The sequence below is a fragment of the Kitasatospora sp. NPDC091335 genome, from assembly GCF_044757205.1.
Lineage (GTDB): Bacteria > Actinomycetota > Actinomycetes > Streptomycetales > Streptomycetaceae > Kitasatospora.
Genome location: NZ_JBIVUM010000001.1, coordinates 928,642 through 984,357, shown reverse-complemented (window position 1 = coordinate 984,357; position 55,716 = coordinate 928,642). Strand labels below are relative to the sequence as shown.

The 55,716-nt window shown below is 74.4% G+C and carries 54 protein-coding genes and 1 pseudogene (2 of these 55 cut by a window edge); 40 read left to right on the top strand and 15 right to left on the bottom strand.

From position 1 onward, the window contains the following. The 3 genes from ACIQOW_RS04615 to ACIQOW_RS04605 all read left to right on the top strand — a co-directional run. A protein-coding gene (locus ACIQOW_RS04615; protein WP_401079699.1) for an MFS transporter crosses the window boundary here: on the top strand, positions 1-539 show its final stretch. The gene continues 991 nt to the left of window position 1, outside the view; 539 of the gene's 1,530 nt are visible here — the last part of the coding sequence; the start codon falls outside the window, past its left edge; its stop codon occupies positions 537-539. 329 nt (positions 540-868) lie between these two features. After that, positions 869-1,015, top strand: a complete 147-nt coding sequence (locus ACIQOW_RS04610; protein WP_401079697.1) for a hypothetical protein — start codon at positions 869-871, stop codon at positions 1,013-1,015. 31 nt (positions 1,016-1,046) lie between these two features. Then, positions 1,047-1,487 carry a PPOX class F420-dependent oxidoreductase gene (locus ACIQOW_RS04605; protein WP_401079695.1) on the top strand — a complete coding sequence of 147 codons (441 nt, stop codon included), beginning with the start codon at positions 1,047-1,049 and terminating at the stop codon, positions 1,485-1,487. A gap of 138 nt (positions 1,488-1,625) precedes the next feature. Here the strand turns inward: ACIQOW_RS04605 and ACIQOW_RS04600 are convergent, their stop codons facing one another. Then, complete coding sequence (locus tag ACIQOW_RS04600) at positions 1,626-1,895, bottom strand: DUF1876 domain-containing protein (protein WP_188301791.1); 270 nt, start codon at positions 1,893-1,895, stop codon at positions 1,626-1,628. A gap of 167 nt (positions 1,896-2,062) precedes the next feature. Here ACIQOW_RS04600 and ACIQOW_RS04595 point away from each other — a divergent pair, with 167 nt between their 5' ends. The 4 genes from ACIQOW_RS04595 to ACIQOW_RS04580 are packed head-to-tail and all read left to right on the top strand — an operon-like array spanning position 2,063 to position 4,870. Continuing rightward, positions 2,063-2,953: a YndJ family protein gene (locus ACIQOW_RS04595; RefSeq protein ID WP_401079819.1), complete on the top strand. Its 891-nt coding sequence runs from the start codon at positions 2,063-2,065 to the stop codon at positions 2,951-2,953. Then, entirely contained in the window at positions 2,950-3,507 is a 558-nt protein-coding gene (locus ACIQOW_RS04590) for a DUF1990 family protein (RefSeq protein WP_401079693.1), read from the top strand. The genes ACIQOW_RS04595 and ACIQOW_RS04590 overlap by 4 nt, the downstream gene beginning before the upstream one ends. Further along, positions 3,504-4,166, top strand: a complete 663-nt coding sequence (locus ACIQOW_RS04585) for a hypothetical protein (protein WP_401079691.1) — start codon at positions 3,504-3,506, stop codon at positions 4,164-4,166. Before ACIQOW_RS04590 ends, ACIQOW_RS04585 begins: the two co-directional genes overlap by 4 nt. Further along, positions 4,163-4,870, top strand: coding sequence for a hypothetical protein (locus tag ACIQOW_RS04580; protein ID WP_401079689.1), 708 nt, complete (start codon positions 4,163-4,165; stop codon positions 4,868-4,870). The genes ACIQOW_RS04585 and ACIQOW_RS04580 overlap by 4 nt, the downstream gene beginning before the upstream one ends. 75 nt (positions 4,871-4,945) lie before the next feature. On the opposite strand, the gene ACIQOW_RS04575 is transcribed toward ACIQOW_RS04580, so the two are convergent. The 3 genes from ACIQOW_RS04575 to ACIQOW_RS04565 are packed head-to-tail and all read right to left on the bottom strand — an operon-like array spanning position 4,946 to position 6,917. Then, positions 4,946-5,737, bottom strand: a complete 792-nt coding sequence (locus tag ACIQOW_RS04575; protein WP_401079687.1) for an anti-sigma factor family protein — start codon at positions 5,735-5,737, stop codon at positions 4,946-4,948. After that, entirely contained in the window at positions 5,734-6,306 is a 573-nt protein-coding gene (locus ACIQOW_RS04570) for a sigma-70 family RNA polymerase sigma factor (protein ID WP_401079685.1), read from the bottom strand. Before ACIQOW_RS04570 ends, ACIQOW_RS04575 begins: the two co-directional genes overlap by 4 nt. A 47-nt stretch (positions 6,307-6,353) precedes the next feature. After that, positions 6,354-6,917 (bottom strand): hypothetical protein, encoded by a 564-nt coding sequence (locus ACIQOW_RS04565; RefSeq protein WP_401079683.1) that lies wholly within the window; start codon positions 6,915-6,917, stop codon positions 6,354-6,356. A gap of 175 nt (positions 6,918-7,092) precedes the next feature. Here ACIQOW_RS04565 and ACIQOW_RS04560 point away from each other — a divergent pair, with 175 nt between their 5' ends. After that, positions 7,093-7,482 carry a thioredoxin family protein gene (locus ACIQOW_RS04560; protein WP_401079681.1) on the top strand — a complete coding sequence of 130 codons (390 nt, stop codon included), beginning with the start codon at positions 7,093-7,095 and terminating at the stop codon, positions 7,480-7,482. Positions 7,483-7,569: 87 nt separating this feature from the next. Here ACIQOW_RS04560 and ACIQOW_RS04555 read toward each other — a convergent pair whose 3' ends face one another. Further along, positions 7,570-8,532, bottom strand: coding sequence for a helix-turn-helix transcriptional regulator (locus tag ACIQOW_RS04555; RefSeq protein ID WP_401079679.1), 963 nt, complete (start codon positions 8,530-8,532; stop codon positions 7,570-7,572). Between the two features lie 210 nt (positions 8,533-8,742). On the opposite strand from ACIQOW_RS04555, the gene ACIQOW_RS04550 reads away from it, so the two are divergent. The 5 genes from ACIQOW_RS04550 to ACIQOW_RS04530 all read left to right on the top strand — a co-directional run bounded on the left by ACIQOW_RS04550 (position 8,743) and on the right by ACIQOW_RS04530 (position 13,648). Continuing rightward, positions 8,743-9,477: an alpha/beta fold hydrolase gene (locus ACIQOW_RS04550; RefSeq protein ID WP_401079677.1), complete on the top strand. Its 735-nt coding sequence runs from the start codon at positions 8,743-8,745 to the stop codon at positions 9,475-9,477. Between the two features lie 220 nt (positions 9,478-9,697). After that, on the top strand, positions 9,698-10,042 hold the full coding sequence (locus ACIQOW_RS04545) for a hypothetical protein (RefSeq protein WP_401079675.1): 345 nt from the start codon (positions 9,698-9,700) through the stop codon (positions 10,040-10,042). Beyond that, the gene (locus ACIQOW_RS04540) at positions 10,039-11,499 is read left to right on the top strand and encodes a dihydrolipoyl dehydrogenase family protein (RefSeq protein WP_401079673.1); all 1,461 of its coding nucleotides are present in this window, start codon (positions 10,039-10,041) and stop codon (positions 11,497-11,499) included. Before ACIQOW_RS04545 ends, ACIQOW_RS04540 begins: the two co-directional genes overlap by 4 nt. A 180-nt stretch (positions 11,500-11,679) precedes the next feature. Next, positions 11,680-12,774, top strand: a complete 1,095-nt coding sequence (locus ACIQOW_RS04535; protein ID WP_401079671.1) for a WD40/YVTN/BNR-like repeat-containing protein — start codon at positions 11,680-11,682, stop codon at positions 12,772-12,774. 121 nt (positions 12,775-12,895) lie between these two features. Next, the gene (locus ACIQOW_RS04530; protein WP_401079669.1) at positions 12,896-13,648 is read left to right on the top strand and encodes a GNAT family N-acetyltransferase; all 753 of its coding nucleotides are present in this window, start codon (positions 12,896-12,898) and stop codon (positions 13,646-13,648) included. Positions 13,649-13,714: 66 nt separating this feature from the next. Here ACIQOW_RS04530 and ACIQOW_RS04525 read toward each other — a convergent pair whose 3' ends face one another. After that, complete coding sequence (locus tag ACIQOW_RS04525) at positions 13,715-14,419, bottom strand: EamA family transporter (protein WP_401079667.1); 705 nt, start codon at positions 14,417-14,419, stop codon at positions 13,715-13,717. Between the two features lie 109 nt (positions 14,420-14,528). Here ACIQOW_RS04525 and ACIQOW_RS04520 point away from each other — a divergent pair, with 109 nt between their 5' ends. Then, positions 14,529-15,557 carry a LacI family DNA-binding transcriptional regulator gene (locus ACIQOW_RS04520; RefSeq protein ID WP_188297866.1) on the top strand — a complete coding sequence of 343 codons (1,029 nt, stop codon included), beginning with the start codon at positions 14,529-14,531 and terminating at the stop codon, positions 15,555-15,557. Positions 15,558-15,603: 46 nt separating this feature from the next. Here the strand turns inward: ACIQOW_RS04520 and ACIQOW_RS04515 are convergent, their stop codons facing one another. Continuing rightward, the gene (locus ACIQOW_RS04515) at positions 15,604-16,122 is read right to left on the bottom strand and encodes a GNAT family N-acetyltransferase (RefSeq protein WP_401079665.1); all 519 of its coding nucleotides are present in this window, start codon (positions 16,120-16,122) and stop codon (positions 15,604-15,606) included. 200 nt (positions 16,123-16,322) lie between these two features. Next, positions 16,323-16,784: a molybdopterin-dependent oxidoreductase gene (locus tag ACIQOW_RS04510; RefSeq protein ID WP_401079663.1), complete on the bottom strand. Its 462-nt coding sequence runs from the start codon at positions 16,782-16,784 to the stop codon at positions 16,323-16,325. Between the two features lie 252 nt (positions 16,785-17,036). Here ACIQOW_RS04510 and ACIQOW_RS04505 point away from each other — a divergent pair, with 252 nt between their 5' ends. Then, positions 17,037-17,408: a YciI family protein gene (locus tag ACIQOW_RS04505; RefSeq protein ID WP_401079661.1), complete on the top strand. Its 372-nt coding sequence runs from the start codon at positions 17,037-17,039 to the stop codon at positions 17,406-17,408. 52 nt (positions 17,409-17,460) lie between these two features. Further along, on the top strand, positions 17,461-18,723 hold the full coding sequence (locus ACIQOW_RS04500; protein ID WP_401079659.1) for an RNA polymerase sigma factor: 1,263 nt from the start codon (positions 17,461-17,463) through the stop codon (positions 18,721-18,723). Here the strand turns inward: ACIQOW_RS04500 and ACIQOW_RS04495 are convergent. Further along, positions 18,720-19,184 carry a MarR family winged helix-turn-helix transcriptional regulator gene (locus ACIQOW_RS04495; RefSeq protein WP_401079817.1) on the bottom strand — a complete coding sequence of 155 codons (465 nt, stop codon included), beginning with the start codon at positions 19,182-19,184 and terminating at the stop codon, positions 18,720-18,722. The two genes, ACIQOW_RS04500 and ACIQOW_RS04495, sit on opposite strands and share 4 nt — an antisense overlap. Positions 19,185-19,321: 137 nt before the next feature. On the opposite strand from ACIQOW_RS04495, the gene ACIQOW_RS04490 reads away from it, so the two are divergent. Next, a complete protein-coding gene (locus ACIQOW_RS04490) occupies positions 19,322-20,104 on the top strand; it encodes a dioxygenase (protein WP_401079657.1) in 783 nt (260 codons plus the stop codon). A 53-nt stretch (positions 20,105-20,157) separates the two neighbouring features. Here ACIQOW_RS04490 and ACIQOW_RS04485 read toward each other — a convergent pair whose 3' ends face one another. Both ACIQOW_RS04485 and ACIQOW_RS04480 read right to left on the bottom strand, forming a co-directional pair. Next, complete coding sequence (locus ACIQOW_RS04485) at positions 20,158-20,544, bottom strand: VOC family protein (protein WP_401079655.1); 387 nt, start codon at positions 20,542-20,544, stop codon at positions 20,158-20,160. Between the two features lie 4 nt (positions 20,545-20,548). Next, the gene (locus ACIQOW_RS04480) at positions 20,549-21,097 is read right to left on the bottom strand and encodes a GNAT family N-acetyltransferase (RefSeq protein WP_401079653.1); all 549 of its coding nucleotides are present in this window, start codon (positions 21,095-21,097) and stop codon (positions 20,549-20,551) included. A gap of 183 nt (positions 21,098-21,280) precedes the next feature. Here ACIQOW_RS04480 and ACIQOW_RS04475 point away from each other — a divergent pair, with 183 nt between their 5' ends. From ACIQOW_RS04475 to ACIQOW_RS04465, 3 genes are read left to right on the top strand one after another with little or no spacing between them, the layout of a single operon-like run. Then, positions 21,281-22,045 carry an SDR family NAD(P)-dependent oxidoreductase gene (locus ACIQOW_RS04475; protein ID WP_401079651.1) on the top strand — a complete coding sequence of 255 codons (765 nt, stop codon included), beginning with the start codon at positions 21,281-21,283 and terminating at the stop codon, positions 22,043-22,045. A 19-nt stretch (positions 22,046-22,064) separates the two neighbouring features. Continuing rightward, entirely contained in the window at positions 22,065-22,502 is a 438-nt protein-coding gene (locus tag ACIQOW_RS04470; RefSeq protein WP_401079815.1) for a MerR family transcriptional regulator, read from the top strand. Between the two features lie 52 nt (positions 22,503-22,554). Beyond that, positions 22,555-24,090, top strand: coding sequence for an AMP-binding protein (locus ACIQOW_RS04465; RefSeq protein ID WP_401079649.1), 1,536 nt, complete (start codon positions 22,555-22,557; stop codon positions 24,088-24,090). Here the strand turns inward: ACIQOW_RS04465 and ACIQOW_RS04460 are convergent. Then, on the bottom strand, positions 24,083-24,859 hold the full coding sequence (locus tag ACIQOW_RS04460) for a LuxR C-terminal-related transcriptional regulator (RefSeq protein WP_401079647.1): 777 nt from the start codon (positions 24,857-24,859) through the stop codon (positions 24,083-24,085). The genes ACIQOW_RS04465 and ACIQOW_RS04460 overlap by 8 nt on opposite strands. Positions 24,860-25,042: 183 nt before the next feature. Here ACIQOW_RS04460 and ACIQOW_RS04455 point away from each other — a divergent pair, with 183 nt between their 5' ends. The 16 genes from ACIQOW_RS04455 to ACIQOW_RS04380 all read left to right on the top strand — a co-directional run bounded on the left by ACIQOW_RS04455 (position 25,043) and on the right by ACIQOW_RS04380 (position 48,953). Further along, a complete protein-coding gene (locus ACIQOW_RS04455) occupies positions 25,043-25,861 on the top strand; it encodes a TIGR03084 family metal-binding protein (RefSeq protein ID WP_401079645.1) in 819 nt (272 codons plus the stop codon). A gap of 479 nt (positions 25,862-26,340) precedes the next feature. After that, positions 26,341-27,036, top strand: coding sequence for a TenA family transcriptional regulator (locus ACIQOW_RS04450; RefSeq protein ID WP_401079643.1), 696 nt, complete (start codon positions 26,341-26,343; stop codon positions 27,034-27,036). 85 nt (positions 27,037-27,121) lie between these two features. Continuing rightward, the gene (locus ACIQOW_RS04445; protein WP_401079641.1) at positions 27,122-28,318 is read left to right on the top strand and encodes a cytochrome P450; all 1,197 of its coding nucleotides are present in this window, start codon (positions 27,122-27,124) and stop codon (positions 28,316-28,318) included. Between the two features lie 152 nt (positions 28,319-28,470). Then, positions 28,471-33,294, top strand: a complete 4,824-nt coding sequence (locus ACIQOW_RS04440; RefSeq protein ID WP_401079639.1) for an amino acid adenylation domain-containing protein — start codon at positions 28,471-28,473, stop codon at positions 33,292-33,294. Positions 33,295-33,310: 16 nt separating this feature from the next. Continuing rightward, a complete protein-coding gene (locus tag ACIQOW_RS04435; protein ID WP_401079637.1) occupies positions 33,311-34,519 on the top strand; it encodes an MFS transporter in 1,209 nt (402 codons plus the stop codon). A gap of 85 nt (positions 34,520-34,604) precedes the next feature. After that, a complete protein-coding gene (locus ACIQOW_RS04430) occupies positions 34,605-34,811 on the top strand; it encodes an MbtH family protein (protein ID WP_401079635.1) in 207 nt (68 codons plus the stop codon). Between the two features lies 1 nt (position 34,812). Continuing rightward, positions 34,813-36,570 carry an amino acid adenylation domain-containing protein gene (locus tag ACIQOW_RS04425; RefSeq protein WP_401079633.1) on the top strand — a complete coding sequence of 586 codons (1,758 nt, stop codon included), beginning with the start codon at positions 34,813-34,815 and terminating at the stop codon, positions 36,568-36,570. After that, positions 36,567-37,811, top strand: coding sequence for a cytochrome P450 (locus tag ACIQOW_RS04420; protein WP_401079631.1), 1,245 nt, complete (start codon positions 36,567-36,569; stop codon positions 37,809-37,811). The genes ACIQOW_RS04425 and ACIQOW_RS04420 overlap by 4 nt, the downstream gene beginning before the upstream one ends. Then, on the top strand, positions 37,808-38,545 hold the full coding sequence (locus ACIQOW_RS04415) for a thioesterase II family protein (protein WP_401079629.1): 738 nt from the start codon (positions 37,808-37,810) through the stop codon (positions 38,543-38,545). Before ACIQOW_RS04420 ends, ACIQOW_RS04415 begins: the two co-directional genes overlap by 4 nt. Then, positions 38,538-39,278: a hypothetical protein gene (locus tag ACIQOW_RS04410; protein ID WP_401079627.1), complete on the top strand. Its 741-nt coding sequence runs from the start codon at positions 38,538-38,540 to the stop codon at positions 39,276-39,278. The genes ACIQOW_RS04415 and ACIQOW_RS04410 overlap by 8 nt, the downstream gene beginning before the upstream one ends. Beyond that, entirely contained in the window at positions 39,272-41,770 is a 2,499-nt protein-coding gene (locus ACIQOW_RS04405; protein WP_401079625.1) for an amino acid adenylation domain-containing protein, read from the top strand. Before ACIQOW_RS04410 ends, ACIQOW_RS04405 begins: the two co-directional genes overlap by 7 nt. A gap of 228 nt (positions 41,771-41,998) precedes the next feature. After that, positions 41,999-45,448: a DNA polymerase III subunit alpha gene (locus ACIQOW_RS04400; RefSeq protein ID WP_401079623.1), complete on the top strand. Its 3,450-nt coding sequence runs from the start codon at positions 41,999-42,001 to the stop codon at positions 45,446-45,448. Beyond that, positions 45,445-46,509 carry a DNA polymerase thumb domain-containing protein gene (locus ACIQOW_RS04395; protein ID WP_401079620.1) on the top strand — a complete coding sequence of 355 codons (1,065 nt, stop codon included), beginning with the start codon at positions 45,445-45,447 and terminating at the stop codon, positions 46,507-46,509. The genes ACIQOW_RS04400 and ACIQOW_RS04395 overlap by 4 nt, the downstream gene beginning before the upstream one ends. Positions 46,510-46,790: 281 nt before the next feature. Then, complete coding sequence (locus ACIQOW_RS04390) at positions 46,791-47,504, top strand: ArsR/SmtB family transcription factor (RefSeq protein ID WP_401079618.1); 714 nt, start codon at positions 46,791-46,793, stop codon at positions 47,502-47,504. Next, a complete protein-coding gene (locus ACIQOW_RS04385) occupies positions 47,501-48,238 on the top strand; it encodes an SRPBCC domain-containing protein (protein WP_401079616.1) in 738 nt (245 codons plus the stop codon). Before ACIQOW_RS04390 ends, ACIQOW_RS04385 begins: the two co-directional genes overlap by 4 nt. 142 nt (positions 48,239-48,380) lie before the next feature. After that, positions 48,381-48,953, top strand: a complete 573-nt coding sequence (locus ACIQOW_RS04380; RefSeq protein WP_401079614.1) for a dihydrofolate reductase family protein — start codon at positions 48,381-48,383, stop codon at positions 48,951-48,953. Between the two features lie 90 nt (positions 48,954-49,043). Here ACIQOW_RS04380 and ACIQOW_RS04375 read toward each other — a convergent pair whose 3' ends face one another. Beyond that, entirely contained in the window at positions 49,044-49,883 is an 840-nt protein-coding gene (locus ACIQOW_RS04375) for a class I SAM-dependent methyltransferase (protein WP_401079612.1), read from the bottom strand. Between the two features lie 119 nt (positions 49,884-50,002). Here ACIQOW_RS04375 and ACIQOW_RS04370 point away from each other — a divergent pair, with 119 nt between their 5' ends. Further along, positions 50,003-50,593 carry a DinB family protein gene (locus ACIQOW_RS04370; protein ID WP_401079610.1) on the top strand — a complete coding sequence of 197 codons (591 nt, stop codon included), beginning with the start codon at positions 50,003-50,005 and terminating at the stop codon, positions 50,591-50,593. 18 nt (positions 50,594-50,611) lie between these two features. On the opposite strand, the gene ACIQOW_RS04365 is transcribed toward ACIQOW_RS04370, so the two are convergent. Next, positions 50,612-51,178 carry an AAA family ATPase gene (locus ACIQOW_RS04365; RefSeq protein WP_401079608.1) on the bottom strand — a complete coding sequence of 189 codons (567 nt, stop codon included), beginning with the start codon at positions 51,176-51,178 and terminating at the stop codon, positions 50,612-50,614. A 913-nt stretch (positions 51,179-52,091) separates the two neighbouring features. Here ACIQOW_RS04365 and ACIQOW_RS04360 point away from each other — a divergent pair. From ACIQOW_RS04360 to ACIQOW_RS04350, 3 genes and pseudogenes are all read left to right on the top strand, one after another. Then, entirely contained in the window at positions 52,092-53,228 is a 1,137-nt protein-coding gene (locus tag ACIQOW_RS04360; RefSeq protein ID WP_401079606.1) for an SUKH-4 family immunity protein, read from the top strand. A 131-nt stretch (positions 53,229-53,359) separates the two neighbouring features. Continuing rightward, a complete protein-coding gene (locus ACIQOW_RS04355) occupies positions 53,360-54,415 on the top strand; it encodes a DUF2332 domain-containing protein (protein ID WP_401079604.1) in 1,056 nt (351 codons plus the stop codon). Between the two features lie 215 nt (positions 54,416-54,630). Next, positions 54,631-55,388, top strand: a pseudogene (locus ACIQOW_RS04350) (MerR family transcriptional regulator). Between the two features lie 179 nt (positions 55,389-55,567). Here ACIQOW_RS04350 and ACIQOW_RS04345 read toward each other — a convergent pair. After that, positions 55,568-55,716: the 3' end of an FtsX-like permease family protein gene (locus tag ACIQOW_RS04345; RefSeq protein WP_401079602.1), read on the bottom strand. Its footprint extends 2,245 nt past the window's final position; the window shows 149 of its 2,394 coding nt (coding positions 2,246-2,394); its start codon lies beyond the right edge, outside the window; the stop codon is at positions 55,568-55,570.

Below are 55,716 nucleotides of genomic sequence, written 5' to 3'. Positions count from 1 at the left end.
GGCTGATGACCCGGGTCCCGGCCCGGTACCTGATGGCGCCCGGCTTCCTGGTCGCCTCGGTCGGCATGTTCCTGCTGACCCACATCGGCCTGGACACCTCCTACCCGGCGCTGATCCTGCCCGGTCTGGTCCTGATGGGCCTCGGCATGGGCACCGCGTTCATGCCGGCCATGAGCCTGGCCACGCACGGCGTCCAGCCGCGCGACGCGGGCGTGGCCTCGGCCATGGTCAACACCTCGCAGCAGGTCGGCGGCGCCATCGGCACCGCGCTGCTGAACACCATCGCGGCCAGCGCGACCACCACCTGGCTGGCCTCGCACGCCACCGCGGCGGCGGCCGCCTCGCCGGAGGCCGCGAAGGCGCTCCAGTTCCAGAGCATGGTGCACGGCTTCTCGACCGCGATCTGGGTGTCCTTCGGGATCCTGGTGGCGGCCGCCGCGGTCGCCTTCACCTTCATCAACGCCGGCCGGCCGGACGCCGGTTCGGGCTCGGCCACGGGCGCGGCGAAGGAGAACGAGGTGCCGGTGCTGGTGCACTGACACGCCCCTCCAGGGGTTGCTCGGGTGCGTACGCGGCCCGTCCGGTGTCTTCCACGACGCCGGGCGGGCCGCTCGCCGTTTCCCCACCTGCTCGACCGGCCGCGCAACGCGCCCGTCCGCACCGCACTCGGCGCCGCCTGGATCAGCGTGTACCTGGTGGCGCTCGCGGCCGGCGGCAACGACCTGATCGCCACCCACCTGCACCTGTCGCTCAACGCCATCACGTACGCCGCCCGGGCCGGCTTCTTCGTCGTCCCCGGCTCTCGCCGCGGGAACCGCACCGGCTCACGGCGCACGAACAGCCCCGCCCCCTCGAAGCGGCGGCCCCGGTGGACGAGAATGGAGTCGCCCGCCCGACGGACGTGCTCACCCGCACCCGCACCCGGCTCTCCCGTGGCTTCCACGGCGAGGGCGGCCGGATCCCCAAGCCCACCGCCGAGGAGTTCGGCGAGATCACCGGGGACCACCGGCGCTGACCCGCATCCCCCGATGCCACAGGGAGGACAGGTGCACCACCCAACCGACCGGCTCGCCGACAGCAGGTACCTCCTGCTCACCACCTTCGGCGAGGACGGCAGCCGGATGGACTCGCAGCTCTGGGTCGTACCGGACGGCACGGCCCTCGGGGTCTGGACCCCGGCCCACTCCGGAGCGGCCGACCGGATCCGCCGCCACCCCCGGGTACTGATCGGCCCCTGCGACGCCCACGGGCGCCCCACCGGCCGCCGGGTGCCGGCCCGGGCCCGGCTCTGCGACGCCGACGACACCGCGCGCTACCGCACGTCGCTGATCAACAAGTACGGCCTGACGGCGCTGATCGCGCTGGCCCGCAGCCGGTACCGACTGGGACTGGCGGGAACGGTCGGGATCCGCATCACGCCGAACGAACTGGAGCAGCGGCTGGTCGGTCCCGACTGGCAGCCGCCGGCCGGCTACTGCGTCAACTGACGGATCGGCGACCCTCGCCGGGTGCCGGGCCCCGGGAAGGGCGGCCCCGGCACCCGGCGCCCGGCGTTTCCGGCACCCGGCTCTTCCGGCCGTCGTGTCCGAGACCCGGATCCAGGGCCGTTCCGCCCGCTCGGAAGGTCACGACAGCGGGTGGGTCGGGACCGGGCTGACGTCCTGGATCTCGCCGTGGGCCTTGGTGAGCAGCTGCGAGGCGAGCTCGTTGAGCGCACGGGCGCCCGCGATCTCCTCGCCGACCCTCAGCTGTTCCGGGTCGGAGGGGTGACGGCTGCTGTAGCCGTGGGCGCGCAGTTCCGTCCCGTCGCCGAGTCTCACCAGCGCGGCGGCGCTGGTCCGCGCTCCCTCTTCGCGGAACTCCATCTCGATGTGCCAACCGACCAGAGTCTGCATGGCGGATCACCTCCATCGGTTACTCCTCCAGAGTGCGCCGCACCCACCGTGAACACCAGGCCGGACGGGGCGGGGGCGATCCCCGGGTCGAGTTGAACACGTTCAGCCAGGCCGCGTAGAGTCGGTGGCGCAAGCTATTTGAACGCGTTCAAGGGGGTGTGTCCACAATGGGGAAGGGCACCACGGAACTGGTCGACCTGCTGATCCTGCTCGGCATGGGCGCCGTCGTCCCGCTCGGCCTCGCCCTGGTCGGCGAGCCCGGACTCGCCCGGGTCCGCCGGCTCTGGCCGCTCGCCGCCGTACCCGGCGCGCTCTCGCTCTGGCTGCCCCGTGGCGGCCCGGCCGCCGGATGCGCCCTGCTCTACGCGCTCGGCACCCTGGCCATCGCCCTGCACGCGCCGCTGCGGCTGGCCCGCACCCGTTCGCTCGCGCCCGCCGAGGTCGCGGTGCTCACCGCGCTCGCCGCGCCCTCGGTGGCCGGGGTCGCCCTGGTCGCCGAGCGCTCCGGCTACCCGCTGTTCGGCTTCGAGCCGCACATCCTGGCGCTCACCGTCCCGCACTTCCACTACGCCGGGTTCACCGCGGCCCTGGTCGCCGGACTGGTCTGCCGCGCCGCCCGTCCCGGCTCCGGCGCGGCCCGCTGCGCAGCGCTCAGCGTCCCCGCGGGCACCCTGCTGGTGCTGGCCGGGTACTTCCTCGGCAACTGGTGGCAGTTCGCCGGAGCCGCCGTACTCACCACCGGGATGTGGCTGGTCGGCCTGGTCACCTGGCGCGAGCTGCGCCCCCGCGGCAGCGGTCCCGGCACCGGCGATCCGGTCACCGCCCGGCTGCTCGCCGTCTCCTCGGCCGTCCTCGCGCTCACCATGCTGCTCGCCCTGTGGTGGGCCCTCGGCCGGGCCGCCGGACTCCCCCACCCCACCCTGACCTGGATGGCCGCCACCCACGGCGTCGGCAACGCGCTCGGCTTCGCGCTCTGCGCCCTGCTCGCCTGGCGCCGGCTCGCCGCCGCCCAGCCGGGCACCACGACCCCGACCGAGGCCACGGAGGCCGCGCGATGAACGACTACAGCTACCCCGAGCAGGGCGCCAGCCGCACCGGCGAGCTGCCCGCGGGCTACGACCACCTGCGGCACAGCGCGCTCATCGGCCACGGCCGCCCCGCGCTGGAGGCCGCCGGCGCCGCCCTGCTCGACTGGCGGATGCACCGGCTCGCGGGCGTACGGATCGACGCGTCGGCCGGCCGGGCCGCCCCGGGCGTCGCCGTGCACTGCGCCATCGGCCTCGGCCCGCTGCGGGCCGGCGCACCCAACCGGGTGCTGGCCACGGTCGAGGGCCCGGACCGGTACGGCTTCACCTACGGGACCCGATCCGGGCACCTGGCCCGTGGTGAGGAGACCTTCCTGGTCGAGCTGGACCCGGACGGCGCGGTCCGGTTCTCGGTCACCGCCTTCAGCCGGCCGGTCGCCTGGTACGCCCGGCCGGCCGGTCCGCTGTTCCCGCTCGCCCAGCGCGCCTTCGCCCGGCGCTGCGGGCGCGTACTGGCCGGGATCGCGGCAGGGCGGAGTAAAACCGCTGGTCGGGACGGAGGCGCGTCCGGGATCATCGGCGGATGATGTCGATGCGACCGGTCCTGGAGATCTTCGCCCCCGACGGCTTCACGCTCTGGCCGACGGGCGATCACGAGCCGTACGGGCACCTCACCCTGAACGGGCGGCTGACGCCGGCCGAGGTGGGCACGGCGCTCTGGCGGCTGGCCGGGCACAACGACGTCGAGCCCGGGTCGGCGGAGGCCGAGGAGCGCGGCCCCCGGCCGGCGGACCCGCATGGCTCCTTCCTGCACGGGCTGCTCACCGATCCGCTTCCGTACGCCCCCGGCGGCCTGGTGGTGACCGACTCCGCCACCGGCGCCGTCTTCGAACCGGGCTGCTGCAACGGCCTGGAGGAGTGGCGCGGGTGGCTGAACGTCACGGACGGCTCCGGCACCGCCTGGTTCGGCCACGACCCCGACGCCCGGGCCGAGTGCGTCGGCCGGGTCGTCCGGCTGACCCAGGACGCCGGGAACGGCGAGGACGACGAGGACGGCGGGCATCGCGACGGCACGGTGATCGAACTTCCGGTGGACGAACTGCGCCGCCTGCTCGCCGGGGCCGAGCAGGACCTGCGCGACTTCCTCGCGCTGGCGGCGAGTTGGGCCGAGCGCCAGCTCCCCGGGCACGCCGCCGCCGTCACCGCGGCCCTCGCCCGGGCACTGGACCTGGAGCCCCCTGCATGACCGGATTCCCCACCCACCGGGCCCGGGTGCACGACACCTCGCTCCCGCTGCACCGGCGGCACAGCGCGCTGCGCACCTGCCTGACCCGCTTCGCCCCGTACGGGCTGCGGTCGACGTACCACCACCTCACCGTCAGCGCCCGGATGCCCCGGCACCTGGAGACGGACCCGGACTCGCTGCTCCGCGCGGTGGAGGAGCTGCACGAGGCGCGGGAGCTGTGGCGGGCCCGGGCCGAGGAGTACGCGGCCCGGCGGCGGGCCGAGAAGCGGGCCGGGCGGCGGAAGCCGTCGGAGACGGCGTGGTGGGACCGGCCCCGCTGGGAGTCTCCGCACGCGACCTGGCGCCACGACCCGTTCCTGCACCCGAAGTTGAGCCTGCCCGACTACGTCCGGCGGCAGAACGCGCTGCTGGACGGCGCCGAGCTGCCCGGCTGCCCGGCCTGCGGCGAGGAGGGCCCGCCGGTGCCGGTGCCGACCGGCCACGGCCTGGCCGAGCTGTGCCGTTCCTGCGCTCAGGTGCTGACGCCCTGCCCCTGCGGACGGTGGCACGGCTTCGAACCGGACCTGCGGGTCGGCTGGAGCCGGACCTGGCGGCGGGAGCACATGAGCGGCACCGGCGAGCCGGACCCGCACTGGCCCGGCGCCCGGGGCACGGCCCGGGTCGAGCGGCTGGCCGCCTACCACGTCGCGCACGGGCCGTACTGAGCCGGGCCCGTACGGTCAGGGCCGGCGCGGTCAGGGCTCATACGGTCAACGCCGGTGCGGTCAGGGCCAGTACGGTCAGGACCGGTGCGCCGGGACCGCGACCAGCAGCGCGCCGCCGTTCTGGACCCGGACCTCGAAGTGGTCGATGTCCCCGGGCTGGAACGCCGCGCCGCCGGTGGTCCGCACCGTGCCGTCGCCGCCCGCGTAGCCGACCGCGGGGACGGACCAGCTGGTCACCGTCTGCTGCTCGCCGGTGCGCGAGACGGCGACCAGCGCGCAGCTCAACGGGCCGTGGACACCGGAGAGTTGCAGGCTGACCCGGCTGCCCAGGGTGGTGCCGTCGACGCCGACGGTGGCGTGCGCGCCGGTGCCAGGGTCGGTGGCGCTGAACTGCTCGGCCGCCGCGACCACGGCGGGGCCCTGGTCGGCGGTGATCACCGCGGCGGTGACGGCGGGGCCGGCCGCCACCATCACGGTGGCGGCCAGGGCCAGTACCAGCCGCCGCACCCGGCCCCGGCGCCGGGTGGCACCGACCTGGGCGACCAGCCGGTCCAGCAGCTCCGGGCCCGGCTGCGGGGCGGGGGCGGCCGGGTCCGCCCCGGCCGCCCGCGCGGAGGCCGCGTACTCACCCAACAGTGGCTCCACCGAACCGAGTTCGGCCACCTGCCGGACGCACTGCGGACAGCCGGCGAGGTGCCGCTCGAAGGCGGCGCGCTCGGCGGGCTCCAGCAGACCGAGGACGTACGCGCCGGCGTCGACGTGCTCCGGGCCGCCGGAGGCGTCGCCCGGCGGGCCCCCGGTCACCCGGCCCGGGTCGGGGCGGGGGTCGGGGCCGGGGTCAGGGTCAGGGTCGGGGTGCCTGGTCACGATGTCACTCCCCGTTCCTCCAGCGCGAGCCTGAGCGAGCGCAGCGCGTAGAACACCCGCGAGCGCACGGTGCCGGCCGGGATGCCGAGTTCGGCGGCCGCCTCGTTGGCCGTGCGGCCCTTGAGGTAGGTCTCGACGATGACCTCCCGGTGCGCGGGCGAGAGGTCGCCGAGCGCGTCCGCGACGGTCATCATCCGCAGCGCCCGGTCGATCGCGTCCTCGGCGGGCAGCTGCTCCAGCACCGAGGCGTCCACCTCGCGCGGCCGGGCCAGCGCGCTGCGGTGGCCGTCGATCACGATCCGCCGCGCGACCGTGACCAGCCAGGGCCGCAGCGAGCCGGCCGACGGGTCGAGCCGGTGGATGTTGCGCCAGGCGCGGACCAGCGTCTCCTGCACGACGTCCTCGGCCCGCTGCCGGTCGCCCGCGACCAGGTGGAGCACGAACCCGAACAGCGGACCGGCGTGCTCCCGGTACAGGGCGCGCATCAGGTCCTCGTCCGGCGCCCCAGGACCGCGGGCGCCGGAGCGGCCGCCGGGGTGCTCCTCGGTCACCACTTCATCGTTGCGCACCCGGACCTCCTGGGCGAGGGCGGCGGGCACCGGTCACCAGGGCGTACTCAGTAGCCCGGGGTGCTGGGCATCGGGGTACCGGGCATCGGGCTGGGGTTCGCGGGGCCCGGGGTTCCGCCGCCCGTGGCACCCGCCTTGCCGCCGCTCGGGGTCAGCGCGAACCAGGTGCCTCCGACGCCCTGGCCCTTGGTGTCGCCGGGCTTGGCGTCCGGCGCGTAGCGGTAGGCCGGCCAGCCGTTCAGGGTGACCTGCTTGGTGCCGTCGGCGCGGGTGACGGTGCCGACCAGCTTGCTGTCGATGCCCTTCACCGCGACGTTGCCGTCGGCGTGCTCGGGCGGCCAGACGACGGCGCAGCTGCCGTTGCAGGAGGACTCCGGCGGGCTGTTGCGGTCCTGGTCGAAGCGGTAGAGCGTGAATCCGGCGCTGTCGGTGACGATGGTGCCCAGCGTGGGGTCGTGGGCGGTCTGCATGGTGACGCTCGCCGGGGTGCTCGGGCTCGCCGTGTGCGACGAGCCGCCGCCGGACGAGCCGCAGCCGGCGATCAGGGCCGCGGCGGCGATGCCGGAGGCGGTCAGCGCCACGGTCCTGCGGGTGCGGGGTGTGCTGCGCATGGGGTGCCTCCCACGGGGGAAGGGTCGGGACGGACCGGACACCCTCCTGTACGGGCACCGGCCGCCGACTGCTCAACCCCGGGGCCCCGAAGCCTCCGGAATACGCCGTCGACCAGGACCGTTGTGGCGGGCACATGGCATGAACCGCCACCTCCGGAAGGGAAGGAACCGCGAGATGAGCAGCACGGTCGAGCTGACCAAGGAGAACTTCGACGACATCGTCCCTGGCCCGGAGGGCAAGGACTTCGTCCTCATCGACTTCTGGGCCGGGTGGTGCGGGCCGTGCCGCCAGTTCGCCCCGGTGTACGAGAAGGCGGCCGAGCGCCACCCGGACCTGGTCTTCGCCAAGGTCGACACCGAGGCGCAGCAGGAGCTGGCCTCCGCGTTCGGGATCCAGTCGATCCCGACGCTGGCGATCATCCGCGAGGGCGTGCTCGTCTTCTCGCAGCCCGGAGCGCTGCCCGAGACGGTGTTCGAGGACCTGATCGGCCAGGCCCGCGGTCTGGACATGGCCGAGGTGAAGCGCAAGGTCGCCGAGGAGCAGGCGGCCGGCGGCCAGGCCTGATCCCGGTCCGGACGTCCGAGGGCCGGGGAGCGCGCGCCGCCTCCCCGGCCCTTCGCCGTACCCGGCCCCGGCGTCCGCCCGGGGCGGTCACCCCGGCTCGGCGCCCCAGGCGGCGAGCCGGGCCGCGAGCGCCCGCACCTCGACGCGCAGCGCGGCGGGCTCCCGGACGGTGAACGGCCACCCCAGGCCGGCCAGCAGTACCGCGACACCGTCCAGGTTCTGCGCCCGGGCCCGCAGCAGCACCCGGTCCCCGGCGAGTTCGGTGAGGGTGCCGGCGGCCGGCGGCAGCCGGCGGCGGGCCTCGGCGAGGGTGGTCGCCAGCTCCACCTCCACCCGGTGCCGCCAGGGCGCACCGGCCAGTGACTCCACCACCCGCTGGACCGGGTCGAAGTCCTCGGGCGGCTCGAAGCCCGTCTCGCCCTGCTCGACCCGGGTGATCCGGTCCAGCCGGAAGGTCCGCGGCTCGCCGCTGCGGTGGTCGAGCCCGGTGGTGTACCAGCGCCCGGAGTGGAAGACCAGCCCGTACGGATCGAACTCGCGCTCGCTGGGCCGGTCCTCGCGGTCCCGGTAGCCGAGCCGCACCCGGCGCCGCCGGCGGGCAGCCTCGGCCAGGGTGAACAGCGCGGAGGCGGCCGGGCCGGGGCCGGTGGCGGGGGTGGCGGTGAGGCCGAGGGTCTGTTCGACCGCGGCGACCCGTTCGCGCAGCGGCGGTGGCAGCACCCGCTGGATCTTGCCGAGGGCGGTCTCGGTGGCCCCCTCCCCCACCGACAGGCCGGAGCTGCGGCCGGCCAGCAGGCCGAGCACGACGGAGGCGGCCTCGTCCGGGGTGAGCATCAGCGGCGGCAGCCGGTAGCCGGGCCGCAGGCGGTAGCCGCCGTAGCGGCCGCGGTCGGCCTGGACGGGGATGCCGAGGTCGGCCAGCCGGGCCACGTAGCGACGGACGGTGCGCTCGTCCACGTCCAGCCGGGCGGCCAGTTCGGCGCCGGTCAGGCCGGGGCGGTCCTGGAGCAGTTCCAGCAGGGCGAGGACGCGGCTGACCGGGTGCTCCACCGTGTGCTCCTTCCGCTGCCGAGTCGCCTCCGCGTCGTCTCCGTCACCCGTTCCGGACACCTTGCGGCGAGGCGGAGGAAATCCGGGCGACTTCTGTCCGGATCCGATTCTAGAGTCGGTGGTGGAGAAGGCCCCCACCGCGGCAGAGCCCTCCCGCGGGCCCGTCGTGGCCTCTCCGGACGATCCCCACCGACGAAGGAGTGATCCGCCATGAGCACGTTCGTACTGGTTCCCGGTTTCTGGCTCGGCGCCTGGGCCTGGGACGAGGTGGCCGCGCCGCTGCGCGCGGCCGGGCACCGGGTGTACCCGGTCAGCCTGCCCGGGATGGCCGAACGATCGGGCGAGGCAGGCGAGTTCGGGCTGGAGGAGCACATCGCCGACCTCGCCGGCCTGCTGGTCAGGGAGGACCTGTCGGACGCCGTCGTGGTCGGGCACAGCGGCGCCTGCGCCCCCGTGGGCGGGCTCGCGGACCGGATGCCGGAGCGGATCCGCCGGGTGGTCTACCTGGACAGCGGCCCGCTGATCGACGGCTCCGCGGTCCAGGACCTCTGGCAGCCCGACTACCGGAGCACGGCCGAGGCCTCGGTGATCGACGGCCGTCTCCCGATGCCGCCCTGGGAGTACCTGGCCGAGCACGGCGCGAGCGTGGCGGGGCTGGACGAGGCCACCCTGGCACGCGTCCGCTCCCGGGCCACCCCGCACCCGGCCGGGGCGTTCCGGGACCGGCTGCGGCTGACCGGCGCCGGGGCCGCGCTGCCGCAGGCGCTGGTCTCCTGTTCCTTCCCGCTCTCCCAGGTGCGCGAGCTGATCGCCTCCGGGCACCCGTACTTCGCCGGGATGTCCGGGCCGAACTGGGAGCTGCGCGAACTGCCCACCGGGCACTGGCCGATGTTCTCCCGCCCGGCGGACACGGCGGCGGTGCTGACGGAGCTCGCCGCGCTCTGAGCCCCGACCGTTCGCGGGCCGTCCGTGGGCGGGCCGACCGTCCGTGGGCCGACCGTCCGCGAGCCGACCGTCCGTGAGCCCCGGCCTTGTCCCGTCCGCGCCCTTCGGTGTGCCCGGCAGCGCCCGTGGCGTGTCCGTCCGTCGCGCAGCCGTGCCCGGACCGGCAGGATGGGGCCCACGGCGTACCCGAGCGGAGAGCGAGCAGCGTGTGCGAGCAGCCATGAGCGGGCAGCCGGTCCGCACCGAACCGCCCGTCGCCGGACCGGAGTTCGAGCCGGCCGGCGACCCCGGGCCGGCCGCCCCGGCGCGCGCCCTGCCCGGCGGACGCACCGGGACGGCCCCACCGGCGCGCGACGACCGCGCGAAGTGGCCGTCGGAGGCGGTCCGGGCCAGGCTCGGGTACGGAACCGACGGCGGCCGCGGCCCGCTCCCCCGGAGGGTCGCCCCGGCCGGCGCCCCGCACGGGAACCGGCGCGCGCGGCTGCCCGACACCCGCGGGCGCACGCCCGCCACCCCCGCCACACCGGCCGGGGTGGCCACCGAGACGACGGAGGACCGGGCATGACCAGCACCGCCGAGGAGTACGACGTCATCGTTCTGGGAGCCGGCCCGACCGGCGAGAACGTGGCCGACCGGACGGTCGCCGCCGGGCTGCGCACCGTGATCGTGGAGGCCGAGCTGGTCGGGGGCGAGTGCTCGTACTGGGCCTGCATGCCCAGCAAGGCGCTGCTGCGCCCGGTGGCCGCGCTGGCCGACGCCCGCGCGGTGGCCGGCTCCAGGGAGGCGGTCGGCGACCGGCGGCTGGACCCGGCCGCGGTGCTGGCCCGGCGGGACTCCTTCGCCTCGAACTGGCAGGACGACGGTCAGGTGCGGTGGCTGCGGGACACCGGGATCGAGCTGGTCCGCGGCCACGGCCGGCTGGCCGGGGTGCGGACGGTGACGGTGGAGGCCGAGGACGGCAGCGAGCGGCTGCTGACCGCCCGGCACGCCGTCGCGGTGTGCACCGGCAGCCGCCCGGTGCTGCCCGCGCACGTGCCGGGGCTCGCCGAGGCCCACCCGTGGACCAACCGGGAGGCTACCGGCTCGCAGACCGTCCCCGGGCGGCTGGCGGTGGTCGGCGGCGGGGTGGTCGGGGTGGAGATGGCCGCCGCCTGGCGGGCGCTCGGCTCCGAGGTGGTGCTGCTGGTGCGCGGCGACGGACTGCTGCCGCGGATGGAGCCGTTCGCGGGTGAGCTGGTCGCGGACGGCCTGCGGGCCGCCGGGGTGGACGTCCGCTTCGGTACCGAGGTCACCGCACTGGAGCGGGCGGACGGCTCCGGGCCCGTCACCCTCACCCTCGCCGCCCGGGACGGGCGGGGCGGTGGCGGGACACTGACCGTCGACGAGGTGCTGTACGCGACCGGCCGGGCCCCGCGCACCGCCGACGTCGGGCTGGAGCAGGTCGGCCTGAAGCCGGGCGACTGGCTGAAGGCGGACGACAGCTGCACGGTGCTCGGGGTGGACGGCGCGTGGCTCTACGCCGTCGGCGACGTCAACCGCCGGGCGCTGCTCACCCACCAGGGCAAGTACCAGGCCAGGATCACCGGCGCGGCGATCGCCGCCCGTGCCGAGGGGCGCCCGCTGGACACCTCGCGCTACGGCGCGCACGCCGCGTCCGCAGACCTCGCGGGCGCGCCCCAGGTGGTCTTCACCCAGCCGGAGGTCGCCGCCGTCGGCCTGACCTCGGCCGCCGCCGAGGCGGCCGGGCTGCGGGTGAAGACCGTCGACCACGAGATCGGCTCGGTCGCCGGGGCCTCGCTGTACGGCGACGACTACCGCGGCCGGGCCAGGGTGGTCTTCGACCTGGACCGGGAGGTGATCGTCGGCGCCTGCCTGGTCGGCCCCGGGGTCGCCGAACTGCTGCACTCGGCGACCGTCGCGGTGGTCGGTGAGGTGCCGATCGACCGGCTCTGGCACGCGGTGCCCGCGTACCCGACGATCAGCGAGGTCTGGCTGCGGCTGCTGGAGGACTGCCGGGGGTAGTGGGTCCGGGCCGACGGCCCCCAGCGCCACCGCGGCTCCCACTGCTCCCAGGGCCACCGCGCCCCCGTCCGCCTCCCGGGTGACCGGCGCGGCGAGATGTGACCATCGTTGGGCGGCGGGACACTGGCAGTCGGGGACCGTCCCGGGGGGCCGTGCTTGCTCGTGACCAGGTGGTGTGGCATGACCGAGGTGCTGTTGGCCGTCGGAACCGAGAAGGGCCTCTTTCTCGGCCGCAGCCGCGACCGGCTGACATGGGAGTTCAGCGGGCCGCACTTCCCGATGAACGCGATCTACTCCGTCTCCATCGACCGCCGCGACGGGCGGACCAGACTGCTGGCCGGGGCCGACAGCAGCCACTGGGGGCCCTCGGTCTGGCGCTCCGACGACCTCGGTGCCAGCTGGTCCGAGCCCGTGCGGCCGGCCATCCGCTTCCCCGAGCCCACCGGCACCTCGCTCACCAGGGTCTGGCAGCTCCAACCCGCCGGAGCGGAGGCACCGGGCGTCGTCTACGCGGGCACCGAGCCCGCCGCGCTGTTCCGCTCCACCGACGGCGGCGAGAGCTTCGACCTGGTCGAGTCACTCTGGAACCACCCCCAGCGGCCGCACTGGGGCGCCGGCTACGGCGGCCAGGGCCTGCACACGATCCTGACCGACCCGCGCGACCCGCAGCGGCTGCTGGTCGCCGTCTCCAGCGGTGGCGTCTACCGCAGCAAGGACGGCGGCGACAGCTGGCAGCCCTCCAACACCGGTCTGCGCGCCGAGTTCTTCCCGGAGGAGGGCCAGTACCCCGAGTTCGGCCAGTGCGTGCACAAGATCGCCCCGGACCCGGTCCACCCGGACCGGCTCTACCTCCAGAACCACGGCGGCGTCTACCGCAGCGACGACTGGGGCGGCAGCTGGCGCTCGATCGTGGACGGACTGCCCGCCGAGTTCGGCTTCGCGGTGGCCGCCCACCCGCGCCGGGCCGACACCGCCTACCTCTTCCCGCTCGGCGGCGCGGACGACCGCATCCCGCCCGGCCGCCGCTGCCGGGTGTTCCGCACCAACGACGGCGGCACCAGCTGGCAGCAGCTCGCCGAGGGCCTGCCCGGCGAGGACCACTACGGGATCGTGCTGCGCGACGCCCTGCGCACCGACGACGCCGACCCGGCCGGGATCTACTTCGGCAACCGGACCGGTGACGTGTACGGCAGCAGGGACGAGGGCGAGAGCTGGTCGCTGCTGCTCTCCCACTTGCCGGACGTGCTCTGCGTCCGGGCCGCGGTGGTGGCCTGAGCCTCCCGCCGCCGCTCGCTCGTCGCCCGTCACCCCGGAACCCGGAAAACCGGTTGCCCCGGGGCGGGGCCTCGGTGACCATGGGCCGCCGACGAACGACAGCGAGATTGTGGGGTGGGCCATGACCGAGGACCGGGTGGTCAGGCGCGGTACGGACGGCGAGCCGGTGCTGCGCTACCTGCTGGACGAGCGGGACGGACGGCCCTGGGCCGACCTGCTGGAAGTGCTGGACGAGTCGGTGGACGCCGCCGGGTTCGTCCGGGCCGAGCTGCCCGGCTGGGTGGTCTCAGGACCGCCCGGGCTCGGGCAGGAACTCGTGGCGCAGGGCGCGCGGGTGCTGCGGCACGCCCACACCTTCCGCCGCGACCTGCGCGCCGATCCCCCGCCCGCCGACTGGGCGGGGACGCCGCTGCGCGAGGGCCTGCGGGCGGTGCCCTGCGACCGCGCGCCCGAGGAGATCTACGAGGCCTGGCGGGCCGCGTTCCCTGTCGGCCACGTCGACCACTACCCCGGCGAGGACGCGCAGGTGATGGCCGAACGCCTCGTCCCGCTGCTCGAAGGCAAGGTCATCGGCCCGGTGCTGCCGTCCAGCCTGCTCGCGGTGGACGCGGAGGACCGCGTGGTCGCCGGGCTGGTCCTCACCGACCGCGACGGCCGTCCCTGGGTCGGCGACGTCTACCGCCACCCGGAGCGGGGCTACCGCGGCCTCGGCGCCGACCTGCTGCGCCGGGCGATCGGGGACGCCGCCGCGCGCGGACTCGCCGACGTGACCCTGGTGGTGTCCGAGGGCAATCCGGCCCGCCGGGTCTACGAGGCGCTGGGCTTCGTGCTCCAGGACACCTCGCTGACGGTGGTCGTGCCCGACGCCGCCTGAGGCCCCGCCGTTCGGCACCGTTTGGCACCGCCGTTCGGCACCGTTTGGCACCGCCCGGCCCCGGTCTCAGGGCCGGGCGAGTTCCAGCACGGCGATCCCGCCCAGCACGGTGAGCGCGGCCGTCAGCCGCAGCCGGCCGAGGCGCTCGCGGAACACCACGGCGGCGATCAGCGCGGCGATCACGATGCCGGTCTCGCGCAGCGCCGCGATGGTCGCCAGGTCACCCCTGGCCTGCGCCCACACCACCAGCCCGTACGCCGTCAGCGAGAGCACCCCGCCGACGATCCCCAGCGGCACCGCCCGGCCCGCCCCGGCGAGCAGCCCCGGCCCCCGCCGGACCCGGACGAGCAGCACCAGCACCGGCCCCTGGAGCAGGAACAGCCAGGCCACGTAGCCGCCGACCGTCCCGGACTCCCGCACGCCGCTGCCGTCCAGCACCGTGTACACCGCGATCATCACGCCCGTGCCGACCGCGGCCCCGAGGGCGGGCAGCTGCGCCCGGCCGGGTATCCCCCGGGCGAAGGCGAGGCCGATCAGGCCGCAGGAGATCACCAGGACGCCCAGCACCTCGCCCGCGCCCGGGTGCCGGCCGAGCAGCACCGCCGATATCAGTGCGACCAGCAGCGGTGCGCTGCCCCGGGCGATCGGGTACATCTGCCCGAAGTCCCCCAGCTGGTAGGCCCGCAGCAGCAGCACCGTGGACGCCGTCTGGACCGCGACCGAGGCCGGCAGGTACGGCCAGGCGGCGGGCGCCGGAAGGGGGTTGAGCACCACCAGGCTCCGGGCGCTCCGGGGCCGCCGGCCACCGCAGAGCACCGGTCGGGGCCGCCACGGGCTCGGCAAACCGGCTGGTCGGAGGGGCTGTGTAGGCTCAACGCTCATGGCGAGGGTGACACGGGACGATGTGGCGCGGGTGGCGGGGACGTCCACGGCGGTCGTGAGTTATGTGATCAACGACGGGCCGCGGCCGGTGGCGGCGGCGACCCGGGCGCGGGTGCTCGCGGCGGTCGAGGAGCTGGGCTACCGGCCGAACCGGGTCGCCCAGGCGATGGCCAGGCGGCGGACCAACCTGCTCGGCATGGTCGTGCCGGACGCCCGCCAGCCGTTCTTCGCCGGGCTCGCCCACGCCGTCGAACAGGCCGCCGCCGAGCACGGCCGGCTGCTGCTGATCGGCAACTCCGACTACGCCGACGAACGCGAGGCGCACTACATCCGCGCCTTCCTCGGGATGCAGGTGGACGGCCTGATCCTGGTCACCCAGGACCCGGCCACCCCCGGGCTGACCGGCTTCGACGCGGCCGACGGCACCCCGGTGGTACTGCTGCACCACCGGGCCGAGAGCCCGGACGGCGTCGCCGTGGTCGCCGACGACGAGGGCGGGGCCCGCGAGGTGGTCCGCCACCTGCTCGGGCACGGGCACGCCGAGGTGCACTGCTTCGGCGGCACCCGGGCGCTCAGCCCGCACGACCCGGTCACCGGGCGGACGGCCGGCTGGGTCGCCGCGCTGGAGGAGGCCGGGCTGCCCACCGAGGGACGGCTCGTTCCGGCGCCGTTCGACCGGGTCAGGGCGCACGGCGAGGCGCTCGCGCTGCTGGCCGGGCCCGACCGGCCGTCCGCCGTGTTCTGCACGACGGACGACCAGGCGATCGGCCTGCTGCGGGCCGCCGACGACCTCGGCATCCGGGTGCCCGAGGACCTCGCGGTGGCCGGCTTCGACGACATCGCCGAGGCGGTGATCGCCGGGCCCGCGCTGACCACCGTCACCACCGCGCAGGACGAGATGGCCCGCGCCGCGCTGGATCTCGTCCTCGGCGGGCGGGAGCGCCGCGAGCGGGGCGCCAGGACCTTCCCGGCCCAGCTGGTGGTCCGGCGCTCCTGCGGCTGCCCGCCGGCCGCGGCGCGGGACTGACGCCGGGCCGCCGGGCCGTCGAGGACACCGGGGACGCCGCGGCCCCTCAGCCGTCGAGCAGTTCGTCCGCGAGCAGGTCCATCAGCAGGTTGTCGTGCCAGGTGCCGTCCGAGCCCCGCTCGTACTGGCGCATGGTGCCGACGGTGCGGAAGCCGACCTTGGTGTAGCAGTGGATCGCGGCGAGGTTGTCCGCGGCCGGGTCGATCACCAGCCGGTGGTAGTGGTGGTCGTGCACCAGGTGCCTGGCCATCGTGCGCACCGCGTCGGTGCCCAGGCCCAGGCCGTGCACCGTCGGGTCGAGGTAGAGGTCCATCCCGGCGTGCCGGTACTCGTCGTCGTTGTTGGCGTACCACTGGATGGCACCGACCACCTCGCCGCCGACGTCGATCGCGAAGGTCTCGGTACCGGGCGACTCCAGGTCGCTGGCGACCTCGCCGGCCAGGTCGTCACCGCCCCGCCAGCGGGCGAACACCTCGGGCGTGCCGCGGATGGCCGCCAGCGCCGGGATGTCCTCGCCGGTGGCCGGGCGGAGCGTGACCAAGGTGCCGTGCAGAATCGTCCCCATATGGGGCATGTTGGCACGGAAACCCGGCTCGGGCGAGTGTTTTCGGACCGCCGTCCGGCCCTTCCGGGGTGCGGCTCGGGGCCGGGGCCGCAGGCTGTCCCCGCGGCCGGACGGGACCGTGGGACGGGACGGCCCGACCGGGCCCCGGAAGGGCGGCCGGACCGGGCGGCCCGGCCGGGCCCCGGCGGGCCGGACGGCGGTCAGCGGGTGGGGTGCGCCGGGTCGCCGAGCGGGCCGAGCCAGACGTCGGTGACGGCGCTGACGTAGCGGGCGCCGCAGTGGTCGTCGGGGACGACGAGCTGCGGTCCGGCGGCGTCCAGCGGGGCACCGTCCATGCTGGTGGCCAGCAGGATCTCCTGGCCGCCGAAGTCCGGGTCGATCTCGGCCCAGGAGACCACCGCCCGGTGGCCGTCGGCGCCGGCCACCGAGAGCAGGAAGCGCAGCCGCTGCTTGCGTCCCGAGAAGTCGATCCGGGGCCCGGCCGTGCGCAGCACGTCCAGCAGTGCCGGGCCCTCGTAGCCGTGGCGCTGCTCGCCGGCGGTCCGGCAGTCGAAGCTGACCTCGACGCGGTGCGCGGGGAGGCCGCGCAGCTCCGCCACCGTCAGCCGGGCGGGGCGGTCGAGGTGGCCGTGGAGTCGGACGGTGGGTCCGGCCGGGGTCATGGGTGCTCCCTCCTCCCGGGCCACGCCGTCGTGGCCCGGGAGGAGGAGTACCCGAGCCTCCGGGCTCGCATTCGCAGATGCGATGGATCGGGTGAATTCCGGCTCGCATCTGCTGGCTAATGACGGAGCGGGGAACCCGCGCGGGGAATCGGCGGAAGAAATCTTCGCGCCGGGTGTCGATCCGGCGCCGGCCCGTTCGACGCAGGGGTGAGAGGCGGGGAGAGGCCCCGCCCGCACGACCGAGGAGTCACCGTGCCGCGCTTCATGACGCTGATCCGCATCGACGAGCAGTCCCGCGACGGGTGGGAGCCCGACCCGGGGTTCGAGCAGCGGATGGGGGCCCTGTTCGAGGAGATCACCAAGGCCGGGGTGATGCTGGAGACCGCCGGCCTGACCCCGACCTCCCAGGGCACCCGGCTGACCTGGGCCGACGGGAAGATCGGCTACACCGACGGGCCGTTCACCGAGACCAAGGAGGTCGTCGGCGGCTACGCCATCCTCCAGTGCAAGGACCACGCCGAGGCCCTGGAGTGGACCCGGCGCTTCCTCCGGGCCCACCCCGTGCACTGGCCGGTCGAGGCCGAGGTCCGGCAGATCGAGGAGACGCCGGAGCCGCCGAAGTAACAGCCGTGGCAGTGTTTGCCTCCCGCCGCGCCGGCTGCTCTGATGGGTGGCCGTGACGGAGAGGGCTGGTACCCACGGGACCGCGGCGGCGGCCGTCGAGACGGTGTTCCGGATCGAGTCCGCGCGGATCATCGCCGGGGTCGCCCGGATCGTCCGGGACGTCGGCATCGCCGAGGAGCTGGCGCAGGACGCGCTGGTGGCCGCGCTGGAGCGGTGGCCGCGGGAGGGCGTCCCGGACAGTCCGGGCGCCTGGCTGACGGCCACCGCCAGGCACCGGGCGATCGACCTGGTCCGCCACCGGGAGGTCTACGCCCGCAAGCTCGCCGAGGTGGGGCGGTCGCTGGAGGACGCCCCCGCGCCGGAACCGGCCGAACCGGACGGCATCGACGACGACCTGCTGCGGCTGATCTTCACCGCCTGCCACCCGGTGCTGTCGGCGGAGGCGCGGATCGCGCTCACCCTCCGGCTGCTCGGCGGGCTGACCACCCCGGAGATCGCCCGCGCCTTCCTGGTGCCGGAGCCGACGGTGGCGCAGCGGATCGTCCGGGCGAAGCGGGCGCTGGCGAAGGCCGGGGTGCCGTTCGAGGTGCCGTCCGGGGAGGACCGGGCGCAGCGGCTGTCCTCGGTGCTGGAGGTCATCTACCTGATCTTCAACGAGGGGTACTCGGCGACCGCCGGGGACGACCTGCTCCGCCCCCAGCTGTGCGAGGACGCGCTGCGGCTGGCCCGGGTGCTGGCCGCGCTGGTGCCGGCCGAACCGGAGGCGCACGGGCTGGCCGCGCTGCTGGAGTTCCAGGCCTCGCGCACGGCCGCCAGGACCGGGCCCGACGGGCGGCCGGTGCTGCTGGCCGAGCAGAACCGGGCCCGCTGGGACGGGCTGCTGATCCGGCGCGGCTTCGACGCCCTGCGACGGGCCGGCACCGGGCCGTACTCGGTGCAGGCCGCGATCGCCGCCTGCCACGCCAAGGCGCGGCGCTACCAGGACACCGACTGGGCGACGATCGCCGCACTGTACGAGCGGCTGCTCGCGCTGTCGCCGTCCCCGGTGGTGGCGCTGAACCGGGCGGTGGCCGTCTCGATGGCCCGGGGCCCGGCCGCCGCGCTGGAGCTGGTGGACGAGCTGGCCGCGGAGCCGGCGCTGCGCGGCTACCACCTGCTGCCGAGCGTGCGGGGCGATCTGCTGGCCCGGCTGGGGCGGGCGGCGGAGGCCAGGGCGGAGTTCGAGCGGGCGGCGGGGATGACCCGCAACGAGCGGGAGCGGGAGCTGCTGCTGGAGCGGGCGGCGGCGCTCGGCGAGGGTCGGGGCGCGTCCTAGGCGTCGTCCAGCCGGAGCCGGGCGCTGACCGCGCCGAGGCCCTCGGCGAGCATCGCGAGCTGCTCGCGACTGAGCACGTCGATCAGCAGCTCGCGCACCAGGGCGACGTGCCCGGGCGCGGCCAGGCGCAGCATCTCCCGTCCCTGGTCGGTGAGTTCGGCGATGACGCCGCGCACATCACTGGGACAGGAGCGGCGGGCGACCAGGCCCGTCCGCTCCAGCTGGGTGACCTGGTAGGTCAGGCCGCTCTTGGAGGTGACCAGCTTGTCGGCGAGTTCGGTCATCCGCAGCGAGTCGCCGGGGGCGGCGGACAGGTGCACCAGGATCTCGTACTGCTGGTGGGAGAGGCCCGAGTCCTCCTTGAGCTGGCGTTCCAGCCGCCGGTTCAGCAGGTTGCTCGCCGTGACGAAGCCCCGCCAGGCGGCCGCCTCGTCCGGGTCCAGCCAGCGGGGTTCGTTCAGTGAGGACATGGGGTGAATCCTACTCCTGTTGTTCAAATTCGAACAAAGGTGTACCTTCAGTAGCAGTGGAGACGTTCAAATTTGAACTATCTCCCTTCTGGTGAACGACCACCCGACCCGGTCCCGAGGAGGACGCCATGAGCACCGCGGCCCCTGAGCGCATGCCCGCCCTGTACCTGTCGCACGGCGCTCCGCCGCTGGCCGACGACCCGATCTGGCCGGGCGAGCTGGCCGCCTGGTCCGCCGACCTGCCCCGGCCCAAGGCCGTCCTGATGGTCTCCGCCCACTGGGAGGAGGCCCCGCTCGCCCTCGGCGCCGTCACCACCCTCCCACTGGTGTACGACTTCTGGGGCTTCCCCGAGCACTACTACGGGGTCCGGTACGCCGCCCCCGGCGCGCCGGAACTCGCCGAGCGCGTGCGCAAGCTGCTGCGCGCCCCCGGCACGCCCGTCCAGGACATCCCCGACCGCGGCCTCGACCACGGCGCGTACGTCCCGCTGGTGGAGATGTACCCGGACGCCGACGTCCCGGTGCTCCAGATCTCGCTGCCCACCCTCGACCCGCGGCGGCTGATGGAGATCGGCCGCAAGCTCGCCCCGCTGCGCGACGAGGGCGTGCTGATCGTCGGCAGCGGCTTCTTCACCCACAACCTGCGGGCGCTCAGCAACGACGGCCGGATCACCTCGGTGATGGCCGAGTTCGACGACTGGGGCCGGCGCGCCCTGGAGGCCCACGACCTGGACGCACTGCTCGACTTCGAGCACAAGGCCCCGGCCGGACGCCTGGCCCACCCGCGCACCGAGCACTTCGCCCCGCTGTTCGTCACCCTCGGTGCCGGCGAGGCCGACCTGGACAGCCAGCGCAGCGTCATCGACGGGTTCTGGATGGGCCTGGCCAAGCGCTCGGTCCAGCTGGGCTGAGCCCGGGGCCCGGCCTCGGCGTGCCCTGCCCGGCCGCCCGCCCGGCCTGTCGCTCAGGCGTTCCCGGTCGCGGTGCGCTCGGCCTGGCTGCGCTCGATGCAGAACTCGTTCCCCTCGGGGTCCGCCAGGGTGACCCAGCCCTTGCCGTCCGGGGTGCGGCGGTCCGCCAGGACGGTGGCGCCCAGGGCGACCACGCGGCTGACCTCCTCGTCCCGGCCGCGGTCCTGCGGCTGGAGGTCGAGGTGCACCCGGTTCTTCGCCGACTTGCCCTCGGGGACCCGGATGAACAGCAGCGAGGCGCCGGCGGATTCCACCAGCGCCTCGTCGTCACCGGGGTTGTCGTCCTCGCCCACGGTGCCCTCCAGCGCCCCGGCCCAGAAGGTGGCCAGGGTGTGCGGGTCCGCGCAGTCGATCGTCACGTGTCGTACCAGGGAAGCCATGCGCCTACTGTGAAGCGCGTCGTTCGCCTCCGTCCAGCCATTTTCTGGAGTGCCGGTGGCCGTCCAGCGGGTACGGCGGGAAGGCCGGGACGATCTCCTCCAACGCGAAGCCGCTCTTCTCCGCGACCCGGCAGGAGGCGTGGTTGTCAGCCTCGTGCAGCAGGTCGATCCGGCGCAGGCCGCCTTCGGCGAAGGTGGCGAAGGCCCAGGCGGTGAGGGCCTCCACCGCGCGCGGGGCCACGCCCCGGCCGCGGGCCGGGCCCGCCGTCCAGTACCCCACCTCCGCCCTCTCCCCGCCCGGGGTGCCGCGCTTCAGCACGACGTTGCCGACCAGTTCGCCGGCGTCCAGGACGGCGAAGGCGTACCGGGTGCCGGCCGCCCAGCCGTCGTACTGGAGGCTCAGCCAGTACGCCGCCTGCCCGGCGTCGTCCACCGGGGTGCGGGTGAAGCGGCGCAGGGTCTCGTCCCGGTAGGCCTCGATCAGGGCGGGCGCGTCGGCGTCCTCGAAGGGGCGCAGCAGCAGGCCGTCGGCCGACAGGGGCTCGGCGGTCACGCGCGGCCCTCCCGATTCGGTGCTGTCGGGCTGTCGGTCGTTCATGGGTGTGTTCCCCCCTGGGTGGTCACCGTGCGGTGCGACCCTACTGACAGCCGGTCGGCCCGGTCGCCGGGGCCACGGGCCCCGCCCGCCCGCGCCCGCTTGACCCTGCCGCTGGCGGCAGGGTCGGAGAGTGGGCGCATGAGCGACGAGAGCGGGACGCGGAACCGGGTCGTGGTGGTCACCGGGGCCGGAACGGGGATCGGGCGGGAGACGGCGCGGGCCTTCGCGGCCGAGGGGGCACGGGTGCTGGCGGTGGGGCGGCGGCCCGAGCCGCTGGCCGGGACGGCGGCGGCGTACCCGGCGCTGATCGAGCCGCTGGCCGCGGACGTGACCGGGCCCGGTGCGCCGGAGGAGATCGTCCGGGCCGCGCTGGAGCGGTTCGGGCGGCTGGACGTACTGGTCAACAACGCCGGGATCGTGCAGAACCGGCAGCGGCTCGGCGACTTCGACCGGACGGGTGTCGAGACGCTGCTGGCCACCAACCTGGTCGCCCCGGTGCTGCTCGGCCAGGCCGCGCTGCCCGCGCTGGGCGAGAGCCGGGGCGTGGTGGTCAACGTCAGCACCGCCGTCGGGCAGCGCGGCTGGCCGGGCAACTCGGTGTACGCGGCGAGCAAGGCGGCGCTGGAGACCGTCACCCGCGGCTGGGCGGTGGAGCTGGCGCCGCGCGGGATCCGGGTGGTGGCGGTGGCACCGGGAGCGATCGACACCCCGATCGGCGACCACTCCGGGTACGGCCCCGAGCAGCGGGCGGCGATCCGGAAGTGGCAGATCGAGCACACCCCGCTGGGCCGGATCGGCCGCCCGGCGGAGGTGGCCTGGGCGATCACCCGACTCGCCTCGCCGCAGGCCTCGTTCGTGACCGGCGTAGTGTTCCCGGTCGACGGCGGCGCGCTGGTGGGCTGACCGGGAGGGACGGGTGGCGGTGCGGATCGGTGAGCTGGCGGCCCGGACGGGCAGTACCGCGCGGGCCCTGCGGCACTACGAGCAGGCCGGGCTGATCGACTCCGGGCGCGCGCCGAACGGCTACCGCGAGTACGGCGAGCCGGCGGTCGTCCGGGTGCGCAACATCCGCGCGCTGGTGGCCGCCGGGCTCACCCTGGAGGACATCGAGCCGCTGCTCGGCTGCCTGGACGGGGACGTGCTGGCGGGCCGGCCGTCGGAGCGGGTGCTGGGGATCGCCCGGCGGCGGCTGGCGGTGCTGGAGCGCCGGATCGCCGCCCAGAACGAGGCCAGGGACCGGCTGGTGGCGGCGCTGGCGGCGGCCGGGGCGAGCGCGGACGCCGGGCACGCGGACGTCGGACGCGCGGACGTCGGACGCGCGGACGGGGCGGGCACGGACGGGCTGGGCACGGACGGGTGACACCCCCGATCGGGGGTGTGCAGGGGCAGGACCGGAGAGGACAGTGGGCCCCATGCAGATTCCACTCTCCGTGATGGACTTCCTCGACCGGGCCGAGCTGGTCTACGGCGACCGGGTCGGCATCGTCGACGAGCCGGTGCAGCCGGCCGAATCCTGGGGCGAACTGAGCTACCGCCGGGTCGCCGAACTGGCCCGGGCCCAGGCCGCCGGGCTGGACCGGCTGGGCGTCGGGCCCGGCGAGCGGGTCGCGGTCGTCTCGCACAACTCGGCCCGGCTGCTGACCTCCTTCTTCGGGGTGAGCGGGTACGGCCGGGTGCTGGTGCCGGTGAACTTCCGGCTGAGGGCCGAGGAGGTGTCGTACATCGTCGAGCAGAGCGGGGCCTCCGTCCTGCTGGTCGACCCCGAGGTCGCCGACGCCCTGAACGGCGTGGTGGCCGAGCACAGGTTCGTGCTCGGCGCGGACAGCGACGCCGTGCTGTACGACTTCGACGGCACCCCGCGGCGGTACGCGGTCGACGAGAACGACACCGCCACCGTCAACTACACCAGCGGAACCACCGCCCGCCCCAAGGGCGTTCAGCTCACCCACCGCAACGCCTGGCTGAACGCGACGCTGATGGCCCTGCACTACGGCGCGAGCGACCGGGACGTCTACCTGCACACCCTGCCGATGTTCCACGCCAACGGCTGGGGCATGCCGTTCGCGCTCACCGGCCTCGGCGCCCGGCACATCGTGCTGCGCAAGGTGGACGGCGCGGAGATCCTGCGCCGGGTCGAGCGGCACGGGGTGACCTTCCTGTCCGGCGCGCCCGCCGTGGTCCAGATGGTGCTGGACGCGGCCGCCGACTGGGACGGCCCGGTGCCGGGCCGGGACCGGGTCCGGATGATCGTGGCCGGCGCCCCGCCGCCGACCTCGGTGATCCAGCAGGTCGAGGAGCAGCTGGGCTGGGAGTTCATGCAGCTCTACGGCCTGACCGAGACCTCCCCCGTGGTCACGGTCAACCGCTCGCGGGCCGAGTGGGACGTGCTGCCCGCCGCCGAACGGGCCGAGAAGCTGGTGCGGGCCGGCGCCCCGGCGCTCGGCACCCGGCTGCGGATCGACCCGTCCGGCGAGGTGCTGGTGCGCTCCAACACCGTGCTGGACGGCTACTGGCAGCAGCCTGGGGCCTCGGCCGAGGCGCTGCGGGACGGCTGGTTCCACACCGGCGACGGCGGCACCCTCACGGACGGCCAGCTGACCATCTCCGACCGCAAGAAGGACGTCATCATCAGCGGCGGGGAGAACGTCTCCTCGATCGAGGTGGAGGACTGCCTGTACGACCACCCGGCGGTCGCCGAGACGGCGGTGATCGGGGTGCCGCACGAGAAGTGGGGCGAGACGGTGAAGGCCCTGGTGGTACTCAGGGAGGGCCACGAGGCGGTCACCGAGGCCGAGTTGATCGCGCACTGCAAGCAGCGGCTGGCCGGCTACAAGTCGCCCACCACGGTGGAGTTCCGGGACGCCCTGCCGCGCACCGCCACCGGGAAGCTCCAGAAGTTCCGGCTGCGCGAGCCGTACTGGGCCGGGCGGGACCGCCAGGTCAACTGAGCAGTCCCGACTCCTTGGCCGCGAGGGCGAGTTCGGTCCGGTTGCGGACGCCGAGCTTGTGCATCGCGGACTTGAGGTAGCCCGTCACCGTGTTGCAGGTCAGGCCCAGCCGGGCGGCGATCTCGGGGTTGGTCCTGCCGGTCGCCGCCCAGCGCAGCACCTCGTGCTCGCGCGGCGTCAACGGCGGTACGGGGGCGGCCTTCCCGGGCCGGTCCCGGCTCCAGGCGGCGGCTCCGGCGAGCGCCCTGGCCGCCGCCCTCGTCAGCGTACCGACCGCGGATATCCGCACGTCCCCGAACGGGACGACGGCGCGCAGCGAGGCGTACACCACTCCGTGCACGGTGCCGCCGTCGATCAGCGGGACGGTGAGCATCGCGTACAGGTCCTCGGCGGCCACAGCCGCGTCGTAGTGGTGCGAAATGGTGGTCGCCGCACGGTAGTCGGGCACCCAGGTGGGCGCGCGTTCGGCGAGTGCCCGGCCGCCGAGGCCGAGCCCGGCCGGGACGGGCACGTCGTGCAGCAGGTCGGCCCTGGTGCCGGCCCAGTGCCGCAGCACCATGCCCTCGCTGCCCGGGCGGCTCCCCGGCAGCGGCTCGGGCACCCCGACCAGGCCGACGTCGGCGCCGCACTCGGACACCACCCGGCGGGCGAGGTCGCCGAGCACGGCGTCCCGCACCAGCTCGGCGGCGCGCACGGCGAGTTCGGGGTCGTCGGGTTGCCCAGCGTCGTCGACGGGGTGCGCAAGGTGGGGGTCCGCAGCCCTGGTCATCGCGGCATTGTCACACGCGGCGGGGCCGGTGGCGAGAGTCCTGACATGCGTGTTTCGTGGAGTGGCGGACGCCGGTGACGCGCCGGGCGTAGGGTGCGGCGATACACTACCGACGGGTAGCAACTGCCCCGTCCGGACGGGAAACCCGGCGCGGGAGGGCAGCCGACGACCGAGGGGAAGCCGATGACCGATCCGAAGGCCCCGGGTGACGTCCTGAGCGGGCTGCTGGCGGACCTGCGGGCCGAGAGCACGGTGCTGGACGACCTGGTCACCGGCCTGCCGGCCGGGGATTGGGCCCGCTCGACGCCCGCCGAGGGCTGGACGGTGGCGCACCAGATCGCCCACCTGGCCTGGACCGACGACTGGACGGCCCTGGCCGCGCGCGACCCCGAGGGCTTCGCCGCCTCGCTCGGCGGGCACTTCACCGAGCTGCTGTCGGCCGGCGCCGACCCGGTCGAGGAGGGCGCCCGCGAGGGCGCGGCCACCGGGCCCACGGCCCTGCTCACCCGCTGGCGGGCCGGGCGGGAGGCGGTGCTGACGGCGCTCTCCGCCGCCCCGGCCGACGCCCGGCTGCCCTGGTTCGGCCCGCCGATGAAGCCCGCCTCGATGGTGACCGCCCGGCTGATGGAGACCTGGGCACACGGCCAGGACGTCGCGGACGCGCTCGGCGTCACCCGCGAGCCCGGCGACCGGCTGCGGCACATCGCCCGCCTGGGGCTGCGCACCCTCGGCTTCGCCTTCGGCCTGCACGGGCTGCCCGCGCCCGGACGCCCGGTCCGGCTCGAACTGACCGCGCCCGACGGCGGGTCCTGGTCCATCGGCCCGGCCGGGGCCGAGGACGTGGTGACCGGCCCGGCCCTGGACTTCTGCCTGCTGGTGACCCAGCGCCGCCACCGGGACGACCTCGCCCTCACCGCCACCGGGCCGGTCGCCACCGCCTGGCTCCCGATCGCCCAGGCCTTCGCCGGGGCGCCGGGCAAGGGGCGGCGGCCCGGGGCGTAGTCCGGCCGCAGGCCCGGGGCACGGCGCTGACCGAGTTCTGGGGCGACGGGGGCAGCCAGGACGTCTGGTACACCGTCCGCCACACCGACCTGCGGATCTTCGACCTGGACGACCAGCCGGCCTTCTGACCCCGGCCGGCCCGCACCGCCCTTCGGGAGAGGCGGCGGACCGCACCGGAATTCGCCGTTTCCACAGAAGTTCGACGCCCCCGGCACCCGGTACTCACATTCGAGTACCGGGTGCTCCCGTGCGGGCACCCGGCGTCACCGCGGATACCGGCCGGGCCCGAATCCCGATTTCCGCCGCGGGTAGTCGTGGTGACTACACCGGATAAGCCTGAAGTTTCTGTCTCCGTTCGACCACCGCGCCAATACTGGTCCCCGGTGCGGGGGAACTCGCCGTGGGCGAGCCGCCCGGTCCCGCACCTTTATCGGGAATCCCGGACGGTGCGGGCCGGCCTCGAAAAGGAGACGAATACCATGACCGTCGAAATCGCTGGATCGATATCCGACCGACTCGTCGGAAGCGAGGCGCACCGCGCCTTCGTCGACCACGAGTTCTTCAGGCAGGTGCACAGCCGCGACCTTTCGCACGAGCACGTGGAGACCTTCCTCGGCCAGTGGTGGCACCCGCTGCACTACTTCCCGACCTTCCTCGCGCGCTGCATCTCGGTCCTGCCCGACATCGAGTCCAAGAGCGCGATCACCCGGATCCTCTCGCAGGAGGCCGGTGCCCGGTCGGCCAGGGCCGCCCACGAGGTGATCTACGCCGACAGCATGGAGAAGGCGGGCTACGACCACGGGACGGTGACCGGTTCCGCGCCGTTCGCGGAGACCGCCGCGCTGCTGGCCTGGTACGAGAAGTGCTCGGCGGACCGGTGCTCCGCGCTCGGCGGCATCTTCGCCACCGAGGTCACGGACCTGCTGATGGTCTCGGCGATCGGCGAGGCGGTCACCCGGGAGTCCGGCACGGAGCGCAACGCGTGGGTCGACATCCACGTCACCCAGGAGCCCGACCACGTCGACCAGGCGACCAACGCCCTGTTCTCGGGACTCACCCCGGAGCAGGAGCAGGCGGTCCTCGACTCCGCCGAGGAGATGTGGCGTCACTGGACCGCGTTCTTCGACCGGCTGGCCGTCGAGACCGGGATGATCGCGCCTTCCGTCCGGTCCTAGCGAAGTGACCGCCGTGGATTCCGTCATCGCCGACGCGGTTCGTACCGCCCTGCGACCGGCACCCACCACGCGAAGGAGCTGACACGTGGCCTCGCCCGCCATCACCGGGTTGACCGATCCCCATCTCTATTCCCACGGCGATCCGCATGCCGTCTGGACGCGACTGCGCAGGGAACGCCCGGTCTCCTGGCACGACGAACCGGATCACGAGCCGTTCTGGGCGGTCACGACCTATGACGAAGGCCTTGCCGTCCTGAGCGACTGGAAGCGGTTCAGCTCGGCCGGGGGAACGTTCCTGCGGCCCAACCTCTCCGACCCGTACCCGGGTGCGGGGGTGATGATGACGCTGTCCGACCCGCCCCGGCACGACGTGCTCCGGAAGGCCGCCGCCGCGCTCTTCACGCCCAAGGCGGCCGCCGGATTCCGGGCCAGGGCGACGGAGGTGTCGCGGTCCCTGCTGCGCGGTGTCGTCGATGCCGGCCCCCACGACTTCGTCAACGACGTCGCGGCGCGGTACCCGTTGCAGGTCATCGCCGGCCTGCTCGGTGTCGAGGGCGAGGACGTGGAGCGGGTCGCCGGCTTCACCGAAGCGGCCGTGGACAACATCGCGGACCTGGACGGGATGGTCTCGCACCAGGCGCACCTCGAAGTGCTCGCCTACTACGCCGAGTTGATCGAGGAGCGCAGGGCCCGGCCGACGAACGACGTGGTGTCGGCGTTCGTCCTCGCCCAGGCGGACGGGCTGGACATCACCGACGACGAGATCATCCTGACCTGCGACAACCTGGCTGTGGCGGCCGGGGAGACGACGCGCCAGGTGCTGTCCGGCGGTCTGCTCGCCCTGCTCGACAACCCGGCGCAGCTGGCCGCGCTGCGCTCCGGGGCGGTCCCGCTCCGGTCGGCCATCGACGAACTCGTGCGCTGGACCACGCCGGTGAACCACCTCATGCGCACCGCCGTGGTCGACACGCCCCTCGGCGACGTCGAGATCAGGGCCGGTCAGGCGGTGAGCGTGTGGCTGTCGTCGCTCAACCGGGACGAGACCGTGTTCGACCGGCCGACGGAGCTCCGGCTGGACAGGAACCCCAACCCGCACGTGAGCTTCGGCGGCGGTCGCCACTTCTGCATCGGCGCACCGCTGGCCAGGCTGATGACCGGGGTCTTCCTGGAGGAGACGATGCGCGGCGTGGCGAGGATCGAGCTGGTCGGTGAGCCGCGGCGCAAACCGTCCTACGTCACCAACAGCCTCGAATTCCTGCCTTTCTCGTTCCATTCCGAGTGACCGGGATCCGACCGGCCCGACCGGACTCTTTCCAGGAAATGTCCGACCGGTCAGAAGCATGAACAGCCGCCGGATTCGGCCGGCACCGTGTTGCACCGCACAAGGGGGCGTCAATGTCCGTGTATCACGACTCCACGAGGGAGCGATCGGGAATGGACCCGAGAACCGATCTCGTCCGGTCGATGTTCGCCGATCTCCTCGGCCTCCCCGCGGTGGCTCCGGACGACGACTTCTTCGAACTGGGCGGTCAGTCGCTGCTGGCCTCCCGCCTTCTCGGCCGGTTGCGTGCCGCCTTCGGGGTCGACGTCACCGCGCGGGAGTTCTTCGCCTCGCCGACCCCGATCGGTCTGACGGGCAGGCTCGACTCGTACCGGACGACACGTCCGCCCGTCGAGCCGAGGCAACGGCCCGCGCAGGTCCCCCTGTCGTACGCCCAGCAACGGCTCTGGTTCCTCAACCAGGTCGACGGTGGTGGGGCCGGCTACAACATCCCGGTGGCGATGTGGCTGTCGGGCGAGCTGGACCGCGACGCCCTCCGCCACGCGGTGCGCGACGTGATCTCCCGGCAGGAAGTCCTCCGGACGGTCTTCCCGGCCGAGTCGGGCACGCCGAGGCAGGAGGTCCTGGAGGTTCCCGGCCTGGCCACCGTCCTTCCGGTGGTCCACGTCGAGCCCGGCGAGGCGCCGGAGGCGGTCCGGCGGCGCGCGGCCGAGGGCTTCGACCTGACCGTCGACGCGCCGCTGCGGGCGTGCCTGTTCGTCCTCGGCCCGCGGGAGCACGTCCTCCTGCTCTCGTTCCACCACATCGCGGTCGACGGCTGGTCGTTCGAGCCGTTGCGGCACGACCTGTCCGCCGCCTACCGCGCCCGGCTGGCCGGTGCGGCTCCGACGTGGCCGGACCTGCCCGTGCGGTACACCGACTACGCCCAGTGGCAGCGGGAACTCGCCGAGGACGACACCGACGGGATGCTCGCCAGGCAGCTGGGCTACTGGCTGACGGCGCTCGAGGACCTGCCCGCGCAGATCGCCCTGCCCGCCGACCGCCCCCGCACCGCCGCCGCCGGCTACCGCGGCGGACGCGTGCCCTTCCGTCTCGACGCGGACCTGCACCGGCGGCTCACCGATCTCGGCCGGGAGCACCAGGCGACGCTGTTCATGCTCCTGCACGCGGGCCTCGGCGCCCTGCTGACCAGGCTCGGCGCGGGCACCGACCTGCCGATCGGCGCACCCGCGGCCGGGCGTACGGACGCCGCGCTCGACGACCTCGTCGGATTCTTCGTCAACACGCTGGTGCTGCGTACCGACACCTCAGGCGAGCCGACCTTCCGTGAGTTGGTCGAGCGCGTCCGGGCGACCGATCTCGCCGCGTTCGACGCGCAGGACGTGCCGTTCGAGCACGTGGTCGAGGCGCTCAACCCGGTTCGTTCGCTCGGCCTGAACCCGCTCTTCCAGGTGATGCTCGCGGTGCAGACGCACGTCGATCCCGCGCTCGACGCGCCCGGCGTCGTCTCCCGGTTCGACCCCGTCGACATCGGGGTGTCCCGGTTCGAACTGTTCTTCTCGGTCGAGGAACGGCGATCCGCCGACGGCACGCCGTGCGGGATCGACGGAGTGGTCGAGTACTCCGCCGACCTGTATGACCGGGGCACCGTCGAGGCCGTGGCCGAGCACTTCCGCCTGGTGCTGGCGCAGGCCGTCTCCGATCCGGACCGGCCGGTCTCGCGGGGCGAACTGCTGTCCGCGGCCGGCCGGCACCGGGTGCTGACGGAGTGGAACGACTCCGCCCGGTCCCTTCCGGCCGCCGACCTGGTGACCCTGCTCGACGACCAGGCCGCACGGACACCGTCGGCCGTCGCCGTCGTCACGGACACCGCGAGCGTCACGTACGCGGAGCTCCACGCCAGGGCGAACCGGCTGGCCAGGGAGCTGATCAGCCGGGGCGCCGGCCGGGAGCGCGTCGTCGCGGTGCTGCTGGACCGGTCCGTGGACCTCCTGGTCGCGCTGCTGGCCACGGTCAAGGCCGGGGCGGTCTACCTGCCGGTGGATCCGGACTACCCCGACGAGCGGCTCGGTTTCATGGTCGGGGACGCCGCGCCGGTGGTCGTGGTGACCCACCGCGAGCACGCCCACCGGGTGCCCGGTGCCCTGGTCGTCGACTCCCCCGACGACACGGCGCGGATCGAGCGGCACCCGGCGACGGCGCTCACCGGGGACGAACGTCCCCCCTCCGACCCCGCCGCCGCGGCCTACCTGATCTACACCTCCGGCTCGACCGGCCGGCCCAAGGGCGTGGTCATGCCCGCCGCCGGTCTGCTCAACATGCTGTGCTGGCAGGCGGACCGCGCCACGGGGAGCGCCGACGGCGTCATCGCGCACCTGGCGAGCGTGGGGTTCGACGTGTCCCTGGAGGAGACCCTGCCCGCCCTGATCAGCGGCGGCACGGTCGCGATTCCCGAACCCGACGTGCGCACCGATCCGGTACGGCTGGTGCACTGGCTGGACCGGCACCGGGTGACCATGGTCATCGCGCCGAACCTGATGATCGACAGCATCTGCTCGGCCGCCGTCGCCGAGGGCCTCGACCTGCCCGCGCTCACCGACGTCGCGCAGGCGGGATCGGCCCTGATGCTGAGCGAGGACATGCGGACGCTGCTGGGCGGTCCCGTGGAGCGCAGGCTGCTCAACTACTACGGTCCGACCGAGACGCACGCCGTGAGCATGCTCGCCCAGCCCGGCCGGGAGGCCGCCGAGGGGCGGTCCACGGCCGTTCCGATCGGCCGTCCGGTGTGGAACCAGCGGGTCTACCTGCTGGATGGGGAGTCGCGACCGGTCCCGCCGGGAGTGGTCGGCGAGATCTTCGTCGCCGGTGACGGCGTCGCCCGCGGCTACCTGGCCAGGCCAGGACTCACCGCGGAGCGGTTCCTGCCCGATCCGTTCGCGGGCACCGGTGCGCGGATGTACCGCACGGGCGACCTGGCCCGGTGGACCGGCGACGGCACCCTGGTCTTCGCCGGCCGGGCCGACCACCAGGTCAAGATCCGGGGCTACCGGGTCGAACCGGGAGAGGTCGAGGCGACCCTGCTCGAACACCCCGACGTGGCACAGGCGGTCGTGACCGCCGTCGAGCCGGTGCCGGGGGACGTCCGGCTGGTGGCGTACGCGGTGGGGGCGGACGGCACCCGGCTCGTACCGGCGCGGTTGCGGCGCTACCTCTCCGACGCCCTTCCCGCGTTCATGGTACCGGCGTCGTTCGTCGTGCTGGACCGGATGCCGGTGAACGCCAACGGCAAGGTGGACGCGGCGGCACTGCCGGCACCGCAGTGGACGGCCGGCGGCCGCGCCCCGCGCACCCCGCAGGAGGAACTGCTGTGCCGGCTGGTCGCCGACGTGCTGAAGATCGCCGAGGTCGGGGTCGACGACGACTTCTTCCAGCTCGGCGGGCACTCGTTGCAGATCGCCAAGCTGGCGAGCCGGGTGCGTTCGGTGCTGGGCGTGGCCCTGCCGGTGCGGGTGATCTTCGAACGGCAGACCGTCGCGGGCATCGCCAACGCCATCGACGAGCTGGCGCCGAACAGGCCGCCCGCCAGGGTCATGCGCCGCCCGGAGCGCGTGCCGCTGTCCTTCGCGCAGCGCCGGCTGTGGTTCGTCGAGCAGCTGGAGACGTCGGCCGGGCACGGTTCCGCCTATCACCTCCCCTCGGCCTTCTCGCTGACCGGCGAGCTGGACGCGACCGCGCTGCGAGCGGCCATCGGTGACGTGATGACCAGGCACGAAAGCCTGCGGACCGCGTTCCCGGTGTCCGGCGACGAGCCGTGGCAGCACGTCCTCGACCCCGGGAGCCCGGTGCTGACCACCGTGGACTCCTCGGAGTCCGGGATCGCCGACGCGATGACGTCCGAAGTGGACCGCCGGTTCGACCTCGCGGGCACGCCGCCGCTGCGGGCGGTGCTCTTCCGGCTCGGCCCCAGCCGGCACGTGCTGCTGATCTGCCTGCACCACATCGCCACCGACCACTGGTCGATGCGGCCGCTGCTGCGGGACCTGTCCACCGCGTACGCGGCCCGGCGCGCGGGCAGCGCACCGCGGTGGACGCCGCTGCCGGTCCAGTACGCGGACTACGCGCTGTGGCAGCGGGAGGTCCTCGGCGCCGACGGCGGGGCCGCCACGAGCGAGGTGGAGTACTGGACCGGGCAGCTGGCCGGCCTGCCCGAGCCGCTGGAGCTGCCGCTGGACCGGCCTCGCCCGGCCGTGCGCGGCCACCGCGGCGGGACCGTGCACTTCGAGCTGGACGCCGATCTGCACGCCGGCCTCGCGCGGTTCGCCGGCACCGGACGCGCCAGCCTGTTCATGGCGCTGCAGACGGCGCTGGCCGGTCTGCTCACCCGGATCGGCGCGGGTACCGACATCCCGATCGGTGCGCCGATCGCCGGCCGCAACGACGACGCGCTCGACGACCTGGTGGGCTTCTTCGTCAACACCCTGGTCCTGCGCACCGACACCGGTGGCAACCCGACGTTCGGCGACCTGCTGGCACGGGTGCGCGAGACCAACCTGGCCGCGTACGCCAACCAGGACGTGCCGTTCGAGCGGCTGGTCGAGGCGCTCAAGCCGACGCGCTCGTTGAGCTACAACCCGCTCTTCCAGGTGACGCTCACGTTGCAGAGCGCTGGCGAGGCCGCGCTCGACCTGCCCGGCGTTGCGGTGACCAGGCGTCAGATCGACGTACAGACGGCCAAGTTCGACCTGTCGTTCTCGTTCACCGAGCGGCGCGGCGCCGACGGCAGCCCCGAAGGCATGGCCGGCCTGGTCGAGTTCGCCGACGACGTCTTCGACCAGGAGACCGTCGTGGCACTCACCCAGCGGCTGGTCCAGGTGATGCGTGCCGCGGTGGCCGATCCGGCGGCCCGGCTCGACACCGCCGACGTGCTGCTGCCCAGCGAGCGCGAAGCGCTGCTCAGCGGCGCGATGCCCATCTGAGATGAGGAGACAGCACGTGCAGGACACCGCCAGCCCACCGGTGAACGCGCCGGCCAAGCCGCTGCGGCACAATCCGATCTGGTTGCGGTGGCTGGCCGCGGCATCCCTGGCCAGACTGCCGCAGACCGCGCTTCCGGTCGCGCTGGTGCTCACCGCGCACGAGATGACCGGGTCCTTCGTGGGCAGTGGACTGCTCAGCGGCGCGAGCGCGATGACCTACGCGCTGTGCGCCCCGTGGCGCGGCCGGCAGATGGACCGGGCCCTGCTGCCCCGCGCCCTCGGGTGGTCGCTGCTCGCCGCGACCGCCGGGCTCGTCGCCACGTCGGTCGCGGCGGCCGCGGGGGCTCCCCTGTGGCTGCTGCTGGTGTTCGTCGTGCTGGCCGCGTCCGCCGGCGCCGGGGTGGGCGGGGCCTACCGGTCGGTCCTGCCCCACTTCCTCCCCTCCGCGCAGCTCTCCCGGGCGTACGCGGTCGACGCGGTCGCGGTGCAGGTGGCCTGGATCGGTGGTCCGGCGCTGGCGGCCGTGGTCGCCGCCGCGGTCGGACCGCAGGCCTGCATCGGCGTCGTGGCCGCCGTGACGGCCGCGGGCGCCCTGCTCAGCTGGACGCTGCCGAGGAGGGAACCGGGCAGCCCGGCGCAACAGCGCTCCTCGGTGCGCGCGTTGCTCGCTTCGCTGTGGGCGCCGCTCGTGCTCAACGCGGGGATCGGGATCAACCTCGGCGCGCTCGACGTGTCGCTGCCGGCCCTGATGACCAGCCACGGCTCGGCCGCGACGAACGGCGGCCTGGTGCTCGCCGGCCTCTTCGCCACGAGTGCGGTCAGTGGTTCGGTCTACGCCGCGTTGCCGTCGACGAACCCGTTGCGGAAGGCGCGGACCCGCACGGTGGCGTGCGCACTGATCGCCGTGTACGGCGCCGTCCTGGCGGGCGCCGCCGCGGCACCCTGGCTGTGGCTCGCCGTCGCCTGTTTCCTGGTCGCCGGAGTGGCCTTCGCGCCGGGCGACAGCGCGGTCATCCTGCTGGTCCCCGAACAGGCTCCGCCGGCGCGGCTGGCGGAGGCGTTCGGATACTTCTCCGCCATCGGCTACGTGGGCATAGCGCTCGCCAGCCCGGCGGCCGGCTGGCTCGTGACGCGGTTCGGCGCCGGGGCGGGTCTGCTCCTGGCGGCACTGGCACCGCTGGTCGCGGTCGTGGTGGTGACGACGACTCGCGTCGGGCGGACATAGAGATGTCCGATCGCAGGGAAACGTGCGATCGGACGGTGTCCCACAACAGTTCACATCGCTTGTCGAAGAAATGCGGAGGTCGGTCATGGTGGACATCGACGACGACGTCGACTACGTCGTCGTGCTCAACGGCGAGGAACAGTACTCGATTCTCCTGGCCGACCGCGAAGTTCCGGCGGGGTGGGCCGTCGAGGGGTTCCGCGGGCCCCGGCAGGAGTGCCTGGACCACATCGACCTCGTGTGGACCGACATGAGGCCGCTGAGTGTCCGCCGGCGAATGGACGGAAAGTAGAATGCTGTACGAAAGCGTCCTCCGGCAGGCCGTGCGGAATCCCTCGGCCCCCGCGGTCACGTTCGACGGCGAGACCCTGACCTACGACCAGCTCGTCCGCCGGGCGGACCGGCTGTCCGACGCGCTGACCGCGGCCGGCGTCCGGCGGGGCGACGTCGTCGGTGTCCTGATGAGGCGCTCCACCGAGCTGGTCCCGGCGCTGCTGGCGATCCTGCGGGCCGGCGCCGCCTACGTCGGGATCGACCCCGACGACCCGCCACAGCGGCGGAGCGACCTGCTGGCGAACGCCGGCGTGGAGGTCGTGGTGGCCGACGACCGGCTGCGGGAGTGCGTTCCCGGCCGGTTCACCACGCTCTCGCCGTCGGCCGCGGGCCCGTCCTCCGGCGCTCCGGCGAGCACCACCGCCGACGACCTCGCCTACGTCGGCTACACGTCCGGCTCGACCGGGCAGCCGAAGGGCGTGATGGTCCCGCACCGCGCGGTCCTCCGGCTGGTCACGGACATGAACTGGATGACCGTCCGCCGGGACGACGTGTTCCTCCAGGCGGCTCCCCTGGCGTTCGACGCCGCCACCTTCGAGATCTGGGCACCGCTGACCCACGGCTGCCACCTCGTGGTGGCGCCGGCCGGCCGGATGACCCCGGACGTGGTGGCGCGGACCCTGCGCGGGCACGGTGTGACGGTGCTGTGGCTGACCGCCGGCCTGTTCCACGAGGTGGCCGCGCACGACATCGGCGCGTTCGCCGGCGTGCGTCACCTCGTCGCGGGCGGCGACGTGATCCAGCCCGGTCCGGTCGCGCGTCTGCTCGCCGCGCATCCGGGCATCACGTTCACCAACGGGTACGGTCCGACCGAGAACACGACCTTCACCACGACCTGGACGACCGACGCCGGCGCCGGGGACGGCCTCGACACGGTTCCGATCGGAACACCCGTCAACGGCACCCGGATCGCGGTGCTGGACGCCGGTCTGCGGCCGGTCGAGGCGGGCGCCTGCGGTGAGCTGTACGCGTCGGGAGCCGGGCTCGCCCTCGGCTACCTCGGCCGGCCGGGCGCCACGGCCGACCGGTTCGTCCCCGACCCGTTCGCGCCCGAGCCGGGGGCGAGGATGTACCGCACCGGCGACCTCGTCCGGCTGCGGCCCGACGGCGCCTGCGAGTTCGTCGGCCGGGTCGACGACCAGGTCAAGATCCTCGGTCACCGGATCGAGCCGGGTGCGGTCGAGGCCGCGCTGCACCGCCTGCCTGGGGTCAGCCGGACCGCCGTCGTCGTACGGACCGCCGCCGACGGGACGAAACGGCTGGTGGCCCACGTCGTGCCGGAGGACGATCCGGCGCCGCACTGGGGCGAGCGGCTGCGCGAACAGCTGCGCGCGGTCCTGCCCGCGCCGATGGTCCCGTGGACCGTCCTGGTGCGGGAAACCCTGCCCCTGACCGGCAACGGGAAGATCGACCGCGGCGCGCTGCCCGAGGCGGACCTGACGGCGCGCAACGTGCCGAACGAGTTCGTCGCGCCGAGGACCGACGTGGAGCACCGCCTGGCCGAACTGTGGACACGCGTGCTCGGCGTGGAGCCGATCGGCGCCGACGACGACTTCTTCGACCTCGGCGGCCATTCGCTGAACGCCTCGGACCTGCTCGGCTCGGTGCGGGCGGAGTTCGGTGTCGCGTTCCCGGCCCGCGTCCTCTACCTGCAGCCGACCCTTCGCGAACTCGGCGAGGAGCTGGAGACCGCCATCCGGAGCGGGGCGCAGCGATGACCCTCGCCGTGGAGCCGGGCCGGTGCCCGATGCACGCCGCCCCGGCGGTCGACCTGTTCGAGCCGGGGACGTTCGCCACCACGGACGTGCACGCCGTCTGGCGCACCCTGCGACGGGAGGCGCCGGTCAGCTGGCATCCGGTCGGCGACGGCGGGTTCTGGTCCGTGACCCGGTACGACGACGTGCAGCACGTGCTGCGCGACCACGGCACGTTCACCTCCGAACAGGGATCGCTGCTCACCCTCCTCGGCAAGGGCGACCCGGCCGGCGGCCGGCAGATGGCGGTCACCGACCCGCCCCGGCACGCGAGGATGCGGGAACCGTTGCAACGCGCCCTGTCGGTCCGGGAGGTGGAGCGCGACCTGCCGCGCATCCGGTCCCTGGTCCGGGAGTTGCTCGCCCCCATGAAGGACGGCGGCGTGTTCGACTTCGCCGCGGCGATGGCGGCCGTGCCGATGGCGGTCATCGGCTCGTGGATGCGGCTCCCCCGGTCGGACTGGCCCGATCTGACCAGGCTGACGGGCGCGTCCATCGCGCCGGACGACCCGGTCTTCGCCGGCCCGGGCGGCCCGGAGAGGACGCTCGTCAGAGCGCACCGTGAGCTGTTCGCCTACTTCCAGGACGTGGTCGCGGAGCGGCACGCCGCCGCCCCCGGCGACGACCTGATCGGCGTGATGCTGGGCATGCGCGTCGACGGGGAGGGGCTCGCGCCGAGCGAGATCGTGTCCAACTGCTACAGCCTGCTGCTCGGTGCCAACGTGACCACCGCCCAGCCGCCGAGCGCCGCCCTGCTCGAACTCGCCGGAACCGACGCGCTGGCCGACTGGGCGGCGCACCCGGACCTGCTGGTCAGCGGGGTGGAGGAGGCGTTGCGCTGGTCCTCTCCCGCGCAGCACTTCATGCGCTACGCCAGGCGGGACGTGCGGATCCGTGACGTCACGGTCCACGCGGGCGACGCGGTCGTCGCCTGGCTGGGCTCGGCCAACCGCGACGAGGCGGTGTTCGCGCGGCCCGACACGTTCGACGTCCGCAGGCGTCCCAACAAGCACATCGCCTTCGGCGTCGGCCCGCACTACTGCGTCGGGCACACCGTCGCCCGGGTCGCGCTGCGGGTCCTGTTCCACGAGCTGCTGACCGGCTTCACCGGCATCGAGGTCGTCGGCGAACCCGTGCGGCTGCGGTCGAACTTCATCGCGGGATACACCAGCCTGCCGGTGACGGCACGAGGAGTACGGCCATGACGAACGGACCGGCTGTTCCCCTGCGCAGGTGGCTGCCCCGGCCGCCGGGGGAGACCCCGTCGCGGATCTTCTGCCTGCCCTACTCGGGCGCGGGCGCCTCCATGTTCGGCCGGTGGCCGGACGCCGCGGGCGGTACCGGCCTCTGCCCGGTGCAGCTGCCCGGCCGGGAGAACCGGCTGCGCGAACCGCACTTCGGGACCTACGAACAGCTCGCGGAGGACCTGGTCGAGGCGCTGCTGCCCGCCATGGACCGCCCCTTCGGGCTGTTCGGGCACTGTAGTTCCGCGCTGATCGCGTTCCAGGTCGCCGTCGTGCTGCACCGCGAGGGGCTGCCGATGCCACGGCGGTTGTTCTGCTCCTCCCAGGTCGCGCCCCACGAGGGCCCCTACGGCAGCTACCTGACGATGACCGACGAGCAGCTCCGCGCGGAACTGGTCGCGCTGAGCGACAGCGAGCTCGACGACTCCGTCCTGGATCTCGTCACCGAGGTGCTGCGGGCGGACGTCGAGGCCAACAGGGCCTACCGGCCGGCCGGGCCGGTGCTGCTGGACACCGCGATCACCACGATCGGCTGGTCGGCCGACCACGAGGTCGCCCCCGAGCGCATGGGCGGGTGGGACCAGTACTCCGAGAAGGTCCACCGGGTGGTGCTGCCGGGCGTGCACCACACGTTCCTGGACGCCCCGGACGCGCTGCTGGCGCAGTTCGCCGACGGAATGGCCTCGGATGACTGAGGTGCGGACCTGCCGGATCCCCCGGACCCACAACGGCCCACCCGGCAGCGCGAACGGCGGATACGCGTGCGGGATGTTCGCCAGGACCGCGGCCGGCGTGGTCGGGACGGCCGCGGTGGTCCAGTTGCACGCGGCCCCGCCGCTCGACACCGAGCTGGCCGTCCGCCCGCACCGCGGGCGGGCGCTGGTCTGGCACGGGGACGAGCTCGTCGCGACGGTGTCCGCCGCGGCGCACGACCGGCCGGCGGTGGCGCCGTTCGTCACCGCCACCGCCGCGGACCGGGCGGGCGGGTCCTTCGCGGGTGCGGCGGCGCACCCGTTCCCGGAGTGCGTGGTGTGTGGAACCGCCAGGACCGACCCGGCCGCGTTGCGTCTGACCCCGGGGGGTGTGGACGGCCTGCCGGATGTCGTCGCGTGCACCTGGACCCCCGGTGACCGGGACCCGGACACCGTGTGGGCCGTGCTGGACTGCCCCGGCGGCTGGACCCTCGACCAGAGCGGCTCTCCCTACGTGCTCGGCAGGATGTCCGCGCGCGTCCACGCGGTCCCTCCGCCCGGCGAGCCCGCGGTCGTCGTGGCCCGGCGCCTCGCGACCGTCGGACGGACCGCGCGGGTGGCCAGCGCGCTGTTCGGTCCGGACGGCACCGAGTTCGGCCGGGCGGAGGCCACCTGGGTCCGGCTCAGTGCTTCTTCCGATCCGGCGCCGAGGGAAAGGGAAGGTCTTCGATGGTGACCGCGAACCTGATCGACCTGTTCGAGGAGCAGGCGCGCCGACGACCGGACGCCGTCGCGGTGGTGTGCGGTGAACTGTCGCTGTCCTACCGGGAGCTCGACAGCCGGGCGAACCGGCTGGCCCGCCTGCTGGCAGGGGCCGGTGCCCGCCCCGGCGCGTTCGTCGGGGTGTGCCTGCCGAGGTCCCAGGACCTGCCGGTGGCGCTGCTCGCCGTGCTGAAGACCGGCGCCGCCTACCTGCCGCTGGATCCGGGCTATCCCGGGGAACGCGTCGCGTGGACGGTGCGGGACGCGGGCCCGGTCGTGGTCGTCGGCACGTCCGGGGTGCCGCGGCCCGGGGACGGCCCCGTGCTCCTGCTGGACGATCCGGCCGTGGCGGCCCGGCTGGCGCAGGCCCCCGACGGCGCTCCGCCGGTCGTGCGGGATCCCGGCGACGCCGCCTACATGATCTACACCTCCGGGTCGACGGGACGGCCGAAGGGCGTCGTCGTCCCGCACGCCGGCGTGATGGCGCTGTTCGCCGCCGCCCGCGACCTGTTCGACTTCGGGCCCGAGGACGTCTGGACGCTGTTCCACTCCTACGCGTTCGACTTCTCGGTCTGGGAGCTGTGGGGCGCGCTCCTCCACGGTGGCACGCTGGTGGTGGTCCCGGTCGACACCGCCCGGTCCGCGCCGGACTTCCTGCGGCTGCTCGCCGACCAGCGGGTCACCGTCCTCAACCAGACCCCGTCGGCGTTCTACGAGCTGGCGCGGGCCGATGCCGAGGACCCGGCCACCTCGGGCCGGCTGGCCCTGCGCTACCTGGTCTTCGGCGGCGAGGCGCTCGACCTGGCGAGACTGGAGGAGTGGTACGGGCGGCACAGTCCGGGCAAACCCGAGCTGGTGAACATGTACGGCATCACCGAGACCACCGTGCACGTCACCCACGCCGCCCTCGGCCACGACCGGACGGCCGTGACCGGTCTGGTCGGCCGGCCGCTCCCCGGCGTTCGCTGCTACGTCCTGGACGACGGGCTGAACCTGGTACCGCCCGGTGTGGTGGGCGAGTTGTACGTGGGCGGCACGGGCGTGGGATGGGGCTACTGGGGCCGCGGAGGGCTGACGGCCGACCGGTTCGTGCCGGATCCGTTCGGCGGTGCCGGCGAGCGCCTGTACCGGACCGGCGACCTCGTGCGCTGGGGGCGCTGGGGGCTGGAGTACTCGGGGCGGATGGACGACCAGGTGAAGATCCGGGGGTTCCGGATCGAGCTGGGCGAGGTCGAGTCGGTGCTGGCCCGGTGCCCCGGCGTGGCGGACGCGGTGGTCGTCGCCGGCACCGACGGCCGGGGCGAGCGGTGCCTGGTCGGGCACGTCACGCCAAACAGGCCCGCCGGTCCGGTGGACCCGTCGCGGTTGGGCCCGGCCGCAAGGGAGTTCGCCTCCCGGCAGCTCCCCGCCCACATGGTGCCGGCGGTGGTCATGGTCTCCGCGGAGTTCCCGTCGTCGCCCACCGGCAAGGTCGACCGGCGGGCGCTTCCCGCGCCGGTGTTCGACGTGTCGGCCGGCCGTCCTCGCTCGCCGGTGGAGGCGGTGCTGTGCACGGTGTTCGCCGACGTGCTCGGCATCGACGAAGTCGGCCCGGACGACGGGTTCTTCGACCTCGGCGGGCACTCGCTGGTGGCGACGGGTCTGGTGAACCGGGTGCGGACCGCGCTGGGGGTGGAGCTGGGAGTCAGCGCCCTGTTCGAGGCACCGACACCGGCCGCGCTCGCGCGGCTGATCGCGGGTCACAGCACCGAGGGCGGGGCCCGGGACGTCCTGCTCGAACTGCGGGGGCACGGCAGCCGGCCACCGCTGTTCTGCGTCCATCCGTCCAGCGGGATGAGCTGGTCCTACGCCGGCCTGCTGCACCACCTCGATCCGGAGACGCCGCTGTACGGGCTTCAGGCACCGAGCCTGAGCGGCGACTGCGCCATGCCGCAGACCGTCGAGCAGTTGGCGGCGGACTACCTGCGCCGCATCCGCACGGTGCAGCCGAGCGGACCGTACCGGTTGCTCGGCTGGTCGTTCGGCGGGCTGGTCGCCCACGAGATCGCGGTCCGGCTCGAACGGGAGGGACAGGAGGTGGCGCTGCTGGCCGTTCTGGACGTGGCGCCGGTGGCCGCGGAGACCGACGGCGCGCAGGCGGAGGACCCGGCCGGCACCACGCGCGAGGAGGCACTCGCGGAGGAGATCGGCGATGCCAGCCTGCCGGAGGAGACGATCACCCGGATCACCGCCACCCTCGGGCACACCGGCCGGCTGCGCGAGCGCTTCACCCCCGGCCGGTTCGGCGGCGACCTGCTGCTGTGCACGGCCGGACCGAACGCACTGGCCGAGGAGTGGCGCCCGCACATCGGCGGCCGCATCACGACCCACGCGATCGCCACCACGCATCTGCGGATGATGCGCCCCGCGGCGCTGGCCCGGATCGGGCCCGTCCTGGCGGCCGCGCTCGCCGGCGGGGACCGGTAGCCGGCACGCTCCCTCCTCGCCGCCACCCCGCCCGCGGCACGACGCGCCGGCCCGTCCTGGTGCCCGCCGCAAGGCCCCGTCACCGTACGGCACGGTCGGCCCACCCGGGGTAACGGCTTGACGAGCTTGTCGAACAAACAATCGAATACGGTCTACGCTGGAGAAATCGGAAGGGGAGCCGGGTGTCGACGAAGGGGGCCGAGCGCAGGGAACCGGAGGTGATGTCGGATGTTCGCGCATCTGCACGTCGCCTCCGGGTACTCGGTGCGCTACGGCGCCTCACTGCCGGGCCGGCTGGTCGAACGGGCGGTGGAGCTGGGCCTGCGGGAGCTGGCACTGACCGACCGGGACACGGTGGCCGGGGCGGTGCGGTTCGCCCGGGCCTGCGCCGGGGCCGGGGTCCGGCCGCTGTTCGGGGCGGACCTCGCCGTCCCGCTCCTCCAGTCCGCTCGGCCGGCGCCGTCGAAAGGCCGCACGCCCGCACGGGGCGGGGCGTTCGTCGCCGACTCGGCGCCCCGGGTCACGCTGCTGGCCCGTGACGGGCAGGGCTGGGCGAACCTGTGCGCGCTGGTCACCGCCGGCTGGGCCGCCAGGGAACAGGCCGGCGGCGGGCAGCCGATCGTGCCCTGGAGCGCGATCCGGCGGCACAGAGAAGGCCTGACCGTACTCCTCGGTCCGGCGTCCGAGCCGGTGCGGGCGCTGGCCGACGGCCGCACGGACCTGGCGACCGAACTGCTGGCACCGTGGCGTGACGTCTTCGGGCCGTACCTGCGGCTGGAGGCCGTGCACCACCGCCGCACCGGCACCGGCCCGGGCTCGCTGCGGCTGGCCGCCCGCACCGTGGGCCTCGCCGCCGAGCTGGACCTGCCGGCGGTCCTCACCAACGCCGTGCGCTACGCGACCGGCGACCGGGCTCCGATCGCCGACGTCCTGGATTCGGCCCGGCTGCTCACCCCGATCCGACCCGGCCGGGTCTGCAACGGGGAGCGGTCCCTGAAGGACGCCGCCGGGATGGCCGGCCTCGCCGAGGAGGTCGTCCGCGCGGCCGGGCAGGAGCGGGGTGGGGCGGCGCACCTGCTGGCCGCGACCGCCCGCACCGCCTCCGAGTGCCGCCTCGACCCGTACGCCGATCTCGGGATCGGCCGGGTGCACTTCCCCGAGGAGCACGTCATCGGCGTCGCCCCCGGCCGGTCCGCCCAGGTGCTGCGCGAGCGGTGCGAGGCGGCGATGGTCCGCCACGGATACGACCGCTCCCCCACCATGCGGGCCCGCCTGGAGGCCGAACTCCAGGTGCTCAACACGCTCGGCTGGCCCTCGTACGCGCTCACCGTCGCGCGGATCGTCGACGACGTCCGGGAGATGGGCATCCGGGTACAGGCGCGCGGCTCCGGCGCGGGCTCCCTGGTGGTGCACCTGCTCGGCGTCTCCTTCGCCAACCCGCTCGACCACGAGCTGCTGATGGAACGGTTCGTCAACCTGCGCCGCCGCTCCCTGCCGGACATCGACATCGACGTGGAGTCCGCCCGCCGCCTGGAGGTCTACCGCCGGATCATGGACCGGTTCGGCACCGAGCGGGTGTGCACCCTGTCGATGCCGGAGACCTACCGGGTGCGGTGGGCGATCCGCGACGCCGGCCTGGCCCTCGGCCTGCCCCCGGACGAGGTCGGCCGGCTCGCCAAGGCGTTCCCGCACATCACCGCCCGCTCGGCCCGCACCGCGCTGCGGGAACTGCCGGAGCTGCGGCAGGTCGCCGCCGTGGCGGGCCGGTACGACAGGCTGTGGGACCTGGTCGAAGGCCTCGACGCACTGCCCCGCGGCACGGCCATGCACCCGTGCGGCGTCATCCTCTCCGACGCCACCCTGCTGCGGCGCACCCCCGTCGTGCCGACCGCCGGCGAGGGCTTTCCCGCCACGGTGTTCGACAAGGAGGACGTCGAAGGCGACGGTCTCGGCCTCCTGAAGCTCGACGTGCTGGGCGTGCGCATGCAGTCGTCCATGGCGTACGCGATCCGCGAGATCGAACGGACCACCGGCGAGCGGATCGACCTGGACGACCCCGCCCAGGTGCCCCTCGACGACCCGGCCGCCTACGAGCTGCTGCGCGAGGGCGAGTCGCTGGGCGTGTTCCAGCTCGAATCCCCCGGCCAGAAGGACCTGTTGGGCCGCCTCCAGCCGGAGACCTTCGCCGACCTGGTCGCGGAGATCTCGCTGTTCCGGCCGGGCCCGGTACAGGCCGACATGATCCGGCCCTTCCTCCTCGGCCGGCACGGCAGGAAGCCCGTCAGCTACCCCCACCCCGACCTGGAGCCGTGGCTGCGCTCCACCTACGGCGTGGTCATCTACAACGAGCAGGTGGCCGGCCTGTTCGCCACCATGACCCGCACCGACCTGGCGATGGGCGAGGAAGCCCGGCGCGCCCTGGCGAAGCCCGAGCGGCTGTCGAAGCTGGAGCGCTGGTACCGGCAACGCGCCGCCGAAGCCGGATACCGGCCGGCGGTGGTCGACCAGGTGTGGCGGATGCTGGAGAACATGGGCGCCTACGGCTTCGCCCGCGCCCACGCGACCGCGTTCGCCCTGCCGACCCTGCAGAGCGCCTGGTTGAAGGCGCACCACCCGGCGCCGTTCTACGCCGGGCTGCTCGAACACGACCCCGGCATGTACCCCAAGCGCCTCGTGCTGGCCGACGCCCGCCGGCGCGGCGTGGCGATCCTGCCGCTGGACGTCCAGCACTCGGCCACCGGCTACCGGACCGAGCAGCTCGCGGACGGCCGCCTCGGCCTGCGCGTCTCGCTGGCCGACGTCCGCGGCATCACCGCCGACCAGGCCGCCCGCATCCAGGAGGGCCAGCCCTTCCACGACCTCGCCGACTTCTGGGCCCGCGCCCGGCCCGGCCAGCCGGTCGCCGACCGGCTGGCCCGGATCGGCGCGTTCGCCACCCTCGCCCCCGGGAGCGGACGCCGCGACCTGCTCCTGCAGATCGACGAACTCCACCGGCACCACCGCTCCGCCGTCGGCCCGGGCCAGCTCACCCTCGCCCCGCCCGTCGCCCCGCCCGCGGGAACGAGCGGACTGCCGCCGATGACGCCCGGCCAGGAACTGGAGGCCGAACTGGAGGTGATCGGCCTGGACGCCTCCCGGCACCTCATGGAACCGCTCCACCCGCTGCTGGACGAACTCGGCGTCACCCCCTCCCATCTGCTGCGGGAGCAGCCGGCCGGCGCGACCGTACTGGTGGCCGGCGCGAAGGTCGCCATCCAGACCCCGCCGATGCGCTCCGGGCGCCGCACCGTCTTCGTGTCGCTGGACGACGGCGGCAAGGGCGGCCAGGTCGACCTGACCTACTTCGACGACACCCATGAGCAGGCCGCCTATCCGCTCTTCCACCACTTCCTGCTGCTCGCGCGCGGCACCGTCTCACGCCGTGGCAGGTCCGTCACCGTGATCGGCAGCCACGCCTGGAACCTGGAGGAGGTCGCCGACGCCCACCAGGACGGTGGCACCGCCGCCGTCCGGGCCCTGCTCGCCACCGATCCCGCACCACACTCCGGCCCGGATGGTACGGACGGCCCGGATGGTGCGGACGGCCCGGATGGTGCGGACGGTGTGGAGAGGGGCCGGCCGAGGCCCGGCCGTGGCGCGGGCCGGCTGTGGCACGCCAGCCAGGGGAGCGCCGGATGACCACGCACCCGCTGACCACCCGCCGGATGGCCACGCACCCGCTGACTCCCACCGACACCAGCGCGGGAACGATTCTTCACCTGCGCGTCCACCGTGCCGGCTTCGATACCTACCGCGAACTGTTCACGGTGCTCGGCGACACCACCCCCGTCGTCCAGGCACTCCCCCCGGACAGCGCGCTCCTGGACCTGGCCGGCGCCACACGCTACTTCGGGCTGGCACCGGAACAGCTCGCGGACCGGCTGCAAACCCGGCTCGCCGCCCGCTACGGACTGGCCAGCACGGGCGGAATCGGGCCCAACCGCATGCTCGCCACCCTGGCCGCCGACGCCGCCACGCCCGGCACCGTCCACGTCCTGCCCGCCGACCGGGCCGAGTCGGAGCGGTTCCTGCGCGGCCGCCCGCTGCGCGCCCTGCCCGGTGTCGGCCCCGCCCTGGAACGCCAGCTGGCCCGGTACGGGATCGAGACGGTCGGCGGCCTCGCCGACCTTCCCCTGGCCACCGTGCAGCGCGTCGTCGGCGCCTCCACCGGGCGCCTCCTGCACGAGCGCGCCCACGGCACCGACCGGCGCACCGTCGCACCGGCAGGACCGCCCGCCGGCATCACCAGCACACGCCGCTTCGACCGCGACGTCCTCGACCCGGCCGAGCTCCGGCGCGCCCTGCTGTCCGCCGCCACCGACCTCGGTACCCGGCTGCGGACGGCCGGGCAGATCGCCCGCGGTGTCGAACTACAGGTCACCTACGCCGACCGGTCCACCAGCACCCGCTCACGCACCCTCGGCGAGCCGACCGCCCACACCCCGGCCCTGCAACGGGGGCTGTACGAGCTGCTCTCCGCACTCGCACTGCAACGGGCACGCGTGCGGGCGGTGACGGTGCGGGTCGGCGAACTGGCCGCGGCGGCCCGCGGGGCCGAGCAGCTGACCTTCGACCGGCTCATCGAGAACGCCCGCACGCTGGAGCCGGTCATCGACCGGGCCGGCCTGCGCTTCGGCACCGGCGCCGTGCACCCGGCCGCTCTCGTGGAACCGCGCCGCCCGCGGGCCCGGCGGGTGTGACGGGGCGTTCGTTCGCCGCGGGCGGCTTTCCGTGGACGGCCTTCCGTAGGTGGCCTTCCGTGGGCGGCCTTCCGTGGGCGGCCCGCATGGGCCTCGTCCTCCTGCCGGTGGGGCTGCTCGCCCTGCGCGGCTGCCCGACGTGCTGGACGATCGGATGGATGCGGACCATCTCGCGGGGCCGCCTCCTGAGAGCGTGGACCGCCGGGCGGCACTCTCACCCTCAGGCTCCCGACAAGTATTTTTTCCTTGACAAATTTTTTTGTCGGCTGGATGCTGGAACGGTGCTGGAAGTCGCCGTGATCGAAGAACCCGCCGCGGCCGAGGCTTCGCTGGACCCGATGCGGTCACGCCTCCTCGCCGCCCTGACCGAGCCCGGCTCGGCCGCCATGCTGGCCGCCCGGCTGGAGCTGCCCCGGCAGAAGGTCAACTACCACCTGAAGGAGCTGGAGCGGCACGGCCTCGTCGAACTCGCCGAGGAGCGCCGCAAGGGCAACGTCACCGAACGGGTGTACCGCGCCACCGCGGCCTCGTACGTGATCTCCCCCAGCGCCCTCGCCGCCGTGAGCCCGGACCCGGCCCGCTCCCCCGACCAGCTCTCCGCCCGCTGGCTGCTGGCACTCGGCTCCCGGCTGGTGCAGGAGGTCGGGACCCTGCTGACCGGGGCCTCCCGGGCCCGGCAGCGGGTCGCCACCTTCGGCATCGACGCGCAGGTGCGGTTCGCCTCCGCCGCCGACCGGGCCGCCTTCGCCGAGGAGCTGGCACAGTCCGTGGCCACCCTCGTCAGCCGCTACCACGACGAGTCCGCCCCCGGGGGCCGCAGCCACCGGGTGGTCGTGGGACTCCACCAGATCCCCGCCGCCCCGCCCGGCGCGCAGTCCGGCGCGGGGGTTGGGACGGGGCCCACCGGCCTCACCGACCCTGCCGGCCCCGCGGGGCCCGCCGGCCCGGCGGCGGAGGAGACCGGCACCGCACCGAACCGGGAGAACCCGCGATGACCCACCCGTTCGAGATCGAGCTGAAGACCTCCCTGCCGGCGAGCCCGGAACAGGTCTGGGAGGCGATCGCCACCGGTCCGGGGATCGACTCCTGGTTCATGGGCCGCAACGAGCTGGACCCGCGCGAGGGCGGCACCGCCGCCATGGAGACCGGGGGTCACCGCGAGGAGGCGGTCGTCACCGCCTATGAGCCCGGGAAGCGCCTGGCCACCCGTACGGCCACCGGCGAGGACGGCCGGTTCATGGCCTTCGAGTACCTGATCGAGGGCCGGGACGGCGCCGCCACCGTGCTCCGGGTCGTCCACAGCGGCCTGCTCGGCGACGACTGGCAGGACGAGTACGACGCGCTGCGCCGCGGCTGGCCCTTCCACCTCCACACGCTCCGCGAGTACCTCACCCACTTCCCCGGACGCACCGCCGTCCCCGTCTTCGCCGCCGCGCCGTCGGCCGGCCGGCCGGGGCCCGAGGTCCGGGCCGCCCTCGCCCGCGCCCTGGCGCTGCCGCTCCCGGTCGCCGTGAGCGCGCGGGTCCACGGCGGACCGTCGGGCCTGCCGCCGCTGGACGGCGAGGTGGTGTGGGCGGACGACGAGCGCTTCGGGGTCCGCACCGCCGACGGGCTCTACACCTTCCACCACGGCTCCGGCCTGGTGCTGATGTTCCACCACCTCTTCGGCCGGGCTCCGGACGGGGCCGAGGCCGCCTGGCAGCGGTGGCTGGCCGGGGCCCTCGCCTGAGCTGCCCGGCCTGCCGGACCCTCCCCGTCCGGCAGGCCGGGCAGATCCCTTCGGACCCGACATGACCCAGACCCGACAGACCCCCGGCCCGACACACCCAGACCCGACAGACCAGACCCGCACGAGAACCGAGGAACCACCCATGCGCACCCTGATCAGCACCGCCTTCGTCTCCCTCGACGGCGTCGTCGAGGGCCCCGGCGGCGAGCCCGGCTACCGCAACTCCGGCTGGACCTTCAAGGACATCGAGTTCCTCCCCGAGGCGTTCGAGATCAAGGGGCGGGAACAGGAGGAGTCCACCGCGATGCTGCTCGGCCGGGTCAGCTACCAGGCGTTCAGCCCGGTGTGGCCGGACATGCCGGAGTTCGCCCACTACCGGACGCTGCCGAAGTACGTCGTCTCCACCACGCTCGCCGAGGACGACCTGGTCGGGAACTGGGGCGAGACCACCATCCTGCGCTCGCTCGACGAGGTCGCCGCGCTGAAGGAGACCGAGGGCGGCCCGATCATCGTGCACGGCAGCGCCACCCTGAACCACGCCCTCTCGGACGCCGGCCTGATCGACCGCTACCACCTGCTCGTCTTCCCGCTGCTGCTCGGCGCCGGCAAGCGCCTGTTCAGCACGACGGACAAGGACACCCAGAAGCTGAGGCTGGTCGAGCACGAGGTGTACGGGAACGGCCTCCAGAAGCAGGTCTTCGACGTCGTCCGCTGACCGTCTCCCCTCCTCCCATTTCCCCCTGCCCTGTTCGGCCCGCCGGCCTTCCGCGGCCTTCCCCGGCCTCCCCCGGCCTTCTCCGGCCCGTCAACGCTCCTGCGCGGTGCGCCAGATGAACACCTCGCTGCTCGGCTGCCGCTCCGAGAAGAGACCCGAGGGCGAGGTCCGGGCGAGGAGGCCGCGGAGGTCCGCCTCGAAGGCAGGACGGCGCTCGGCGAAGAGGTGCGGGGCCGAGGAGGAGAGCGAGAAGACGCCCGCGACCGCGTCGTCGGCCGTGCGTACCAGCGGCCGCCCGCCCGGGACGACGATCCGCTGCGGGCCGGCGAAGCCCGCCCGGGCGAGGACGGCGGACTCGTCGCCCGGTGTGCCGTGCGGCAGCAGCCCTCGCCCCGCGCGGCGGACCGGCCCGAGGTAGTGCCGGACCAGCTCGCCGATCCCGGCGTACGGCACCGGCGGGTGCGGCAGCCCCTCGGTGGGGCGCGACTCGCCCTTCAGGTCCGAGATGTGCGCCAGCGCGCCGCCGGGGCGCAGCACGCCCCGTACGGTCGCCGCCACCAGGTCGCGGTCCATCCAGTGGAAGGACTGGCCGAAGGTCGCCAGCGTGAACGTGCCGAGGTCCGGCGGCAGTTCCTCGGCCCGGGCCCGCACCCAGGTGACCACCGGCTCCGCCGCGCCCGCCCGCCGCGCCTCGGCGATCATCCCGGCGTCCGGGTCCACCCCGACGACCTCGGCGAACAGGTGCGCCAGCTCCAGCGCCAGCGTCCCCGGCCCGCACCCCACGTCGAGCAGCCGCCCCCGGCCGTCCAGCCCCAGCGCCCCGGCCAGCGCCTCCGCCAGTCCGGGGGCGTACGGGACCCTGCCGCGCGTGTAGTGGGCGGCCGTCCCGGCGAACAGCGTCTCGTCCCAGGTCCATTCGGTACCGCTCACGCCTGCTCCCCCGCGGAGGTTCGTTCCCGGCCGACGGTCCCGATCATGGCACGGGTGCTGACGGACGGTCAGGACCGGAAATCGCTGGACAGGACGACGGCGCTCCACAGACTGGTCCCATGACTGTGACGGATGACAGGACCGACCTCCGGATCTACCTCCAGGACGCCCGCGACGCACTGCTCTGGAAGCTCGACGGCCTCTCCGAGTACGACCTGCGCCGCCCGCTCACCCCCACCGGGACCAACCTGCTGGGCCTGGTCAAGCACCTCACCGGCGCCGAGGCGATGTACTTCGGCGACACCTTCGGGCGCCCCTTCCCCGAGCCGGCCCCGCTGTGGTTCACCGGCGGCACCGAGCCGAACGCCGACCTGTGGGCGCGGGCCGACGAGAGCACCGAGGAGATCACCGGACGCTACCGGCGGGTCTGGGCGCACTCGGACGCCACCATCGAGGCCCTGCCGCTGGACGCCACCGGCCGGCTGCCGTTCGGCGACCGCCCCGAGCAGAGCCTGCACCGGGTCCTCGTCCACATGATCGCCGAGAGCCACCGCCACGTCGGCCACGCCGACCTGGTCCGCGAACTCGTGGACGGCGCCATCGGGCAGCGCCCCGACGGCGTCAACACCGCGGAGGGCGACGCGCGCTGGTGGCGGGCCCACCACGACCGCGTCGAGCAGGCGGCCAGGAAGGCCGGCGGGCTCGGCTGAGGCGGGGAACCCGCTGCGTCAGCCTCCGCGCCGCCCGTGCCGGGTGGGCCCGCCGACGTGCCGTACGACGGCCGCCGCCCGGTCGGCGAGGGGCCCGGGGGCGATCGGGAGGCACTCGTACCCGAACCGGGCGTAGGCCTCCCGGTGGATCCGTTCGAACCGCAGCGACTCCTCGTACGAGATGCGCCGCGCCTCGGTCGGGGTGACGAAGCCCGGGCTCTCCACGAAGAACACCCGGTGCTCGTAGACCCCTTCCGCCCGGATGCGGTCGAGCTCCCGGGCGAGGGCCTGGCTCACCGGATGGCCGAGGTACACCGCCAGGGCGTACGTGCACACCGGCGAACGGTCGAAGAACCGCACCTCCCCCGGCGGGCCCGCGGCCCCCTCCTGCCGGAGCCGCTGCAGGGCGACCACCGCGTCCACGAACGACGGGTCCGCCCACGGCTCCGGCTCACCCTGGGCCTGCCGCAGGGCGATCACGTCCGTGGCGGCCTCCTCGACCACCGGGAAGCCCTCGCACTCCAGCCACCGCAGGATCGCCGTCTTCCCGGCCCCCGGGGTGCCGGTCAGCAGGTAGCGCTTCATCCCCGCACCCTACGGGCCCGGCGGCGGGGTCGGGGGGCCCGTAGGCCGCCTGGCACGGAAATGACGGATGTGATGGATGTTGTGGATGTGGTGGATATGGCGGGTGACGAGCAGGGTGCGGGGGCGGCCGTTCCGTGCCCGGATTGCGGGGGCACCGCCGTCCGGAGCGTCGGACAGTTCCTGGCGCGCGGACGGGAGTCGGGGTGGGACGCCGAGCGCTCCTGCCCACAGTGTGGCGCCGCCTGCCGCGAGGACGCGGGTTCGGAGGGCGCGAGTTCGGAGGCCGCAGGTTCGGAGGGCGCGCCGCAGGATGTCCGCGACGTGTTGCGGGACTTCGGCCCGAGCGGGCCGGCCGTCGAGACGGCGGCGTCCAGGCGGGCACGGCCGGCCGGGCAGGGTGTTGCGGCGGAGGTGCCCAGCGGCTTCCGGCGGGCGCGGCACGGGTGGGAGGTCGGGACGATCAGCAACCACTCCACCGGCTACTGCCCCGACAGCGCCTCCTGGCCCGCCGTCGCCGCCGCCCTCACCCTCACCGGGCTGCCGCACCCCGGCGCCTTCACGCACCCGGTGGTCTTCCGCCGCTGCCCCCGCGGTGCGCCCGGTGCAACCTCGTCCGCGAGGAGCACTACGTCTGCGTCTTCTGCGACGTGGACCTGCCCGAGCGCTGGAACGTCGACGAGGTCCCGTTCCCGTGAGCCCTGCGGCCGGCCGGCGCCGTGCCCGGTGGCGCCGGGTTCCCGCGCCGGGGCGGCGATGCCGGGTCCCCGTCGTGCCCGCTGCCGCACCATGCGCTCCCTTGCCCGACCGGCCGCCGCCCGCGGGGCCGTGCCCCGGTGCTGTCGGGGCGGGCCGCTAGGGTCTGTGGGTCACGGGGACGAGCGGGGAAAGGGCGGGGCACGTGGGGTGTGAGCGGGTGGCGGAGCTGCCGGACGGGGTGGTGCACGCGGGGAGTCGGGAGTTCCTGGTGCGGGAGGGGCTGCCCGCGTCCGGGGCGTTCCTCGACTTCGGGGCGCTCGGGAACGGGGAGCTGACGGCGTTCCCCGCGGATCCGGAGCGGCTGTTCGTCCTCGGGGAGACGGAGTACTGCACACCGTTCGCGGCCAGCGACGACCTGGTGCTGCTGGACGGGGTGACCGGCGAGGTCTTCCTGGACAACGGCGGTCCGCGGCGTGACCTGCTGGCCTCCGGTCTGACCGCGCTGGCCGGCCTGGTGCGCGAGGTGGACGCGGTGGCCGAGGCGGCCCGGCGGCCGGAGGCGCTGGACGGGCTGCGCGGTCCGGCCGTGATGGCCGGGGTGCTGGCGGAGGCCGGGCAGCGGATGCGGGAGATCGACCCCGGGCTGTTCGGCGACGACTCCGCGCCGCCCCCGCACTGGGGCACCGCGCTGCTGGTGCGGGCGCTGGGCTGGGGTGCGCTGCCGGGCGGGCCCGGCGGGCCCGCGTACGAGATCGCCCCGGAGCTGGTGGCGGAGCTCGCGGCGCTGACGGACCAGGACGGCGGTCCGGGCCGGGTGCACCGCTTCCGGTCCGAGGCGCTGCCCGCCGCCCTGGTGCACGGGCCGACCCGGCGGCTGCTGACCGAGGTCGGCCTGCCGCTGGGCGGGGCGATGTTCGGGGTGTGCGAGGAGCCGCTGGTCACCATGGGCGAGGCGTACCCGGAGTACTTCGACGGCGAGGAGGAGCGCCCGTACCAGCGGGACTTCCTCGCCCTCGGGGACTGGCCGACCGATCTGACGATCGCCCTGGACGGCGCCACCGGCCGGCTGGAGCTGCCGGACTGGTACGACGACGGCCAGCCCGAGGCCTACCTGAACCGCGACCTGTCCGCGCTGCTCTACGCCCTCTGGACGTACGAGCGGCTGCGCGCCGAGTGGGAGCGCTGGGACCGCGGCCGGGCCCGGGACACCTGGGCGGTGTTCGACCCGCAGTCGCTGCTGAGCGCGGTGGTGGACCGGCTGGTCGAGGGCGTCGACCCGGAGGCGTTCGCCTCGCCCGACTGCTCCTGGCGGCTGCTCGCCGAGGACGGGCACATGGGCGGCCTGCTCGGCTGAGCCGCCGCGGCCTCCCCCGGCCCGGCCCGGCGCACAGAGCCCATAGGGCGCACAGCGCCCACAGCGGACACAGCGCACATAGGCTGTGGCGATTCGATCACTCGACAGGGCGCCGAAGGGACACGCGGGGGATGCGCAGCGACACGGGGGAGCTCTACCGGGCGTTCGCGGAGCGGGAGGCGCACGGCAACTCACCGATCTACCAGGAACTGGCCGAACGCGTCGCCGAGGACGGGCAGTTGGGCGCGCTGCTGGACGGCCTTCCGGCTGTGAAGCGGCAGCCGAACCTGCTGTTCGCTGCCGTCCGGCACCTGGGCGGGCCGGTGACGGAGGGCTGGCCGGCCTTCCGTGACTGGACGACGGAGCAATGGGCCGGAGTGTCGGCGACCATGCTGGAGCGACGGACGCAGACCAACGAGGCGGGCCGCTGCGCCACCCTGCTGCCGCTGCTGGCGGCACTGCCGCAGCCGCTCGCGCTGATCGAGGTGGGCGCCTCGGCGGGACTCTGTCTGTACCCGGACCGGTATCGGTACCGGTACCGGTTCCCGGCCCGGGAGGAGGGCGGGCGTGAGCGCGAGGCCGGCGCTCCGGTCGCCGAGTTCGGCGCCGTGGTGAGCCCGGTGACGCTGGACTGCGCGGTGAGCGGGCCGGTTCCGTTCCCCGGCCGGCCCGACTCTCCAGGATTCCCCGGCTCCCTGCGGGAGTGGCTGCCCGAGGTGGTGTGGCGGGCCGGCATCGACCTCGATCCGCTGGACGTGCGGGCCGAGGAGGACATGCGCTGGCTGGAGTCGTTGGTCTGGCCGGAGCAGACCCATCGGCTGGAGCGGCTGCGCGGCGCCGTGCGGGTCGCCCGGGCCGAACCGCCGCTGCTGGTGCGCGGCGATCTCAACGCGACTGTCCGGGAGGTGGTGGCACAGGCCCCGGCGGGGGCGACACCGGTGGTGTTCCACAGTGCGGTGCTCGCGTACCTGCCGCCGGAGGAACGGGAGGAGTTCGCGGCGACCGTGCGCCGACTGCCCGGGCACTGGATCTCCAACGAGGCGGTCTCCGTGCTGCCGGCCGTCGCCCGGCGCCTCCCCCGACCGGCCCCGTCCGGCTCCGGGCTGTTCGTGCTCGCCCTGGACGAGCGGCCGGTGGCCTTCACCGGGCCGCACGGGCAGTCGCTGGACTGGTTCGACGAGGCGTAGTCGGCAGGGACGCAGTCGGCCGGGGTGTGACCAGCAGAGGCTCGGTCGGCAGGACAGGCGGCGAGGGTGACGGGGAAGCCGGGACTTCGGGCTTGAAGCTGCCGCAGCGGCAGCTTCTACCGTCGTGACCAGTGACCAGGGCCGGAGAACCGGCCCCGGTCCACGCGAACGTGGGGACGTGGGGACGTGGGGACGTGGAGATGAGGGAGGTGGCCATGGCCTGGCCCATCGCCGAGGTGGCCCGGATGTCCAGGGTGACCGCCAGGACCCTGCGGCACTACGACGAGATCGGGCTGCTGCCCCCGGCCTGGATCGGCTCCAACGGCCACCGCTACTACGAGGAGCGGCAGTTGCTCCAACTGCAACAGATCCTCGTACTGCGGGCGCTGGGCGTGGGGCTGACCGAGATCGCCCGGATCCTGGGCGACCAGGTGGACGAGCTGGAGGCCCTGCGGGGCCACCGTCGGCGGCTGGTCGCCGAGCGCGACCGGCTCGACGCCCTCGCCGGCACCGTTTCCCGCACGATCGCTGACCTGGAACGCTCCCGGAAGGACGGCACGCCCATGACCATCAACCGCCCCGAGAACCTGTTCGAGGGCATCCAGCCCGACGACGTCGACGCGAGCCTGCGTGACTTCCCCGAGCACGCCGAAGCGGCCCGGCGCGCGACCGCCGCGCTGACCCCGGCCGAGATCGAGGCCGGACAGCGCGAGCGGACCACCCGCATGATCCGCCTGGCGGAGCTGATGGCGGCCGGCCACCCGGCCGACGCCGAGCCCGTGCAGGACGTGATCGACGCGGAGTACCGGCTGCTCGGCACCATCCGGTCGGTCCCGACCGAGGAGTACCTGGCGATCGCCCGTTCCTGCACCGAGAACGAGCAGTGGAGCGCCGCGTACGAGGCCATCGCCCCAGGCCTGGCGGGTACCAGCGTGCCGCCATGGAGGCGTACGCGGCGGCGCGGCTGTCCTGAGCCGGGCCGGCCCTGACCGGAGTGGGCTGAGCTTGACCGGCCTGGTCCGCTCTTGCCCTGCCTTCCCTGCTGGGTCTGGCCTGCCCGGTCCTGACTCTGGCCCTTGGCCTGGGAGCGCCACGGGGGCTCCCAGGCCGGGCCGGGGAGCGACCACCGCTCCTCCTGCCCCTCCCTCGCCGTCACTCCGTGCGCAGCGCCGTGACCGTCCGGGTGCGGGCGGCCCAGATGGCCGGGAGGGCGGCGCCCAACAGGGCCAGCACCAGGCCGCCGAGTATCAGCGGCCCCGCCACCGACGGGGTGAACACGGTGAGGTCGGTGTCCGGCACCC

Coding starts and splice junctions, on each gene's coding strand:
- ACIQOW_RS04600 (WP_188301791.1), bottom strand. CDS start 1,895: ATGCAGACTCTGGTCGGTTGGCACATCGAGATGGAGTTCCGCGAAGAG.
- ACIQOW_RS04595 (WP_401079819.1), top strand. CDS start 2,063: ATGGGGAAGGGCACCACGGAACTGGTCGACCTGCTGATCCTGCTCGGC.
- ACIQOW_RS04590 (WP_401079693.1), top strand. CDS start 2,950: ATGAACGACTACAGCTACCCCGAGCAGGGCGCCAGCCGCACCGGCGAG.
- ACIQOW_RS04585 (WP_401079691.1), top strand. CDS start 3,504: ATGATGTCGATGCGACCGGTCCTGGAGATCTTCGCCCCCGACGGCTTC.
- ACIQOW_RS04580 (WP_401079689.1), top strand. CDS start 4,163: ATGACCGGATTCCCCACCCACCGGGCCCGGGTGCACGACACCTCGCTC.
- ACIQOW_RS04565 (WP_401079683.1), bottom strand. CDS start 6,917: ATGCGCAGCACACCCCGCACCCGCAGGACCGTGGCGCTGACCGCCTCC.
- ACIQOW_RS04560 (WP_401079681.1), top strand. CDS start 7,093: ATGAGCAGCACGGTCGAGCTGACCAAGGAGAACTTCGACGACATCGTC.
- ACIQOW_RS04550 (WP_401079677.1), top strand. CDS start 8,743: ATGAGCACGTTCGTACTGGTTCCCGGTTTCTGGCTCGGCGCCTGGGCC.
- ACIQOW_RS04545 (WP_401079675.1), top strand. CDS start 9,698: ATGAGCGGGCAGCCGGTCCGCACCGAACCGCCCGTCGCCGGACCGGAG.
- ACIQOW_RS04540 (WP_401079673.1), top strand. CDS start 10,039: ATGACCAGCACCGCCGAGGAGTACGACGTCATCGTTCTGGGAGCCGGC.
- ACIQOW_RS04535 (WP_401079671.1), top strand. CDS start 11,680: ATGACCGAGGTGCTGTTGGCCGTCGGAACCGAGAAGGGCCTCTTTCTC.
- ACIQOW_RS04530 (WP_401079669.1), top strand. CDS start 12,896: ATGACCGAGGACCGGGTGGTCAGGCGCGGTACGGACGGCGAGCCGGTG.
- ACIQOW_RS04520 (WP_188297866.1), top strand. CDS start 14,529: ATGGCGAGGGTGACACGGGACGATGTGGCGCGGGTGGCGGGGACGTCC.
- ACIQOW_RS04515 (WP_401079665.1), bottom strand. CDS start 16,122: ATGGGGACGATTCTGCACGGCACCTTGGTCACGCTCCGCCCGGCCACC.
- ACIQOW_RS04510 (WP_401079663.1), bottom strand. CDS start 16,784: ATGACCCCGGCCGGACCCACCGTCCGACTCCACGGCCACCTCGACCGC.
- ACIQOW_RS04490 (WP_401079657.1), top strand. CDS start 19,322: ATGAGCACCGCGGCCCCTGAGCGCATGCCCGCCCTGTACCTGTCGCAC.
- ACIQOW_RS04485 (WP_401079655.1), bottom strand. CDS start 20,544: ATGGCTTCCCTGGTACGACACGTGACGATCGACTGCGCGGACCCGCAC.
- ACIQOW_RS04475 (WP_401079651.1), top strand. CDS start 21,281: ATGAGCGACGAGAGCGGGACGCGGAACCGGGTCGTGGTGGTCACCGGG.
- ACIQOW_RS04465 (WP_401079649.1), top strand. CDS start 22,555: ATGCAGATTCCACTCTCCGTGATGGACTTCCTCGACCGGGCCGAGCTG.
- ACIQOW_RS04460 (WP_401079647.1), bottom strand. CDS start 24,859: ATGACCAGGGCTGCGGACCCCCACCTTGCGCACCCCGTCGACGACGCT.
- ACIQOW_RS04455 (WP_401079645.1), top strand. CDS start 25,043: ATGACCGATCCGAAGGCCCCGGGTGACGTCCTGAGCGGGCTGCTGGCG.
- ACIQOW_RS04450 (WP_401079643.1), top strand. CDS start 26,341: ATGACCGTCGAAATCGCTGGATCGATATCCGACCGACTCGTCGGAAGC.
- ACIQOW_RS04440 (WP_401079639.1), top strand. CDS start 28,471: ATGGACCCGAGAACCGATCTCGTCCGGTCGATGTTCGCCGATCTCCTC.
- ACIQOW_RS04430 (WP_401079635.1), top strand. CDS start 34,605: ATGGTGGACATCGACGACGACGTCGACTACGTCGTCGTGCTCAACGGC.
- ACIQOW_RS04425 (WP_401079633.1), top strand. CDS start 34,813: ATGCTGTACGAAAGCGTCCTCCGGCAGGCCGTGCGGAATCCCTCGGCC.
- ACIQOW_RS04420 (WP_401079631.1), top strand. CDS start 36,567: ATGACCCTCGCCGTGGAGCCGGGCCGGTGCCCGATGCACGCCGCCCCG.
- ACIQOW_RS04415 (WP_401079629.1), top strand. CDS start 37,808: ATGACGAACGGACCGGCTGTTCCCCTGCGCAGGTGGCTGCCCCGGCCG.
- ACIQOW_RS04410 (WP_401079627.1), top strand. CDS start 38,538: ATGACTGAGGTGCGGACCTGCCGGATCCCCCGGACCCACAACGGCCCA.
- ACIQOW_RS04405 (WP_401079625.1), top strand. CDS start 39,272: ATGGTGACCGCGAACCTGATCGACCTGTTCGAGGAGCAGGCGCGCCGA.
- ACIQOW_RS04400 (WP_401079623.1), top strand. CDS start 41,999: ATGTTCGCGCATCTGCACGTCGCCTCCGGGTACTCGGTGCGCTACGGC.
- ACIQOW_RS04395 (WP_401079620.1), top strand. CDS start 45,445: ATGACCACGCACCCGCTGACCACCCGCCGGATGGCCACGCACCCGCTG.
- ACIQOW_RS04385 (WP_401079616.1), top strand. CDS start 47,501: ATGACCCACCCGTTCGAGATCGAGCTGAAGACCTCCCTGCCGGCGAGC.
- ACIQOW_RS04380 (WP_401079614.1), top strand. CDS start 48,381: ATGCGCACCCTGATCAGCACCGCCTTCGTCTCCCTCGACGGCGTCGTC.
- ACIQOW_RS04370 (WP_401079610.1), top strand. CDS start 50,003: ATGACTGTGACGGATGACAGGACCGACCTCCGGATCTACCTCCAGGAC.
- ACIQOW_RS04365 (WP_401079608.1), bottom strand. CDS start 51,178: ATGAAGCGCTACCTGCTGACCGGCACCCCGGGGGCCGGGAAGACGGCG.
- ACIQOW_RS04355 (WP_401079604.1), top strand. CDS start 53,360: ATGCGCAGCGACACGGGGGAGCTCTACCGGGCGTTCGCGGAGCGGGAG.